Origin of the sequence: Pseudomonas sp. PGPPP1, assembly GCF_002255865.1 — a bacterium.
GTDB lineage: Bacteria > Pseudomonadota > Gammaproteobacteria > Pseudomonadales > Pseudomonadaceae > Aquipseudomonas > Aquipseudomonas cremoris.
Window position 1 is genome coordinate 112,653 of sequence record NZ_NKIG01000005.1, and the last position, 57,671, is coordinate 170,323.

46 protein-coding genes (2 of these 46 cut by a window edge) are annotated in these 57,671 nt (G+C 60.8%); 23 read left to right on the forward strand and 23 right to left on the reverse strand.

The genetic code is table 11. The features are described 5' to 3' along the window. Positions 1-184, reverse strand: partial view of a nucleoid-associated protein YejK gene (yejK, locus tag CFE47_RS09160; protein ID WP_003171997.1) — the 5' portion only. 821 nt of this gene lie to the left of the window's left edge; 184 of the gene's 1,005 nt are visible here — the first part of the coding sequence; its start codon is at positions 182-184; its stop codon lies beyond the left edge, outside the window. 396 nt (positions 185-580) lie between these two features. On the opposite strand from yejK, the gene CFE47_RS09165 reads away from it, so the two are divergent. Then, positions 581-862 carry an HU family DNA-binding protein gene (locus CFE47_RS09165; protein ID WP_003188840.1) on the forward strand — a complete coding sequence of 94 codons (282 nt, stop codon included), beginning with the start codon at positions 581-583 and terminating at the stop codon, positions 860-862. Between the two features lie 220 nt (positions 863-1,082). On the opposite strand, the gene rlmF is transcribed toward CFE47_RS09165, so the two are convergent. The 5 genes from rlmF to CFE47_RS09190 all read right to left on the reverse strand — a co-directional run bounded on the left by rlmF (position 1,083) and on the right by CFE47_RS09190 (position 7,737). Beyond that, the gene (rlmF, locus tag CFE47_RS09170; RefSeq protein WP_185707729.1) at positions 1,083-2,102 is read right to left on the reverse strand and encodes a 23S rRNA (adenine(1618)-N(6))-methyltransferase RlmF; all 1,020 of its coding nucleotides are present in this window, start codon (positions 2,100-2,102) and stop codon (positions 1,083-1,085) included. A gap of 216 nt (positions 2,103-2,318) precedes the next feature. Then, positions 2,319-5,165: a valine--tRNA ligase gene (locus CFE47_RS09175; RefSeq protein ID WP_286836370.1), complete on the reverse strand. Its 2,847-nt coding sequence runs from the start codon at positions 5,163-5,165 to the stop codon at positions 2,319-2,321. Positions 5,166-5,378: 213 nt separating this feature from the next. Next, positions 5,379-5,759 (reverse strand): DNA polymerase III subunit chi, encoded by a 381-nt coding sequence (locus CFE47_RS09180; protein ID WP_185707725.1) that lies wholly within the window; start codon positions 5,757-5,759, stop codon positions 5,379-5,381. A gap of 7 nt (positions 5,760-5,766) precedes the next feature. Further along, entirely contained in the window at positions 5,767-6,195 is a 429-nt protein-coding gene (locus CFE47_RS09185) for a DNA polymerase III subunit chi (protein ID WP_286836371.1), read from the reverse strand. Between the two features lie 51 nt (positions 6,196-6,246). Beyond that, positions 6,247-7,737: a leucyl aminopeptidase gene (locus CFE47_RS09190; protein ID WP_286836373.1), complete on the reverse strand. Its 1,491-nt coding sequence runs from the start codon at positions 7,735-7,737 to the stop codon at positions 6,247-6,249. Positions 7,738-8,021: 284 nt separating this feature from the next. Between CFE47_RS09190 and lptF the strand changes: the two genes are divergently transcribed. The 10 genes from lptF (at position 8,022) to tadA (ending at position 18,424) form a co-directional block, all read left to right on the forward strand. Then, a complete protein-coding gene (gene lptF, locus CFE47_RS09195; protein WP_286836375.1) occupies positions 8,022-9,140 on the forward strand; it encodes an LPS export ABC transporter permease LptF in 1,119 nt (372 codons plus the stop codon). Beyond that, entirely contained in the window at positions 9,133-10,212 is a 1,080-nt protein-coding gene (gene lptG, locus CFE47_RS09200) for an LPS export ABC transporter permease LptG (protein WP_185707717.1), read from the forward strand. Before lptF ends, lptG begins: the two co-directional genes overlap by 8 nt. 151 nt (positions 10,213-10,363) lie before the next feature. Further along, positions 10,364-12,163 (forward strand): translation elongation factor 4, encoded by a 1,800-nt coding sequence (lepA, locus tag CFE47_RS09205; protein ID WP_003210439.1) that lies wholly within the window; start codon positions 10,364-10,366, stop codon positions 12,161-12,163. A 5-nt stretch (positions 12,164-12,168) separates the two neighbouring features. Continuing rightward, entirely contained in the window at positions 12,169-13,023 is an 855-nt protein-coding gene (gene lepB / locus CFE47_RS09210) for a signal peptidase I (RefSeq protein ID WP_286836385.1), read from the forward strand. A 147-nt stretch (positions 13,024-13,170) separates the two neighbouring features. Further along, complete coding sequence (gene rnc, locus CFE47_RS09215) at positions 13,171-13,860, forward strand: ribonuclease III (RefSeq protein ID WP_012722401.1); 690 nt, start codon at positions 13,171-13,173, stop codon at positions 13,858-13,860. Further along, entirely contained in the window at positions 13,853-14,755 is a 903-nt protein-coding gene (gene era / locus CFE47_RS09220; RefSeq protein WP_016978271.1) for a GTPase Era, read from the forward strand. The genes rnc and era overlap by 8 nt, the downstream gene beginning before the upstream one ends. 159 nt (positions 14,756-14,914) lie before the next feature. Continuing rightward, complete coding sequence (recO, locus tag CFE47_RS09225) at positions 14,915-15,604, forward strand: DNA repair protein RecO (protein ID WP_286836388.1); 690 nt, start codon at positions 14,915-14,917, stop codon at positions 15,602-15,604. A gap of 51 nt (positions 15,605-15,655) precedes the next feature. Continuing rightward, the gene (gene pdxJ, locus CFE47_RS09230) at positions 15,656-16,399 is read left to right on the forward strand and encodes a pyridoxine 5'-phosphate synthase (RefSeq protein ID WP_105700151.1); all 744 of its coding nucleotides are present in this window, start codon (positions 15,656-15,658) and stop codon (positions 16,397-16,399) included. Between the two features lie 148 nt (positions 16,400-16,547). Further along, the gene (locus CFE47_RS09235; protein ID WP_185707709.1) at positions 16,548-17,924 is read left to right on the forward strand and encodes a multicopper oxidase family protein; all 1,377 of its coding nucleotides are present in this window, start codon (positions 16,548-16,550) and stop codon (positions 17,922-17,924) included. Beyond that, entirely contained in the window at positions 17,924-18,424 is a 501-nt protein-coding gene (tadA, locus tag CFE47_RS09240) for a tRNA adenosine(34) deaminase TadA (RefSeq protein ID WP_286836391.1), read from the forward strand. Before CFE47_RS09235 ends, tadA begins: the two co-directional genes overlap by 1 nt. Before the next feature lie 139 nt (positions 18,425-18,563). On the opposite strand, the gene cmoB is transcribed toward tadA, so the two are convergent. The 6 genes from cmoB to CFE47_RS09270 form a co-directional block, all read right to left on the reverse strand. Beyond that, on the reverse strand, positions 18,564-19,520 hold the full coding sequence (cmoB, locus tag CFE47_RS09245; protein WP_286836393.1) for a tRNA 5-methoxyuridine(34)/uridine 5-oxyacetic acid(34) synthase CmoB: 957 nt from the start codon (positions 19,518-19,520) through the stop codon (positions 18,564-18,566). Beyond that, positions 19,517-20,260, reverse strand: coding sequence for a carboxy-S-adenosyl-L-methionine synthase CmoA (cmoA, locus tag CFE47_RS09250; protein WP_286836395.1), 744 nt, complete (start codon positions 20,258-20,260; stop codon positions 19,517-19,519). Before cmoA ends, cmoB begins: the two co-directional genes overlap by 4 nt. Positions 20,261-20,296: 36 nt before the next feature. Next, a complete protein-coding gene (locus tag CFE47_RS09255; RefSeq protein WP_286836397.1) occupies positions 20,297-20,953 on the reverse strand; it encodes a lysoplasmalogenase in 657 nt (218 codons plus the stop codon). A gap of 1 nt (position 20,954) precedes the next feature. Then, positions 20,955-21,344, reverse strand: a complete 390-nt coding sequence (locus tag CFE47_RS09260; protein WP_185707699.1) for a protease inhibitor I42 family protein — start codon at positions 21,342-21,344, stop codon at positions 20,955-20,957. 202 nt (positions 21,345-21,546) lie between these two features. Further along, entirely contained in the window at positions 21,547-23,967 is a 2,421-nt protein-coding gene (gene lon, locus CFE47_RS09265) for an endopeptidase La (RefSeq protein ID WP_286836400.1), read from the reverse strand. Between the two features lie 92 nt (positions 23,968-24,059). Beyond that, entirely contained in the window at positions 24,060-25,049 is a 990-nt protein-coding gene (locus tag CFE47_RS09270) for a GntR family transcriptional regulator (RefSeq protein WP_286836402.1), read from the reverse strand. 336 nt (positions 25,050-25,385) lie between these two features. Between CFE47_RS09270 and CFE47_RS09275 the strand changes: the two genes are divergently transcribed. The 9 genes from CFE47_RS09275 to CFE47_RS09315 all read left to right on the forward strand — a co-directional run bounded on the left by CFE47_RS09275 (position 25,386) and on the right by CFE47_RS09315 (position 35,623). Then, positions 25,386-26,708 (forward strand): amidase, encoded by a 1,323-nt coding sequence (locus CFE47_RS09275; protein ID WP_286836404.1) that lies wholly within the window; start codon positions 25,386-25,388, stop codon positions 26,706-26,708. Positions 26,709-26,719: 11 nt separating this feature from the next. After that, complete coding sequence (locus CFE47_RS09280) at positions 26,720-27,598, forward strand: polysaccharide deacetylase family protein (RefSeq protein WP_003210406.1); 879 nt, start codon at positions 26,720-26,722, stop codon at positions 27,596-27,598. Between the two features lie 37 nt (positions 27,599-27,635). After that, positions 27,636-28,976: an MFS transporter gene (locus tag CFE47_RS09285; RefSeq protein ID WP_286836406.1), complete on the forward strand. Its 1,341-nt coding sequence runs from the start codon at positions 27,636-27,638 to the stop codon at positions 28,974-28,976. A gap of 10 nt (positions 28,977-28,986) precedes the next feature. Continuing rightward, positions 28,987-29,748 carry an SDR family NAD(P)-dependent oxidoreductase gene (locus tag CFE47_RS09290; RefSeq protein WP_286836408.1) on the forward strand — a complete coding sequence of 254 codons (762 nt, stop codon included), beginning with the start codon at positions 28,987-28,989 and terminating at the stop codon, positions 29,746-29,748. A gap of 138 nt (positions 29,749-29,886) precedes the next feature. Beyond that, complete coding sequence (locus tag CFE47_RS09295) at positions 29,887-30,636, forward strand: SDR family NAD(P)-dependent oxidoreductase (protein WP_286836410.1); 750 nt, start codon at positions 29,887-29,889, stop codon at positions 30,634-30,636. A 13-nt stretch (positions 30,637-30,649) separates the two neighbouring features. Then, entirely contained in the window at positions 30,650-30,949 is a 300-nt protein-coding gene (locus CFE47_RS09300; RefSeq protein ID WP_286836412.1) for a hypothetical protein, read from the forward strand. Continuing rightward, positions 30,946-31,920 (forward strand): CobW family GTP-binding protein, encoded by a 975-nt coding sequence (locus CFE47_RS09305; protein ID WP_286836414.1) that lies wholly within the window; start codon positions 30,946-30,948, stop codon positions 31,918-31,920. Before CFE47_RS09300 ends, CFE47_RS09305 begins: the two co-directional genes overlap by 4 nt. After that, the gene (locus CFE47_RS09310; protein WP_286836416.1) at positions 31,917-33,089 is read left to right on the forward strand and encodes an ABC transporter substrate-binding protein; all 1,173 of its coding nucleotides are present in this window, start codon (positions 31,917-31,919) and stop codon (positions 33,087-33,089) included. The genes CFE47_RS09305 and CFE47_RS09310 overlap by 4 nt, the downstream gene beginning before the upstream one ends. Positions 33,090-33,286: 197 nt before the next feature. Further along, on the forward strand, positions 33,287-35,623 hold the full coding sequence (locus tag CFE47_RS09315; protein ID WP_286836418.1) for a putative bifunctional diguanylate cyclase/phosphodiesterase: 2,337 nt from the start codon (positions 33,287-33,289) through the stop codon (positions 35,621-35,623). 141 nt (positions 35,624-35,764) lie between these two features. Here CFE47_RS09315 and CFE47_RS09320 read toward each other — a convergent pair whose 3' ends face one another. Both CFE47_RS09320 and CFE47_RS09325 read right to left on the reverse strand, forming a co-directional pair. Further along, positions 35,765-38,182, reverse strand: a complete 2,418-nt coding sequence (locus tag CFE47_RS09320; RefSeq protein ID WP_286836420.1) for a glucose/quinate/shikimate family membrane-bound PQQ-dependent dehydrogenase — start codon at positions 38,180-38,182, stop codon at positions 35,765-35,767. A gap of 467 nt (positions 38,183-38,649) precedes the next feature. Continuing rightward, positions 38,650-40,668, reverse strand: coding sequence for a TonB-dependent receptor (locus CFE47_RS09325; protein ID WP_286836422.1), 2,019 nt, complete (start codon positions 40,666-40,668; stop codon positions 38,650-38,652). A 223-nt stretch (positions 40,669-40,891) separates the two neighbouring features. Between CFE47_RS09325 and CFE47_RS09330 the strand changes: the two genes are divergently transcribed. Both CFE47_RS09330 and CFE47_RS09335 read left to right on the forward strand, forming a co-directional pair. After that, the gene (locus CFE47_RS09330) at positions 40,892-41,125 is read left to right on the forward strand and encodes a VF530 family protein (protein ID WP_286836424.1); all 234 of its coding nucleotides are present in this window, start codon (positions 40,892-40,894) and stop codon (positions 41,123-41,125) included. Between the two features lie 4 nt (positions 41,126-41,129). Continuing rightward, the gene (locus CFE47_RS09335; RefSeq protein ID WP_286836426.1) at positions 41,130-41,756 is read left to right on the forward strand and encodes a Pr6Pr family membrane protein; all 627 of its coding nucleotides are present in this window, start codon (positions 41,130-41,132) and stop codon (positions 41,754-41,756) included. 115 nt (positions 41,757-41,871) lie between these two features. On the opposite strand, the gene CFE47_RS09340 is transcribed toward CFE47_RS09335, so the two are convergent. The 5 genes from CFE47_RS09340 to CFE47_RS09360 all read right to left on the reverse strand — a co-directional run bounded on the left by CFE47_RS09340 (position 41,872) and on the right by CFE47_RS09360 (position 52,330). Continuing rightward, positions 41,872-42,639, reverse strand: a complete 768-nt coding sequence (locus CFE47_RS09340) for a siderophore-interacting protein (RefSeq protein WP_286836428.1) — start codon at positions 42,637-42,639, stop codon at positions 41,872-41,874. After that, positions 42,636-43,157: a PadR family transcriptional regulator gene (locus tag CFE47_RS09345; protein ID WP_185707668.1), complete on the reverse strand. Its 522-nt coding sequence runs from the start codon at positions 43,155-43,157 to the stop codon at positions 42,636-42,638. Before CFE47_RS09345 ends, CFE47_RS09340 begins: the two co-directional genes overlap by 4 nt. Positions 43,158-43,265: 108 nt before the next feature. Further along, positions 43,266-48,116 (reverse strand): NEL-type E3 ubiquitin ligase domain-containing protein, encoded by a 4,851-nt coding sequence (locus tag CFE47_RS09350; protein ID WP_286836431.1) that lies wholly within the window; start codon positions 48,114-48,116, stop codon positions 43,266-43,268. 63 nt (positions 48,117-48,179) lie between these two features. After that, a complete protein-coding gene (locus tag CFE47_RS09355; protein ID WP_286836432.1) occupies positions 48,180-49,139 on the reverse strand; it encodes a tyrosinase family protein in 960 nt (319 codons plus the stop codon). A gap of 83 nt (positions 49,140-49,222) precedes the next feature. Further along, positions 49,223-52,330, reverse strand: a complete 3,108-nt coding sequence (locus tag CFE47_RS09360; RefSeq protein WP_286836434.1) for a biosynthetic peptidoglycan transglycosylase — start codon at positions 52,328-52,330, stop codon at positions 49,223-49,225. 364 nt (positions 52,331-52,694) lie between these two features. On the opposite strand from CFE47_RS09360, the gene CFE47_RS09365 reads away from it, so the two are divergent. After that, a complete protein-coding gene (locus tag CFE47_RS09365; RefSeq protein ID WP_286836435.1) occupies positions 52,695-54,113 on the forward strand; it encodes an amino acid permease in 1,419 nt (472 codons plus the stop codon). A gap of 96 nt (positions 54,114-54,209) precedes the next feature. Here the strand turns inward: CFE47_RS09365 and CFE47_RS09370 are convergent, their stop codons facing one another. The 4 genes from CFE47_RS09370 to CFE47_RS09385 form a co-directional block, all read right to left on the reverse strand. Then, positions 54,210-55,325: an OpgC family protein gene (locus CFE47_RS09370; RefSeq protein ID WP_286836437.1), complete on the reverse strand. Its 1,116-nt coding sequence runs from the start codon at positions 55,323-55,325 to the stop codon at positions 54,210-54,212. A gap of 132 nt (positions 55,326-55,457) precedes the next feature. After that, complete coding sequence (locus CFE47_RS09375; RefSeq protein WP_286836439.1) at positions 55,458-55,754, reverse strand: cupin domain-containing protein; 297 nt, start codon at positions 55,752-55,754, stop codon at positions 55,458-55,460. 64 nt (positions 55,755-55,818) lie between these two features. Next, positions 55,819-57,438 (reverse strand): FMN-binding glutamate synthase family protein, encoded by a 1,620-nt coding sequence (locus CFE47_RS09380; RefSeq protein WP_286836441.1) that lies wholly within the window; start codon positions 57,436-57,438, stop codon positions 55,819-55,821. A gap of 29 nt (positions 57,439-57,467) precedes the next feature. Then, positions 57,468-57,671 carry the 3' portion of a helix-turn-helix transcriptional regulator gene (locus CFE47_RS09385; RefSeq protein ID WP_286836443.1) on the reverse strand. The gene runs 561 nt beyond the window's last position, so the window shows 204 of its 765 coding nt (coding positions 562-765); its start codon lies off the right edge, out of view — the gene reads right to left on this strand; the stop codon is at positions 57,468-57,470.

The following is a 57,671-nucleotide window of genomic DNA, read 5'->3' on the forward strand; positions in this document are numbered from 1 at the left end:
CGGACTCGGCATGGAAGAAACCCCAGGCCTTGCCTTGTTTGGCGTTATAGCTCTCGTTGAGGTCGGCAAGCATGTTCTCGATAGCGGCGGATTCGGACAGCTCTGAATCGCGAGCGTGAAGAACTGCAGGTGTGCCGTCGGGTTTTTTGTCGATCAGGTGGACGATGCAATGACGGATCGGCATGGGCTTCTCGGCTGGTTGATAGGGGAGCGGTTGCCTCCCCGAAAAGTCGACCAGTGTACCGCACCCGTTGGCCAAGGCACCCGTCGAAGGGCGTTTTGGACACTCTCCGACGGGGCATATGCCTTTTTTTCACGGTTTAGAGCGATAAAGCTGACCAAATGGCTAGGTAGAAGCGGATATTTCCCCGTCTCTGTGCTAGTTTTGCCCCGTCTTACGCCAAGTCTCGGCGTTAAGCGTGCATTCAGCATCTGTCAGGTCGAACCAATCCCCGTTTCAAGCATCTATAACCCCGATCTCCGTGGTTATAGCCGGGGGTGCCAGGCCATGACGGTCGGGCTCGACGGCTGACACTGCACTCTGCAATCCATATGAATTTGATAGGGAAGGAACACCACAATGGCTATTACTAAAGACCAACTGATCGCTGACCTGGCTGAAGCAGTAGACGCACCGAAAACTACCGTGCGCGCCCTGCTGGACCAACTGAGCCAAGTTGTTGCCGATCAGCTGGAAAACGGCGGCGAAATCACTCTGCCAGGCGTTGGCAAACTGAAAGTGACCGAGCGTCCTGCCCGTACTGGCCGTAACCCTTCGACTGGCGCTGCCATCGAAATCGCTGCCAAGAAAGTTATCAAGCTGGTTGTGGCCAAAGGCCTGACCGACGCTGTTAACAAGTAAGACGCAGCAAAAAAAACCGTGCTCCGGAGCGATCCGGGCACGGTTTTTTGTTGCCTGCGATTTGTAGGCGCAGGTTCACTGTAGTGAGCGGGCTTGCACCCGCGCTGGGTGGCGAAGCCGCCCCAAATCCAGACACCCTCGGTCTACCTGTAAGACTGCGGCGCCCTTATTGGGGCGGCTGCGCCACCCAGCGCGGGGCAAGCCCGCTCACTACAAGGGTTTAGTCGCGAACCCAGCGTTGGCGCCAGATCTGCTGCTCATTCTTGGTCTGGAAGGTCCAGGCGACGAAGCGGCTTTGCTTCTGGCCTTGGGACATTTCCACCACCTGGCTCTCCAGCACGCCAGCCTTTTTCAGGGCCGTCTCGATCGCGGGCAAATTTGACGCTTTCGACACCAGGGTGCTGAACCACAACACCTTGTGGGCAAAGTGCGCGCTCTCGGCGATCAATTGCGTCACGAAACGCGCTTCACCGCCTTCACACCACAACTCGGCCGATTGGCCACCGAAGTTCAGCACCGGCAATTTGCGCTTGGGATCAGCCTTGCCCAAGGCGCGCCACTTACGTTCGCTGCCCTTGGTGGCTTCGTCCATGGACGCATGGAACGGTGGGTTGCACATGGTCAGGTCAAAGCGCTCACCCGGCTCCAGCAAGCCCAGCAGGATCTGCTTGGGGTTGGTTTGCTGACGCAGTTGGATGACCTTGCTCAGGTCATTGGACTGCACGATGGCCTTGGCTGCGGCTACAGCGATTGGGTCGACTTCCGAACCCAGGAAGTTCCAGCGGTACTCCATATAGCCAATCAGCGGGTAGACGCAGTTGGCGCCCATACCGATGTCCAACACCTTGACGATGGAGCCACGCGGAACCTTGCCGTCGTTGTTGCTGGCCAACAGGTCGGCGAGGAAATGCACGTAGTCCGCACGCCCTGGCACCGGCGGGCACAGGTAGTCGGCCGGGATGTCCCAGTGCTGGATGCCATAGAAGGACTTGAGCAGCGCCCGGTTGAACACCCGCACCGCATCCGGGCTGGCGAAGTCGATGCTTTCTTTGCCATACGGGTTGATGATCACGAACTTCGCCAATTCTGGCGTGGTCTTGATCAGCGCCGGGAAGTCGTAACGGCCCGTGTGGCGGTTGCGCGGGTGCAGGGTGGCCTCTTTGCGCGGCACTACCGGTTTGGCTGTGGCGGCGGTTTTAGGCTTCTTGCGTGGAGGCTTGGGCGTGCTGGGGGCGGTCATGATGATTCTGGTGTTGGCTCAATGTGGCGAGCATTGTCACACATCCTGAGGCTGTCCCGGTCAAATGTGGGAGCTGGCTTGCCTGCGATAGCATCCACTCGGTCGGGCTGATGGACCAAGTCGCCTGCATCGCAGGCAAGCCAGCTCCCACATTGATCGGGTTTTCAAGGCATAAAAAAAGAGGCCCGAAGGCCTCTTTTTTACACAGGTTCCAGCTTACAGGCTGGAAATCCGCGCATGTTGCTCCGCCAGTTTGCCCAAGGCTTGTTCAGCCTCGGCCAGCTTGGCGCGTTCCTTGTCGATCACTTCGGCTGGCGCCTTGTCGACGAACGCCGCGTTGGACAGCTTGCCGCCCACTCGCTGCACTTCGCCTTGCAGGCGTGCAATTTCCTTGTCGAGTCGGGCCAGTTCGGCACCCTTGTCGATCAGGCCAGCCATTGGCACCAGCACTTCCATCTCGCCGACCAGAGCGGTAGCGGACAGTGGCGCTTCAGCATCAGCCGCCAATACGGTGATGGATTCCAGCTTCGCCAGCTTCTTGAGCAGCGCATCGTTCTCAGCAAGACGACGCTGGTCTTCGGCACTGGCGTTCTTCACGAACACGGCCAATGGCTTGCCCGGGCCGATGTTCATCTCGGCGCGGATGTTGCGCGTGCCGAGCATCAGGGTCTTGAGCCATTCGATATCGCTTTCGGCGGCCTCATCAATGCGCGCTTCGTTGGCCACTGGCCAAGGTTGCAGCATGATGGTCTTGCCTTCGATACCGGCCAGCGGCGCCAGGCGCTGCCAGATTTCTTCGGTGATGAACGGCATGAACGGATGCGCCAGGCGCAGGGCCACTTCCAGCACGCGTACCAGGGTGCGACGGGTACCGCGCTGGCGTTCGATCGGCGCATTTTCATCCCACAGCACGGGCTTGGACAGTTCCAGGTACCAGTCGCAATATTGGTTCCAGATGAACTCGTACAGGGCCTGTGCGGCCAGGTCGAAACGGAACTGGTCGAGCTGGCGGGTCACTTCGGCTTCGGTGCGCTGCAGCTGCGAGATGATCCAGCGATCGGCCAGGGACAGCTCGACCGCTTCGCCGTTCTGGCCGCAGTCTTCGCCTTTATCCAGCACGTAGCGTGCGGCGTTCCAGATCTTGTTGCAGAAGTTGCGATAGCCTTCGACGCGGCCCATGTCGAACTTGATGTCGCGACCGGTGGACGCCAGCGAGCAGAAGGTGAAGCGCAGGGCGTCGGTGCCGTAGCTGGCGATGCCGTCGGCGAACTCGTCGCGGGTCTGCTTCTCGATCTTCTTCGCCAGTTTTGGCTGCATCAGGCCCGAGGTGCGTTTTTGCACCAGGGTTTCCAGGTCGATGCCGTCGATGATGTCCAGCGGGTCCAGGACGTTGCCCTTGGACTTGGACATCTTCTGGCCCTGGCCATCGCGCACCAGGCCATGCACGTAAACAGTCTTGAACGGTACCTGCGGGGTGCCGTCCTCGTTCTTCACCAAGTGCATGGTCAGCATGATCATCCGGGCAACCCAGAAGAAAATGATGTCGAAGCCGGTAACCAGCACATCGGTGGAGTGGAATTTCTTGAGGAATTCTGTCTGCTGCGGCCAGCCCAGTGTGGAGAAGGTCCACAGGCCCGAGCTGAACCAAGTGTCCAGTACGTCGTTGTCCTGTTGCAGCGCAACGTCGTCACCGAGGTTGTGCTTGGCACGCACTTCGGCCTCGTCGCGGCCTACATAGACCTTGCCGGACTCGTCATACCAGGCAGGAATACGGTGGCCCCACCACAGCTGACGGCTGATGCACCAATCCTGGATGTCACGCATCCACGAGAAGTACATGTTCTCGTACTGTTTTGGCACGAACTGGATGCGGCCATCTTCCACGGCAGCGATGGCAGGTTCTGCCAGCGGTTTGGTGGAGACGTACCACTGGTCGGTCAGCCACGGCTCGATGATGGTGCCAGAGCGGTCGCCCTTCGGCACTTTCAGGCCGTGGTCGTCCACGCTCACCAGCAGGCCGGCGGCGTCGAAGGCGGCAACGATCTGCTTACGCGCTTCGAAACGGTCGAGGCCGGCGTATTCGGCCGGGATCTTGCCGTCGATGCTTTCGTTCAGCGTGCCGTCCAGGTTGAACACCTGGCAGGCGGGCAGCACGGCGGCGTTCTTGTCGAAGATGTTCAGCAGCGGCAGGTTGTGGCGCTTGCCGACTTCGTAGTCGTTGAAATCGTGGGCCGGGGTGATTTTCACGCAGCCGGTGCCGAATTCAGGGTCGCAGTAGTCGTCGGCGATGATCGGGATGCGACGGCCAACCAGTGGCAATTCGACGAATTTGCCGATCAGTGCCTGGTAGCGTTCGTCGTTCGGGTTAACGGCAACGGCGGCGTCGCCGAGCATGGTTTCCGGACGCGTGGTGGCGACGATCAGGTAGTCGTTGCCCTCGGCAGTCTTGGCGCCGTCAGCCAGCGGGTACTTGAGGTTCCACAGGAAACCTTTTTCGTCGTGGTTTTCCACTTCGAGGTCGGAAATCGCCGTGTGCAACTTGGTGTCCCAGTTGACCAGACGCTTGCCGCGGTAGATCAGGCCGTCTTCATGCAGGCGCACGAAGGCTTCTTTCACGGCTTCCGACAGGCCGTCGTCCATGGTGAAGCGCTCGCGGCTCCAGTCTACGGACGAGCCGAGGCGACGGATCTGACGGCTGATGTTGCCGCCGGACTGGTCTTTCCATTCCCAGATTTTTTCCAGGAATTTCTCACGGCCCAGGTCGTGACGGCTCTGGCCGGTGGCTTCAAGTTGGCGTTCCACCAGCATCTGGGTGGCGATACCGGCGTGGTCGGTGCCCGGTTGCCACAGGGTGTTGCGGCCCTGCATGCGGCGGAAACGGATCAACGCATCCATGATCGCATTGTTGAAGCCATGGCCCATGTGCAGGCTGCCAGTGACGTTCGGTGGCGGAATCATGATGGTGTAGGAATCGCCCGCGCCTTGCGGGGCGAAATAATTCTCGGATTCCCAGGTGTTGTACCAGGAAGTTTCGATGGCGTGCGGCTGGTAGGTCTTATCCATGCGCGGCGGGACCCTAGTTGGCATTTATTCAGGAAAGCCGGCAAGTATAACGGGGCAGGGCGTGGAGGGCGAGTTGAAGACGGTCTAAAGGTCGATGCCAAACCAATGTGGGAGCTGGCTTGCCTGCGATAGCGGTATGCCAGTCAATTAAGGTATTGACTGAGAAACCGTTATCGCAGGCAAGCCAGCTCCCACAGGGAATCTATGCAAGTCTCAGGATTGGTACTGGCTCAGCAACCGCTCCATTCGCGCATCCAGCCGACGCTTGATCTCGGTTTCGATATGCGGGGCAAAGTCATCGATCACGTCTTGCATGATCAACTGCGCGGCGGCGCGCAGTTCGTTGTCCAGGTGCAGCAGCAGGGCGTCAGGCGCCTTTTCAGCAGGGGCGGGTTCGACAGCGGGTGGGGGTGCAACGGGCTCCGGCGCAGCGGGCTTGGCATTGACCATGTCGAACAGCAGCGGAATCTGTACCTCGCCATCGACCGATTCGGTCAGCAGCGGCGGTTGCAAGTCATCATCACCCAGCAACTGGCGGATCGACTCAAGGTCATCCAGCAGGTGGTCGTCTTTTTTAAGGTTGGGAGTGTCCATCATTTACTCAAAGTCGTTGTAGCCGGTGATCCTGCAAAGGATAGCCCTGTTCGCGATAGAAACGGAAACTCTCCCGCGCCGCCTGACGAATAGCCGGGTCTTCCACCACCACCTCTGCCACGCGGGCAAACGCCTTGGCGAACGGCGGCACTTTCAGGTCCAGGTTCACCAGCAGGTCATGGTGATCGCCGCAACTTTCGCCCAAACCCAGGACGACAAGGCTTTCGGGTTCGGACTCGGCAGGGCCATGGGGCACGAAGCTTTCGCCCTTGAAGCGCCACAGGCGTGCGTCGAGTTCGTCGCGTTGGGCGGCATCGCTGCAATGCAGGTAGATACGGTGGCCCATGCGCCAGGCTTTTTCGGTGAGTTTGCAGGCAAAGTCCAGGCGCGCGAGCGGGTCGGCGCTGGGCAATATATAGAAGTCGACTTGGGTCATTGCGGTTCCTGAGACCGGAGCGGCGTAATGGCCGCTCCGGAATCTTCAGTTTCAGGCCTTGGCGCGGTCCAGCAGGTACTGGGTCAACAGGGGGACTGGGCGGCCAGTGGCGCCTTTGTCCTTGCCGCCGCTGGTCCAGGCGGTACCGGCGATGTCCAGGTGAGCCCAATTGAAGTTCTTGGCAAAACGCGACAGGAAGCAGGCCGCCGTGATGGTGCCGGCTTTCGGGCCGCCGATGTTGGCGATGTCAGCGAATGGGCTGTCCAGCTGTTCCTGGTACTCATCGAACAGCGGCAGTTGCCAGGCGCGGTCGTCGGCAGCCTTGCCGGCGCTGAGCAGTTGCTCGATCAGCTCGTCATTGTTGCCCAGCAGGCCCGAAGTGTGGGAGCCCAGCGCAACGATGCAGGCACCGGTCAGGGTGGCGATGTCGATCACCGCTTGCGGCTTGAAGCGCTCGGCGTAGGTCAGTGCATCGCACAGCACCAGGCGGCCTTCGGCGTCGGTGTTGAGGATCTCGACAGTCTGGCCGCTCAGGGTAGTAACGATGTCGCCCGGACGCGCCGCACCGCCACTTGGCATGTTCTCGGCGCAGGCCAGGATGCACACCAGGTTGATCGGCAGCTTGAGTTCCAGCACGGCGCGCAGGGTACCGAATACGCTGGCGGCGCCGCCCATGTCGTACTTCATCTCGTCCATGCCCAAGCCTGGCTTGAGGCTGATGCCGCCAGTGTCGAAGGTGATGCCTTTACCCACCAGGGCGTAGGGCTTCTCGGACTTCTTGCCGCCGTTGTATTGCATCACGATCAAGCGTGGCGGCTGGTCGCTGCCTTGGCCCACGGCGTAGAACGAGCCCATGCCCAGTTCCTTGATCTTCTTCTCGTCCAGGACTTCAACCTTGAGACCCTTGAACTCCTTGCCCAGCGCCTTGGCCTGTTCGCCCAGGAACGTGGGGTGGCAGATGTTCGGCGGCAGGTTGCCCAGGTCGCGGGTGAACGACATACCATTGGCGATGGCTGTCGCGTGTGTCACGGCGCGCTCGACTTCAGCCTGGGCGGCCTTGATGGTCAGCAAGGTGATTTTTTTCAGGGCGCGGGGTTCGGCCTTGGTGCTCTTGAACTGGTCGAAGAGATAGCCGCCGTCCACCAGGCTTTCTGCCAGCAGGCGGGTCTTGCCGTAGCTGTCGCGGCCTTTTACGACGACTTCATCCAGCGCCAGGGTCGCATCGCTGCCGCCCAGGCCCTTGAGGGTGTTGAGGATGCCACTGATGATCTTGCGGAACGGACGGTCGCCCAGTTCGGCGTCCTTGCCCACGCCCACCAGCAATACGCGGTCGGCCTTGAGGTTGGGCAGGCTTTGCAGCAGCAGGCTCTGGCCGACTTTGCCGGCCAGGTCGCCGCGCTTGAGGACTGCGCTGATCGCGCCGCCGCTCAGTTCGTCGAGTTGCTTGGCGGCAACGCCGAGCTTGCGGCCTTCGCCAATGGCGACCACGAGGGTGGCGGTTTTCAACGTTTCGGGGCTAACGCTTTTTACAACCAATTCCATTTTCGGGTCCCTTATAAAGGTCGGAGAGCCTTGCGTCTGTACGCAGGCTTTAATGCTTGGCAACTGTGTAAGTCGCCAGCGACAAAGGCCGCAGTTTGAACCTCGCCGACGGAGCCTGACAACCCTTGCCGGCAGCTTTGTGCATGTGCGCAGAGCTTGCTCCGTGACAGGCGCAGCCAATCACAGGATAATGCGCCATCTTTTTAGCCGGCCCCTTCAAAAGGGCTGACTCGGTATGCTTGCTTGTTTGGCCGCCTTAGCCTGACAACCCTGGAGTGTCTGGTTTGATCGTCTTCCGTTATCTGTCCCGCGAAGTCCTGTTGACCCTGAGTGCCGTGAGTGCGGTGCTGCTGGTCATCATCATGAGTGGTCGTTTCGTCAAATACCTGGCCCAGGCTGCCTCTGGCGCCCTGGACCCAGGCTCGCTGTTCCTGATCATGGGCTTTCGCCTGCCGGGCTTTTTGCAGCTGATCCTGCCATTGGGCCTGTTTCTCGGGATCCTGCTGGCATACGGACGCCTGTACCTCGAAAGCGAAATGACCGTGCTCTCGGCCACCGGCATGAGCCAGCAACGTCTGCTGGGCATGACCATGATCCCGGCCGCCGGCGTCGCGCTGATCGTGGCCTGGCTGAGCCTGAGCCTGGCCCCTCAGGGCGCCATGCAGTTCCAGCTGGTATTGAACAAGCAGGACGCGATGACCGAGTTCGACACCCTCGAACCCGGCCGTTTCCAGGCACTCAATGACGGCTCGCGTGTGACCTACACCGAGACCCTGACCGAAGACCGCGCCAACCTCGGCGGTGTGTTCATCTCCGAGAAACGCCTGGGGCAAGACAAGAAAGACCGTGGCATCTCCGTGCTGGTGGCCGATTCGGGGCGCCAGGAAGTGCGCCCGGACGGTAGTCGCTACCTGATCCTGGAAAACGGCTACCGCTATGACGGCAGCCCTGGCCAAGCGGATTACCGCGCCATCAAGTACGACACCTATGGCGTAATGCTGGCGCGCCCTGACGTGAGCGACGAGGTGACTGACCGCGACGCCATCCCTACCTCCGATCTGTTCGGCAGTAAGGAATTGCGCTCCATCGCCGAGTTGCAATGGCGTATTTCCCTGCCGCTGCTGGTCTTTATCGTAACGCTGATGGCAGTGCCGCTGTCCCGCGTGAATCCGCGTCAGGGCCGCTTCCTCAAGCTGCTGCCGGCGATTCTGCTGTACATGGCCTACCTCACCATCCTGATTTCCGCCCGCGGCTCCCTGGAGAAAGGCAAGCTCTCGCCGACCCTGGGCCTGTGGTGGGTACACGGGATCTTCCTGGTGATCGGCCTCGGGCTGCTCTACTGGGAACCTATCCGCCTGAAAATGTTGAGCCGTCGTGGCCAGAAGGAGTTGGCTCGTGGCTAAGCTCGATCGCTACATTGGTAGCAGCGTACTGATCGCCATCCTGGCGGTATTGGGCATCATCCTGGGGTTGGCATCGCTGTTTGCCTTCATCGATGAAGTGGGCAACGTCACCGACACCTATACCGTGTGGGACGTGCTCAGCTATGTAGCGCTGACCGCACCGCGTCGCCTGTACGACATGATGCCCATGGCAGCGCTGATCGGTTGCCTGATCGGCCTGGGCAGCCTGGCCAGCAACAGCGAACTAACCATCATGCGCGCTGCCGGTGTTTCCATCGGCCGGATCGTCTGGGCGGTGATGAAACCGATGTTGCTGCTGATGCTGTGCAGCGTGCTGATCGGCGAGTACGTGGCGCCGCCGGCCGAAACCACAGCCCAGGCCAATCGCGCCCTGGCCCAGGGTTCGGGCGATGCTCAAAGCTCCAAGCACGGCCTGTGGCACCGCCAAGGTGATGAGTTCATCCACATCAACGCCGTGCAACCGGGTGGCCTGTTGATTGGTGTGACCCGCTACACCTTCGACAAAGAGCGGCACATGTTGTCGTCCAGTTTCGCCAAACGTGCGCAGTACGGCAGCGATAAGTGGCAACTGACCGACGTCACCACCACTTATTTTCGCAATATCGGCCAAGGCACCAAGGCCAGCACTGAAGTGATCAACGTGCCAACCGAGCAATGGGATATCGCGCTGAAGCCTGAGTTGCTCAATACGGTGGTGATGATCCCGGAAAGCCTGCCGATCTCCGGGTTGTGGGGCTACATCCACTACCTGAAGGACCAGGGCTTGAACAATGGCCGCTACTGGCTGGCGTTTTGGGTCAAGGTGTTGCAGCCGGTGGTGACCGCCGCGCTGGTGTTGATGGCGATCTCGTTCATCTTCGGTCCGTTGCGTTCCGTGACCCTTGGCCAGCGCGTGTTTACTGGCGTGTTGGTAGGTTTTACCTTCCGTATCGCCCAAGACCTGCTCGGCCCGTCGAGCCTGGTGTTCGGGTTCTCGCCGCTGTTTGCGGTGCTGGTGCCGACGGCCATCTGCGCCCTGGCCGGCTTCTGGCTATTGCGCCGAGCCGGTTGATACCGCGCTTATGCTCAAAAAATGCCCCGGTCGAGAGACCGGGGCATTTTTGTTCTGGTCAGCAAAGATGACGTCTGGCCTGAGCATCAGGTACAATTCCCGGCTATTTTTCAGCGGGCAATCTGCCTGCAGCCTTTTTGAGTGTTGATCCGTGAGTGATTTGAGTCATATCCGCAATTTCTCCATCATCGCCCACATTGACCATGGCAAGTCGACGCTGGCCGATCGATTTATCCAGATGTGCGGTGGCCTTGCCGAGCGTGAAATGGAAGCCCAGGTACTGGATTCCATGGACCTCGAACGTGAGCGCGGCATCACCATCAAGGCCCATAGCGTTACCCTGTACTACACCGCAAAAGACGGTATCAAGTACCAGCTGAACTTCATTGACACCCCCGGCCACGTTGACTTCACCTACGAAGTCAGCCGCTCGCTGGCCGCCTGCGAAGGCGCCTTGCTGGTGGTTGACGCCGGCCAGGGCGTAGAAGCCCAGTCCGTTGCCAACTGCTACACCGCGATCGAGCAAGGCCTGGAAGTAATGCCAGTGCTGAACAAGATCGACCTGCCACAGGCCGATCCGGACCGCGTTAAAGAAGAAATCGAAAAAATCATCGGCATTGACGCCACTGACGCCGTCGAGTGCAGCGCCAAGACCGGCCTGGGCGTTGATGAAGTGCTTGAGCGCCTGGTCAAGACCATTCCTGCGCCAACCGGCAATTACGAAGATCCGCTGCAAGCGTTGATCATCGACTCCTGGTTCGACAACTACCTGGGCGTTGTCTCCTTGGTGCGCGTGCGCCACGGCCGCGTGAAGAAGGGCGACAAGATCCTGGTCAAGTCCACCGGCAAGATCCACCTGGTGGACAGCGTCGGTGTATTCAACCCGAAACATACCGCGACCACTGACCTCAAGGCCGGTGAAGTAGGCTTCATTATTGCTGGTATCAAGGACATTCACGGTGCACCGGTGGGTGACACCCTGACCTTGAGCTCCACGCCGGATGTCGACGTGTTGCCGGGCTTCAAACGTATCCAGCCTCAGGTTTACGCCGGCCTGTTCCCGGTCAGCTCCGACGACTTCGAAGACTTCCGCGAAGCCCTGCAAAAACTGACCCTCAACGACTCGTCGTTGCAGTACACCCCGGAAAGCTCCGACGCCCTGGGCTTCGGCTTCCGTTGCGGGTTCCTGGGCATGCTGCACATGGAGATCATCCAGGAGCGCCTCGAGCGCGAATACGACCTGGACCTGATCACCACTGCGCCAACGGTTATTTTTGAGCTGGCGCTGAAAACCGGTGAAACGATTTACGTCGACAACCCGTCAAAGCTTCCGGATCTGTCTTCCATCGAAGACATGCGCGAACCGATCGTGCGGGCCAATATTCTGGTGCCGCAAGAACACCTGGGCAACGTGATTACTCTGTGTATCGAAAAGCGTGGCGTGCAGCACGACATGTTGTTCCTCGGCACCCAGGTGCAAGTGACCTACGATTTGCCGATGAACGAAGTGGTCCTGGACTTCTTCGACCGTCTCAAATCCACCAGCCGCGGCTATGCTTCGCTGGATTACCATTTCGATCGTTATCAATCGGCTAATCTGGTGAAACTGGACGTGCTGATCAACGGCGACAAGGTAGATGCCCTGGCACTGATCGTGCACAAGGACAACGCGCACTACAAAGGTCGCCAGCTGACCGAGAAGATGAAAGAACTGATTCCGCGCCAGATGTTCGACGTCGCGATCCAGGCCGCCATTGGCGGGCAGATCATTGCGCGGACTTCCGTCAAGGCACTCAGAAAGAACGTACTGGCCAAATGCTACGGCGGTGACGTAAGCCGTAAGCGCAAGCTGCTTGAGAAGCAAAAGGCCGGTAAAAAACGCATGAAGCAAGTGGGCAACGTGGAAATTCCACAAGAAGCCTTCCTTGCGGTGCTCAGGTTGGATAGTTAGGTCCTATGTCGCTAAATTTCCCGCTGTTGCTGGTCATCGCCGTTGCCGTTTGCGGTCTCTTGGCGTTGCTCGATCTGGTGTTCTTCGCCCCGCGTCGTCGGGCGGCTATCGCGTCCTATCAGGGCAGCGTCAGCCAGCCCGATGCCGTGGTCGTCGAGAAGCTGAACAAAGAGCCTCTGCTGGTTGAATACGGCAAATCGTTCTTCCCGGTGTTGTTCATCGTGCTGGTGCTGCGTTCGTTCCTGGTGGAACCGTTTCAGATCCCTTCGGGGTCGATGAAACCTACCCTGGACGTGGGTGACTTCATCCTGGTGAACAAGTTTTCCTACGGGATCCGCCTGCCGGTGATCGACAAGAAGATCATCCAAGTCGGTGACCCGCAGCGCGGCGATGTCATGGTGTTCCGCTACCCAAGCGACCCGAACGTCAATTACATCAAGCGCGTGATCGGCCTGCCGGGTGACGTGATTCGCTACACCGGCGACAAGCGCCTGTTCATCAATGGCGAGTCGGTGGCCGAGACCTTGATCGGCTCCGAGCCGAATTCATTGGGCAGCGCCGAGCTGTACCAGGAAAAACTCGGTGCGGTAGAGCATGAAATCCGCAAGGAAATGACGCGCTACCGGGCACAGCCTGATGGTGAATGGAAGGTGCCTGCCGGGCACTACTTCATGATGGGCGACAACCGTGACAACTCCAATGACAGCCGCTACTGGAATGACCCCGCCATTCCCAAGGACCTGCTGGGCATGGTTCCCGACGAGAACATCGTCGGCAAGGCCTTCGCGGTCTGGATGAGTTGGCCAGAATCCAAACTCAGCCACCTGCCGAATTTCTCGCGGGTCGGGCTGATCAAGTAATACAGGCGGCGCTGTGAACACAGCGCCGAATGCTTTTCTGGGGCTTGGACATTTTTCGGCCTCATGCGGTACCAACCAGGATTTGAATTTGAACACTGCGTCAATCGTCGATGGCCGCCGGTGCCACCAACTAGATATGGATAAACCGTGACCGTTTCTCTAGCACGTCTCGAGCGTCAGCTCGGCTACACCTTCAAGGACCAGGAACTGATGGTCCTTGCCCTCACACACCGCAGCTTTGCAGGGCGCAATAACGAGCGCCTGGAATTCCTCGGTGATGCCATTCTCAATTTTGTCGCCGGTGAAGCGCTGTTCGAGCGTTTCCCCCAAGCCCGTGAAGGCCAGTTGTCGCGCTTGCGCGCGCGCCTGGTGAAGGGCGAGACCCTGGCGGTGCTGGCCCGTGGTTTTGGCCTGGGTGAATACCTGCGGTTGGGGTCCGGCGAGTTGAAGAGCGGTGGTTTTCGCCGTGAGTCGATCCTGGCCGACGCCCTCGAAGCGCTGATCGGTGCGATCTACCTCGACGCCGGCATGGAAGCGGCCAAGGAGCGGGTCACCGCCTGGCTGACCTCCGAAATCGAAAGCCTGACACTGGTCGACACCAACAAAGATCCAAAAACCCGCCTGCAAGAGTTCCTGCAGTCCCGTGGTTGCGAACTGCCACGCTACGAAGTGGTGGATATCCAGGGTGAGCCCCATTGCCGCGTGTTCTTCGTGGAATGTGAAATCACCTTACTGAACGAAAAAAGCCGAGGTCAGGGTGTGAGCCGTCGTATTGCCGAACAGGTAGCGGCCGCTGCAGCACTGATTGCCCTGGGCGTGGAGAATGGCCATGACTGATTCAACCGCAACACGCTGTGGCTATGTTGCCATCGTTGGCCGCCCGAACGTGGGCAAGTCGACGCTGCTGAACCACATCCTCGGCCAGAAGCTCGCGATCACCTCGCGCAAACCGCAGACTACCCGTCACAACATGCTGGGCATCAAGACCGAAGGCAACGTGCAAGCGGTCTACGTCGACACCCCCGGCATGCACAAAGGTGGCGAGAAAGCCCTCAACCGTTACATGAACAAGACCGCTTCGGCGGCGTTGAAAGACGTCGACGTGGTGATCTTCGTGGTTGACCGCACCAAGTGGACCGACGAAGACCAGATGGTCCTAGAGCGTGTGCAATACGTCACAGGCCCTTTGATCGTGGCGCTGAACAAGACCGACCGCATCGAAGACAAAGCCGAGCTGATGCCGCACCTGAGCTGGCTGCAGGAACAACTGCCGAACGCCCAGATCATCCCGATCTCGGCCCAGCACGGCCACAACCTCGATGCCCTGGAACGCGTGATCGCCGAGCACCTGCCGGAGAACGAGCACTTCTTCCCGGAAGACCAGATCACTGACCGCAGCAGCCGCTTCCTCGCCGCCGAACTGGTGCGCGAGAAAATCATGCGCCAGATGGGCGCCGAGCTGCCGTACCAGATCACCGTTGAAATCGAAGAGTTCAAGCAGCAGGGCAAGACCTTGCACATCCACGCGCTGATCCTCGTCGAACGTGACGGCCAGAAGAAAATCATCATTGGCGACAAGGGCGAGCGCATCAAGCGCATCGGCACCGAAGCGCGCAAGGACATGGAATTGCTGTTTGACTCCAAGATCATGCTCAACCTGTGGGTGAAGGTTAAGGGGGGTTGGTCCGATGATGAGCGTGCGTTGCGCTCCCTGGGCTACGGCGACCTGTAAGAACACCGCAGTAAGGCTGTGGGTGCAAGCTTGTGTGGGAGCTGGCTTGCCTGCGATAGCATCACCTCGGTGCAACTGAAAGACCGAGGTGCCTGCATCGCGGGCAAGCCCGCTCCCACATTGGTTTGTCGCTGTTCTTAAGTTTGCGAAGAGACTTCCATGTCCCAGTCCCAACCCCTCAGCCAACCCGCCTACGTCCTGCACAGCCGCGCTTACCGCGAGACCAGTGCGTTGGTGGACTTCCTCACGCCCCAAGGCCGCCTGCGTGCAGTTTTGCGCAGCGCTCGGGGCAAGGCAGGCACGCAGGCGCGGCCCTTCGTGGCGTTGGACGTGGAGTTCCGGGGCAAAGGCGAGCTGAAAAACGTCGGCCGCCTGGAAAGCGTCGGTGCCTCGGCCTGGCTCAATGGCGAAGCCCTGTTCAGCGGCCTCTACCTCAACGAACTGTTGATTCGCCTGTTGCCTGCCGAAGACCCGCACCCGGCGGTCTTCGATCACTACGCCGCGACCCTGCTCGCCTTGGCCGAAGGGCGTCCGCTGGAACCCTTGTTGCGCGCCTTCGAATGGCGTTTGCTCGACGACCTGGGCTACGGGTTTGAACTGGCCAACGACCTGCACGGCGACCCCATCGCCGCCGACGGCCTGTATCGCCTGCAAGTGGATGCCGGCCTTGAGCGCGTGTACCTGCTGCAACCTGGTCTGTTCCAAGGCACTGAGCTACTGGCTATGAGCGAAGCCGACTGGAGCGCCCCCGGCGCGTTGTCTGCCGCTAAGCGCCTGATGCGCCAGGCGCTTGCCGTGCACTTGGGCGGAAGGCCACTGGTCAGTCGCGAGTTGTTTCGAAAGCCCTGACAACCCCGTGTATGCTGTGCAGCGTTTCTTTCCCTTTTCAGGAGCGCTTCCGTGACCACCAGCAATCGCATTCTTCTTGGCGTCAACATCGACCACGTCGCTACCCTGCGCCAGGCTCGGGGCACCCGTTACCCTGACCCGGTCAAGGCCGCGCTGGACGCCGAAGAAGCGGGCGCCGACGGCATTACCGTGCACCTGCGCGAAGACCGCCGCCACATCCAGGAGCGCGATGTACTGGTGCTCAAGGACGTGCTGCAAACCCGCATGAACTTCGAGATGGGCGTCACCGAAGAAATGATGGCGTTCGCCGAGCGCATCCGCCCGGCGCACATCTGCCTGGTGCCGGAAACTCGCCAGGAACTCACCACCGAAGGTGGCCTCGACGTCGCCGGCCAGGAAGCGCGGATCAAGGCTGCGGTGGATCGCCTGTCGCAGATCGGCAGTGAAGTCTCTCTGTTCATCGACGCCGACGAGCGTCAGATCGAAGCTTCCCGCCGTGTCGGCGCGCCGGCGATCGAACTGCACACCGGCCGTTATGCCGACGCCACCACCCCCACCGAAGTGGCGGATGAACTGCAACGCATCATCGACGGTGTTGCCGTCGGCTTGCGTGAAGGCTTGATCGTCAACGCCGGCCATGGCCTGCACTACCACAACGTCGAAGCTGTGGCTGCGATCAAGGGCATCAACGAACTGAACATCGGCCACGCGCTGGTGGCTCATGCGCTGTTCGTCGGTTTCAAAGGCGCTGTGGCCGAGATGAAAGCCCTGATCCTGGCGGCCGCCAAGGCCTGACCTAACACCGTCAAAAAGCCACATTTGATCTTTGGTGTACCCAGAGTTCGGGCATGCGGCAATGCGAAGCCTTACTGTTTAGGCCATGCAGGTGTATCGTATCTGCCCTTTGCAGGCCTTGTGCCTGCGGCAGATACGCGAGGTTGTTGTGTCCCGATCCTTTTCCCGTCGACAAATCCTGGGTGGCCTTGCAGGCCTGGCCGTCGTAGGCGTCGGTGCCGGTGGCGCCTACCGCTACTGGCTGGGGAAAGTCGCCGAGGCCGAGGCAGGGCACGATTACGAGTTGATCGCTGCGCCGTTGGACGTGGAACTGGTGCCGGGGCACAAGACCCAGGCCTGGGCGTTTGGCCCTTCGGCGCCGGGTACCGAGTTGCGGGTGCGCCAGGGAGAATGGCTGCGGGTGCGTTTTATCAACCACCTGCCGGTCGCCACTACCATCCACTGGCATGGCATCCGCCTGCCACTTGAAATGGACGGCGTGCCTTACGTCTCTCAGTTGCCGGTATTGCCCGGCGAATACTTCGACTACAAATTCCGCGTGCCCGACGCCGGCAGCTACTGGTATCACCCCCATGTGAACAGCAGCGAAGAACTCGGCCGTGGCCTGGTTGGCCCGTTGATCATCGAAGAGCGCGAACCCACCGGCTTCAAGCACGAACGCACCTTGAGCCTGAAAAGCTGGCACGTGGACGAGGAGGGTGAGTTCGTTGCGTTCAGTGTGCCGCGTGAAGCGGCGCGTGGCGGTACGGCGGGGCGCTTGTCGACCATCAATGGCGTGTCCCAAGCGGTAGTCGATTTGCCGGCGGGGCAGATTACTCGCGTGCGCCTGCTCAACCTCGACAACACCTTGACCTATCGCCTCAACATTCCCGACGCTGAAGCACAGATCTATGCACTGGACGGTAACCCGGTCGAACCGCGCCCGTTGGGCAAGGAATACTGGCTGGGCCCGGGCATGCGCATCTGCCTGGCGATCAAGGCGCCGCCCGCGGGTGAAGAACTGTCGATTCGCAATGGACCGGTGCGCTTGGGTACGTTCCGCTCCGTGGCCAACACCGACGCGCCTACCGAGTGGCCACCTGCGTTGCCCGCCAATCCGATTGCCGAACCGGACCTGGCCAATGCCGAGAAACTCAACTTCAATTTCGAGTGGGTCGGCACGGTATCCGTGGATGACGGCAAGCCACCGAGCCTGTGGCAAATCAACGGCAAGGCCTGGGACATCACCGACAAGACCTGTGCCGACCGGCCGATTGCCAAGCTGGAAAAGGGCAAGAGCTACATTTTCGAATTAAAGAACATGACCCAGTACCAACACCCCATTCACCTGCACGGCATGAGCTTCAAGGTGATCGCCTCGAACCGCCACAAGGTGATTCCGTACTTCACCGACACCTACCTGTTGGGCAAGAACGAGCGCGCGCGCGTGGCGTTGGTGGCGGATAACCCAGGGGTGTGGATGTTCCATTGCCACGTGATCGACCACATGGAAACCGGCCTGATGGCCGCCATCGAGGTGGCGTGATGCGCCAGTTTCGGCCCACCGCGATCATCGACCGCAGCCGTGACCAGGACTTCATGCGCGAAGCCCTGGCCCTTGCCGCCCAAGGTGCTGCATTGGGTGAAGTGCCTGTAGGCGCGGTACTGGTGCAGGACGGTGAAATCATCGGCCGTGGCTTCAACTGCCCCATCAGCGGCAACGACCCCAGCGCCCATGCCGAGATGGTCGCCATTCGCGCCGCCGCACAGGCCGTCAGCAACTATCGGCTGGTGGGCAGCACGCTGTATGTGACGCTGGAGCCGTGCAGCATGTGCGCGGGCTTGATCGTACATTCGCGGGTTGCACGGGTGGTGTATGGGGCGCTGGAGCCAAAGGCGGGGATTGTGCAGAGCCAGGGGCAGTTTTTTACCCAGGGCTTTTTGAATCACAAGGTGCTGTTTGAAGGCGGTGTGCTGGCAGAAGAGTGCGGCACGGTGCTGAGCGAATTCTTCAAGGCTCGACGAGCAAAGCCACAACCCAATTAACACCAAGAAACCAATGTGGGAGCTGGCTTGCCTGCGATAGCTGTCTGTCAGTCAACTCATCAGTGACTGATACACAGCTATCGCAGGCAAGCCAGCTCCCACATTTTTTGATCTCTGTTTCTTCAGGGAGAGCTCAGCGTTACTTCTTGGCGATAATCACCGCCCGCATCGGCGCCGGTAGGCCTTCGATGGTTTTGCTGTGGTCCTCTGGATCGAGGAAGTCACTGAGGGACTGATACTTCATCCACTCCGTACCCCGTTGTTCTTCCACAGTCGTGACGCTCACGTCCACGCACCGCACATCACTGAACCCCGCACGGCGCAGCCACAGCATCAACGCCGGCACCGAGGGCAGGAACCACACATTACGCATCTGTGCGTAGCGGTCTTCCGGCACCAGTACTTGTTGTTGATCACCTTCGACCACCAGGGTTTCCAGCACCAGTTCTCCGCCCTTCACCAGGGTGTCCTTCAGCGCCAGCAAATGCTCGATGGGCGAGCGACGGTGGTAGAACACACCCATGGAAAACACGGTGTCGAAGCCTTCCAGATTCGCCGGCAAGTCTTCGAACGGGAATGGCAGATGCCAGGCTTTCGGTTCCGACAGGTAACGTTGCACGGCCTGGAACTGGCAGAAGAACAACCAGTTCGGGTCCACGCCAATCACGCTGTCGGCGCCGGCGCCGAGCATGCGCCACATGTAGTAGCCGTTGCCGCAACCGACGTCGAGGATGCGCTTGCCCTTCAGGTTCAGGTGCGGTGCTACCCGTGACCACTTCCAATCCGAACGCCATTCGGTATCGACATGCACGCCAAACAGATGGAACGGGCCTTTGCGCCACGGGCTCAGGCCCATCAACGCGCTGTGCATTTGTGCGCGGGTGCTGTCGTCGCAATCGGTGTCGAGTGTCAGGCCATTCAGCAGGTCGACTTCGCTGGGCTGGATCTTCGGCAGCGCATCCAGCGCACTCTGCCAGCGCTCCAGGTCGCCATGGCCTTTTTCCATCTTGCTATCGAGCTGCGCTTGCAGGCCCTGGGCCCACACGGCCAAGGGAGTGCCGACCAAATGGCGGGCGAGGGGGGACAGATCAATCATGGCAAGGCAATCAACGAGGCAAAGTTAAGACATTGGAACCACGGCACGACTTTCGAAAAACCCGCCGCCAACAGGCGTTCGCGGTGTTCTTCGAGGCTGTCGGGTTTCATCACGTTTTCGATGGCACTGCGTTTCTGGGCGATTTCCAGTTCGCTGTAGCCGTTGGCGCGTTTGAACGCGATATGTAAATCGGTGAGCAGCGCGTGCTCTTCGGCATCGTTGAAGCGCAGCTTTTCCGAGAGGATCAACGCACCGCCCGGCAACAACGATTGGCGGATGCGTGCGAGCAACGCCAGGCGCTCATCGGGTGCGATGAATTGCAGCGTGAAGTTCAGCGCCACCACCGAGGCCGGTTGGAATTGCAGCGCGAGGATATCGCCTTCGATCACGTCGACCGGCAGCAGCTCCTGGAACATCGAGTCCTGGCCATTGAGGTACTCACGGCAACGCTCGACCATCGCCGCCGAGTTATCCACCGCGATCACCCGGCAGCCATCGGTGCGCACGTGGCGACGCAAGGCCTGGGTCACGGCGCCAAGGGAGGAGCCCAGGTCGTAGAGCACACTGTTGGGCTGGGCAAACTGCGCCGCGAGTACGCCGAGGTTTTCGACAATCGTCGGGTAGCCCGGCACCGAGCGCTTGATCATGTCGGGGAACACCCGCACCACGTCCTCGTTAAAGGCGAAGTCCGGCACCTGGTTCAGGGGCTGGGCGAATAGGCGATCGGGTTCTTTGCTCACGGTTGTTCCGGCAGTGATGTGGGAAAGGCCGGCATTTTAGCCAAGTTGGCCCTCGTGTGCGCGGGTTGTCTGATGGAAAGCAGAGGCGGTGATGCCCCACTGGCCCAGCCAATAAGTGGTGATCAACAAATACGGCGCCGCGTCGAACGCCACCACAAACCGATTAATGCCGATCAGCGTGTCGGAAAACACAAACGACGCTGCGCCCGCCGCCGCCAACAACGCGGAGCGTTTTGGCACTTGGCTGCCCAACCGTGCCAACGCACGCCAGAGCATGGCGCTGATCACCAGCGCATAAACCACCACGGGGATCAGCAGATCGCCCAGGCCGTGGGAGATCAGGATGCTCAACAGAATCGCGCCCACGCCCAGCGCCAACAACAAAGGCAGGAGCGCCAAGCGACGACAGTCGCTGAGATAGGCCTTGAGATAGGCCAGGTGCGCAAACAAGAAGGCGCCGAGCCCAAAGATGAACAGGTCACCTGGCCAAGCAAGCAACACATCGCCGACCAGTGAAAAAATCAGTCCCAGGCTGATCCAGCGTCGATAGTCGGTGGGCGGCGCATCATGCAGCCAGCCCAACAACGCCAGCACCGGCAGCGGCTTGACCAGCAGGCACAGCAATGTGGCATGGGTGGTCAGGCCGTAGATAAATGTGCCGGCGCCCATCAACGCAAGAATCAGCCATGGCATATCAGTTCACCGTAATGGCGCAGTCGAAGGTTTCGGCAGGCTCGGCTTCTGGCTCCCAAGGTTGCTGGGAGGTGACCCGCAGACGGCCATTACCTGCCGCGAAGGCCTGAAAGCGCCAGGTGGACTGGCCGCCGCCACCGATCACGCCGGATTCCGAGCTGCTGTAGACCTCAGGGCTCAGCGCGCGCAGCACGCCGCCGGCAGAATCCTGGATGGCCCAACGGTAGCCGGTGGTGGGATTGCTGGGCAGGGTGAGGATCAGGTTTTGCCCGGTTTTAAGCACAAGCGGGCAGGCGCTCTGGTTTTCCACGGTGACGTTTTGCTTCGGCGCACTGGCGCACGCAGCCAGCAGGGCAAGGCTCAAGGGGAGAAGCAGGCGGGCAGCGGTCATGGGGGCTCCGTTCATTCACGACGAACGGCGAGCATAACCGAAGATGAGACAAGGTGTGACAGAGCTGGATTTTGTGTTGATTGGGCTGACCCCTTCGCGAGCAAGCCCGCTCCCACATTTGACCGCATTCCAAAGGATGTACTCGGTCAAATGTGGGAGCGGGCTTGCTCGCGAAAGGGCCAGCCCAGCCACTGCATGGCTATCAGAACAGCACTTTGGCCACATCCGCAAACCGCTTGGCAAAGTGCACCGTCATGCCTTCCTTGAGGTACTCCGGCAATTCCTCAAAGCTGCCACGGTTCGGCTCCGGCAGGATCAGCTCATGAATCTTCTGACGCCTTGCCGCGATCACCTTTTCACGCACCCCACCAATCGGCAGCACATGCCCGGTCAACGTCAGCTCCCCGGTCATGGCCACGCCCTTTTTCGGTGGCTGGTTACGCGCCAGCGACAACAGCGCACTGGCCATCGTCACACCTGCACTTGGGCCGTCTTTCGGCGTGGCCCCTTCCGGCACGTGCAAGTGTACGAAGGCTTCGTCGAAGAATTTCGGATCACCGCCGAACGACTTCAGGTTCGAGCTGATGTAGCTGTAGGCGATTTCGGCGGACTCCTTCATCACTTCACCCAACTGCCCGGTGAGCTTGAAGCCTCGGTTGAGCGTATGGATGCGCGTCGCCTCGATCGGCAACGTCGCGCCGCCCATGCTGGTCCAGGCCAGGCCGGTGATCACACCGGTGCCGGACAGCACTTGTTCATTGCGGAACACCGGCATCCCCAGGGAGCTTTCCAGGTCTTTGTTGCCGATCTTGATCACCGAGTCCGGCTCATCCAGCAACTTGACCACCGCCTTGCGCACCAGTTTGCCCAGTTGTTTCTCCAACTGGCGTACGCCGGCTTCGCGCGCATAACCGTCGATCAATGCACGCAACGCGCCGTCGCTGATGGTCAGGCTGGTTTTTGCCACACCGGCTTTTTCCAGCTGTTTTGGCCACAGGTGACGCTTGGCGATCGCGACTTTTTCTTCGGTGATATAGCCCGACAGGCGAATCACTTCCATACGGTCCAGCAATGGGCCGGGGATTGAATCCAGGGTGTTGGCGGTGCACACGAACAGGACTTTGGACAGGTCCAGGCGCAGGTCCAGGTAGTGATCGAGGAATTCGACGTTCTGTTCCGGGTCCAGGGTTTCCAGCAAGGCCGACGCTGGGTCGCCCTGGAAGCTTTGGCCCATCTTGTCGATCTCGTCGAGCATGATCACCGGGTTCATCACCTCCACATCCTTGAGCGCCTGCACCAGCTTGCCGGGCAGGGCGCCGATGTAGGTGCGGCGGTGGCCCTTGATCTCAGCCTCGTCACGCATGCCGCCGACGCTGAACCGATAGAACGGCCGTCCCAGGGATTCGGCAATGGATTTACCTACGCTGGTCTTGCCCACGCCCGGCGGGCCCACCAGCAATACGATGGAGCCGGCGACCTCGCCTTTATAGGCACCCACCGCCAGGAATTCGAGGATGCGGCTCTTGATGTCGTCCAGGCCCGCGTGGTGTTTATCCAGCACCTTGCGTGCGTGTTTCAGGTCGAGCTTGTCTTCGCCATACACGCCCCATGGCACCGAGGTGGCCCAGTCCAGGTAATTGCGCGTGACCGCGTATTCCGGCGAGCCGGTTTCCAGGATCGAGAGTTTGTTCAGTTCTTCATCGATGCGTTTTTGCGCCTGGGTGGGCAGCACTTTGCCTTGCAGGCGTTGCTCGAACTGTTCGACGTCGGCGCTGCGGTCGTCCTTGGTAAGCCCCAGTTCCTGCTGGATGACCTTGAGTTGTTCCTTGAGGAAGAACTCGCGCTGATGCTCGCCGATCTTGCGGTTCACTTCGGCGGATATTTCTTTTTGCAGGCGCGCGACTTCAACTTCCTTGCGCAGCATCGGCAGCACTTTTTCCATGCGCTTGAGCATGGGCACGCAGTCCAGCACTTCCTGCAACTCGTTGCCTGTCGCCGAAGTCAACGCGGCGGCGAAGTCGGTGAGTGGCGAAGGGTCATTGGGGCTGAAGCGGTTGAGGTAGTTTTTCAACTCTTCGCTGTACAGCGGGTTGAGCGGCAGCAGTTCCTTGATCGCATTGATCAGCGCCATGCCGTAGGCCTTGACCTCGTCGGTCGGCTCGGAAGGCTGGTGCGGGTATTCGACCTCCACCAGGTACGGTGGGCGGTGGTGCTTGAGCCAGGTCTTGATGCGTACGCGGGTCAGGCCCTGGGCCACAAATTGCAGCTTGCCGTTCTCGCGGCTGGCGTGGTGCACCTTCACCAGGGTGCCGTACAGCGGCAACGCGGAGGTGTCGAAGTGGCGCGGGTCTTCGGGCGGCGTCTCCATGAAAAACAGCGCGAGGGAGTGATGGTCGGACTTGCTCACCAGCTCAAGCGTCTCGGCCCACGGCTCTTCATTGACGATCACCGGCAGCACTTGCGCCGGGAAGAACGGCCGATTGTGGATCGGGATGATGTAGACCTTGTCCGGCAGGTTCTGCCCAGGTAACGCCAGGCCGGTATTCGAGGAAGTGGATTCGGCGTTTTCGGGGTCGGCGTAGTCGTTCAGGTCGTAATCAGGGAAGGCTTGCTGGTCGCTCATGGGGCACCTGCATAAGGAAGTATGCAGGTTAGATGGGGCGGGGCAGTGGTGGTTTCAATGGTCTGGGGTTGTTAGTAACAAATTGCATGAATTCAGCTGATTTTATGCAGATAGCTGGGAAGGGGTTGTTCTGGAAGCACCGACAACACCTTCAAACGCTGCAACATGCGCTGCCGGGCTCGTTGCAAATGCTCGCGCAAATTCAACGCCGCCGCGTCAAACGCGCCATGCAGCAACAGCTCCAGAATCAACCGATGTTCGGCCAACATCGCCGGATCAGCACCGATCCCCAGCAAACGATAGAAAATCCGGCTGATGATCATCGGGCTCTGGCCTTGGCGGATCAACGCGGCGATCTTGCGGTTCTGCAGGCCGGCCAGGCAGCGCTGGTGCAAGTCCTCCTCGATCTGCTCGATAGCCTCCAGGCTGCAGTGAGGGCTGTCCTGGGCGTCGAGCACCCGTTGCAACATGGCCTCGAGCAGTTCGCGGTCAAGGTTCGGTGCGCTCTGGCGCAGGGCTTCGGGTTCCAGGCAGGCGCGCAACTCGTAGTCTTCGGTCACTTCCCGCGCAGTCAAAGGCCCGGCCAGCCATTGGGAATAGGGCTCTTTTTCCACCAAGCCGCGGTCACGCAAACGCATCAGCGCTTCACGTACTACCGCACGGCTGACGCCATAGTGGTCGGCGGCAGCTTGTTCATCCAGGCGGTAATGGCCGAAGGCAATGCAGGTGGACAACGCTGCGCCGATCTCCTCGACGATGCGTTCGCCCAGTGGTCGCGTGTCCACCAACTCATCTTCACCATTCAAGCCCAGATGGGCGTGGCTCAAGGGCAGGCGCAACGGTTCCATCGCCAGGCCTTCAGGGTTGATCAAGTAACCCCGGCCATTGAAGCGGCAGATCAAGCCTTCGGCATGCAGCAGGTCCAGCGCCTTGCGCACCGGCACGCGGCTGGTGCCGAACAATTCGGCCAGGGGGGCTTCCAGCAACACCAGGCCACGGCGGGCGGTGCCGTTGACGATCGCGTCACGCAACACTTGGTGAATCATCGCGTAACGGGAGGCCGAGGCGGACACTGCTTTCATCACTTTCTCAGGGGCTTGTAGGACGGTGGCCGGGGATTCTCTCATAAGTTGCGCCTGTCACCCTGCGCCACATCGGTGGCACTTATTTGGAGCTCTGAATGTAGGAATGTTACTTTTCTGCACCAAAATGTACTTATTAATAAAAGATACATTATTTCATTGAAGGGCCTTGTCGGCTTCTGGGCAAGATATTTTCCCCTCGATCAAAACCATCTATCCCGTAGCTCTGGGTTAAAAACCCGTTGCACGCAGAAACGCCGCTATTGAGACTGGCACGAAACCTGCCTTTGTAAAATGTACATTTTATTAATATGTACGTTTTCGAGGTTCATTCCGATGTCAGACGCCACTTCCATGGCCGAGGATTTCGCCAGCGGTCGCAGTGACCCGGTGCAAGCACTCGAACAGGCGCTCGTCCACGCGAGCATGGCCCCCAGCGTGTTTATCTGCCTGACCGCCGAGCGCGCTCGCCGTGAGGCCGAGGCCGCTGCCGCCCGCTGGCGCGCCGGCCAACCCTTGAGCGTGTTCGATGGAGTGCCGCTGGCCTGGAAGGACCTGTTCGATGTGGCCGGCAGCACCACCACGGCTGGCGCGGCCTATCGCCGCAATACGCCCGCCGCGTTGCTGGATGCGCCCAGCGTAGGCCTGTTATGCCGTGCCGGAATGGTCAGCGTGGGCAAGACCAACCTCAGCGAACTGGCCTATTCCGGCCTGGGCCTGAACCCGCATTTCGGCACCCCGTTCAACCCTAGCAGCGGCGATGAGGCGCGTATTCCAGGCGGGTCATCATCGGGATCGGCGGTTGCCGTGGCCGCTGGCATCGTACCGATTGCCATGGGCACCGACACCGCCGGTTCAATCCGCATTCCTGCGGCGCTCAATGGTGTGGTGGGCTATCGCAGCAGCAGTCGACGCTACAGCCGCGACGGCGTATTTCCCTTGGCCCACACCCTCGACAGCCTCGGCCCGCTGACCCGCAGCGTGCGCGACGCCTTGGCCATCGACGACGTGCTCAATGGTCGTCGCCAAACCCACAGCGCCCGCAGCCTCAAGGGCCAGCGCTTCGTGCTGGCGCAACAAGAGGTCGAACCTGCCGTGCGCAATAACCTGCTGCGTGCAGTGGAGCAGCTAAAGGCCCAAGGCGCGCTGATCGAAGAGCGCGAGTGCCCGACCTTCGAAGCCACCCTGGCATTGATCAAGGACCACGGCTGGCTCGGCTCTTTCGAAGCCTTTGCCCTGCACGAAGCGCTGCTCGACAGCCCCGACGCTGAGCAACTCGACCCGCGTGTGCGGCGTCGCCTCGAAGCGGCGCGTGCGCTGCCAGCGAGCCAACTTCTGCACTTGGTCGATGCCCGCCGCCGCCTGCAACAGCAACTGGTCGATGACCTCGACGGTGCAATCCTGATCACCCCGACCGTCGCCCACGTTGCGCCCGCCTTGGCGCCGCTGGAAGCCGATGACGACCTCTTCGTAAAAACCAACCTCGCCACCCTGCGCCTGACTATGCCCGGCAGTTTGCTCGACATGCCCGGCGTGACCTTGCCCAGCGGCCGCGATGCCCAGGGCCTGCCCACCGGGCTGCTGCTCAGCGCCCCGACGGGGGAGGACGCTCGCCTGTTGCGCGCGGCGTTGTCCGTCGAATCCGTACTTAACGTTTAAGGAGACACATCATGGCTAAAGACATCCTTTGTGCATTTGGCGTCGACGTTGACGCCGTCGCCGGCTGGCTCGGTTCCTACGGCGGCGAAGACTCGCCGGACGACATCTCCCGTGGCTTGTTCGCCGGTGAGATTGGCGCACCGCGCCTGCTCAAATTGTTCGAGCGCTACGGCCTGCGGACCACCTGGTTTATCCCCGGGCATTCGATGGAAACCTTCCCCGAACAAATGAAGGCCGTGGCCGACGCCGGCCATGAAATCGGCGTGCACGGCTACAGCCATGAAAACCCGATTGCGATGACTGCCGAGCAGGAAGAGATCGTCCTCGATAAATCCATCGAACTGATCACCCAAGTCACCGGCAAACGACCGACCGGCTACGTTGCACCGTGGTGGGAATTCAGCAAGGTCACCAACGAACTGCTGCTGAAAAAAGGCATCAAGTACGACCACAGCCTGATGCACAACGACTTCCACCCCTACTACGTTCGCAAGGGCGACACCTGGACCAAGATCGACTACAGCCAGCACCCCGACACCTGGATGAAACCCCTGGTGCGCGGCGAAGAAACCGACCTGGTGGAGATCCCGGCCAACTGGTACCTGGACGACCTGCCGCCGATGATGTTCATCAAGAAAGCCCCCAACAGCCACGGTTTCGTCAACCCGCGTCACCTAGAAGAAATGTGGCGCGACCAGTTCGACTGGGTCTACCGCGAGCACGAACACGCGGTGTTCACCATGACCATCCACCCCGACGTTTCCGGCCGCCCGCAAGTGCTGTTGATGCTTGAGCGGTTGATTGAACACATCCAGAGCCATGCCGGTGTGCGCTTCGTCACCTTTGACGAAATCGCCGATGACTTCATCCGCCGGCAACCGCGTACCTGACCCCTGAAAACAGCCCCCCATCCCTGAGGCGCGACCCATGTCCATCTACAACAAGCTTGACCTGACTGGCTGGAAACCCCGGCAACTGACGTCCCAGGAGGTGCGCTTCGCCACCTGGATCGCGTTTTTCGCCTGGGTGTTTGCGGTGTATGACTTCATCCTGTTCGGCACGTTGTTGCCGGAGATCGGCCGGCACTTTGGCTGGGGTGAAGTGGAGCAAGCCGAGATCGCGACCTGGGTGGCGGTGGGCACCGCCGTGGTTGCCTTCGCCATTGGCCCTGTGGTCGATAAATTGGGTCGACGCAAAGGCATTATCTTCACCGTGGCCGGTTCCGCGCTGTGTTCGGCGCTGACGGCGATTGGCGGGGCGTGGGGCAAGTCGCCGCTGATTCTGATCCGTTCGTTGGGCGGCCTGGGGTATGCCGAGGAAACCGTCAACGCCACGTATTTGAGTGAGCTGTACGGTGCCTCGGAAGACCCGCGCCTGACCAAGCGCCGTGGCTTCATCTACAGCCTGGTACAGGGCGGCTGGCCGGTGGGCGCGTTGATCGCTGCGGGTTTGACCGCACTGTTGTTGCCGATCATCGGTTGGCAGGGCTGCTTCATTTTCGCCGCCATCCCGGCGATTGTGATCGCGATCATGGCGCGCAAGCTCAAGGAGAGCCCGCAGTTCCAGATCCACCAGCGCATCAGCGAGCTGCGTAAAAGCGGCGCGGTGAAAGAAGCGCAAAACGTCGCCGTCACCTACGGCGTGGACTACGACGAACACAGCAAGGCTGGCCTCAAGGCTGCGTTCCGTGGCCCGGCCCGTCGCGCCACCTTGGTGATCGGTGCTGCGTTGCTGCTCAACTGGGCAGCGATCCAGGTGTTCAGCGTGCTGGGCACATCAGTGATCGTCAGCGTGCACCACATCTCGTTCGAAAACTCGCTGATCATCCTCGTGCTGTCGAACTTGGTGGGTTACTGCGGTTACCTCAGCCACGGCTGGATGGGCGACAAGATCGGCCGTCGCAACGTGATTGGCCTGGGTTGGATGCTCGGCGGGTTGTCGTTCGCCGGCATGCTGTTTGGCCCGAGCAATATGGCGATGGTGGTCGGGTTGTACAGCCTGGGCCTGTTCTTCCTGATCGGCCCGTACTCGGCGGCGTTGTTCTTTATCAGTGAAAGTTTCCCCACCAGCATCCGCGCCACCGGCGGCGCAATCATCCACGCGATGGGCCCGATTGGCGCCGTGGTTGCAGGCTTCGGCGCGACCCAAGTGTTGTCGGCCGGCAGTGACTGGCAGACCGCCGCGCTGTGGTTCGGTGCGGTGCCGTGCTTCTTGTCCGGCATGTTGATGTTTGCCGCCCGCCATGTGCGTCCGGAAACCGTTCAGTAAGGAGTCTTTGATGAGCCGTAAAGTTGCCTTGATTACCGGTGCCGCCAGTGGCATCGGCCAAGCCCTCGCCGTGGCCTATGCCCGCAATGGTGTGGCGGTGGTCGGCGGGTATTACCCGGCCGATCCTCATGACCCGCACACCACCGTGGCCCTGGTGGAAGAAGCCGGCGGCGAGTGCCTGATGTTGCCGCTGGACGTGGGCAATACTGCTTCGGTAGACGCATTGGCCGAACAAGCCGTGCAGCACTTCGGCCGCCTGGATTACGCCGTGGCCAACGCCGGTTTACTGCGTCGTGCGCCGCTGCTGGAAATGACCGATGCGCTGTGGGACGAGATGCTCAATGTCGACCTGACGGGGGTGATGCGCACCTTCCGCGCGGCCACCCGGCATATGAGTGAAGGCGGCGCGCTGGTGGCGATCTCTTCGATTGCCGGCGGCGTGTATGGCTGGCAGGAGCACAGCCATTACGCGGCGGCCAAGGCCGGTGTGCCGGGGTTGTGCCGGTCGTTGGCGGTGGAACTGGCGCCGTTGGGCATTCGCTGCAATGCGGTGATCCCAGGGTTGATCGAGACGCCGCAGTCGCTGGATGCAAAGAATTCGCTGGGGCCGGAAGGCTTGGCCAAGGCCGCACGGGCGATCCCGCTGGGGCGGGTAGGGCGGGCGGATGAAGTAGCGTCGTTGGTGCAGTTTTTGACCAGTGAGGCGTCAAGTTACCTCACCGGACAAAGCATCGTCATCGACGGCGGCCTGACCGTGCGCTGGCCGGACTGAATGTACTCGGTCTGAAAATGTGGGAGCTGGCTTGCCTGCGATAGCGGTGGGTCCGCCCCAATCATGTTTACTGATACGCCGCTATCGCAGGCAAGCCAGCTCCCACAGTGGAATGATGTTTGTCTGAGGAGTTTTTATATGAACCAACTGTTTAACCGCCGCGCTGTGATCACCGGTGCCGGCAGCGGCATCGGTGCCGCCATCGCCCGCGCCTACGCCGCTGAGGGCGCACGCCTGGTGCTGGCCGACCGCAACGCCGCCAGCCTCGCCGAAACCGCGATCACCTGCCGCAACCTCGGCGCCGAAGTTCATGAGTGCCTGGGCGATGTGGGCACTGTCGAAGGCGCCCAGGCCAGTGTGGATAAATGCGTCGAACAGTTCGGCGGCATCGACATTTTGGTCAACAACGCCGGCATGCTGACCCAGGCGCACTGCATCGATCTCACCCTCGAGATGTGGAACGACATGCTGCGCGTCGACCTCACCAGCGTGTTCATCGCCAGCCAGCGCGCCTTGCCGCACATGCTCGCGCAGCGCTGGGGGCGGATCATTAACGTGGCCTCGCAACTTGGTATCAAGGGTGGCGCCGAACTCACCCACTACGCCGCCGCCAAGGCTGGGGTAATCGGCTTTACCAAATCCCTGGCCCTGGAAGTCGCCAAGGACAACGTACTGGTCAACGCCATTGCCCCAGGCCCGATTGAAACACCCTTGGTGGGCGGCATCAGCGATGACTGGAAACGCGCCAAGGCCAAGGAGTTGCCCTTGGGCCGCTTCGGCTTGGCCGATGAAGTGGCACCCACCGCCGTGCTGTTGGCAAGCGAGCCGGGTGGCAACCTGTTCGTTGGCCAGACCCTGGGCCCGAACTCCGGCGATGTCATGCCATGAGTGAGGTGTAGCCATGTGCGGACTCTGCGGGCTGCTCGGCGAAGACCTGCACTGGAGCGATCCCCTGGGTGATGAGTTGCCCCGGCGCCGCGAACGCTTGCGCCGGATCGCGGCGATCAACCAGGTTCTGGCGGTGTTCCGGCTCAAGGTCGAGGACTTCCAGGGCGCCTCTTACCTGCTATTGGGTGCCACCGGCAAACAGGCACTGGCCAGCGGCCTGGATCAACTCTGGCAGGCCGCCGAAACCATGCTCGGCCGCCCGTTGGACCCGCTCGATCTGCAGTTGCTGGAACACTTGGAGTCAACCCCATGAGCATCGCCCTCAACGTCATCACCGGGTTCCTCGGCAGCGGCAAGACCACCTTGTTCAAACGCCTGCTGCAAGGTGAAAGCCTGGGTGACACGGCGTTGCTGATCAATGAATTTGGCGATGTCGGCATCGATCATCTGCTGGTGGAAGAAGTCGCGCCGGACACCGTGCTGCTGCCCAGCGGCTGCGTATGTTGCTCGATCCGTGGCGAGCTCAAAGACGCGCTGCTCGGTCTGCTGCAACGCCGCGAACGTGGTGAGATTCCTGCGTTCAAGCGGGTGATCCTGGAGACCACCGGCCTGGCCGACCCGGCGCCGATTCTCGCGACCTTGAACAACGACGTGCAGCTGCGCGGGCGTTTTCATATCGGCCTGGTGATCACCCTGGTGGACGCCAGCCACGCGGCGCTGCAAGAACGCCTGCACCCGGAATGGCTGGCGCAGGTCGCGGCAGCAGACCGCCTGCTGCTGAGCAAGACCGACCTGGCAGGTGACTGCACGCCATTGCGCGCGCACTTGCAGGCCCTCAACGCCGGTACGCCGATCCTCGATACCCATGACATCCACAGCGGCGATCAACTGCTGCTCGGTGAGGGGCTGCGCAGTGCCGAGCCGGCGGTTGAAGTCAGCCGCTGGCAGCTGCATCAACCCACCGCGACCACCCATGGCGCCGCGCAAGTCTGCTGCCTGACCTTCGACCAGCCGCTGGACTGGGTGGGTTTCGGGGTGTGGTTGTCGATGCTGTTAAGATGCCATGGCGAACGAATCCTTCGTGTCAAAGGACTGCTCAACGTGAACGCCAGTAACGCTCCCATCGTCATTCATGGCGTGCAGCACTGCCTGCATGCCCCGGTCCACCTGCCTGCGTGGCCGGGCGGTGACCGCCAATCGCGCCTGGTGTTTATCCTGCGCGGGCTCGACCCGGCGCAATTGCGCCGCTCGTTCGAAGTGTTCTCGCGGCGGTTCGCCGCATGATCACCTTGCGTGTCCTTGGCACTTCCGTGACCTTGCTGGAATGCTTGCGTGTACGCGCCGAGCAGGAGTTGGGTATTCGCCTGGTGTACCAGGTGCATGACGTCGAACAGGCCCAGCGCATCGCGGTGATGCAACCTGACAGTTACGACCTGTACGACCAGTGGTTCCACAACGTCGACTTTGTGTGGCCGGCGCGGGCGATCCAGCCTATCGACACCCGGCGCATCGCGCTGTGGCACGAGATCAACGACCTGCCCAAGCGCGGGCGCCTGTCGCCCAACGACCGCCTCGGCAGCGGCAGCGTGCCCAGCGAACGCCTGTTCGTGCAGCACGATGGCAGCCTGGGCAGCACGGTTACCGACCGCATCAGCATGCTGCCCCTGACCCACAACGCCGACAGCTTCGCCTATCGCCCCGAGCGTTTGCCCGACGGTTTTTGCCACGGCAATGAAAGCTGGGGCTGGTTGCTGGACCCCGCCTGGAGTGCCCGCACCGCATTGCAGAGTGACGCCGCCATCGGTGCCCTGGACGCTGCGCTGGCCGTGCAGGGTGCGGGGCTGGCGCAGTTCGACGACATCGGCAACATGAGCATCGAAGAGATCGACGTGCTTGCCGACATCCTGGTGCGCAAACAGAAGGAAGGGCACTTCGCGGCGTTCTGGTCGGATGACGAAGAGGCCGCGCAGTTGATGCTCAGCCCCAGCGTCGATATCCAGAGCCTGTGGTCGCCAGCCCTGATGCGCCTGCACCGAGCCGGCGTGAAATACCGCCTGGCAGTACCGCGTGAAGGTTATCGCGCCTGGTTTGGTGGCTTGTCGCTGTCGCGCCATGCAAAGGGCCCGGTGCTTGATGCGGCGTATGCCTACCTCAACTGGTGGCTGTCCGGCTGGCCCGGCGCGGTGATGGCGCGCCAGGGCTACTACATCGGCAACCCGGCGCGCAGCCGCGATCACCTCAGCAGCGCCGAATGGGATTATTGGTACGCGGGCAAACCTGCGCGGGAAGAACTGCTGGGCAGCGATGGCTTGCCACTGATCGATATCGGCGAAGTGCGCGACGGTGGCTCCTACGAGCAGCGCATGGGCCATATCGCCGTGTGGAACTCGGTCATGGATGAGCACAACTATCTGGTGCGGCGGTGGGGGGACTTTATGCGCGCTCGCGGCTGATCCTTGTCGCCAATAAAGTGACAGTGAAATCCCTGGTTTTATTGGGTGCACTTCTGCTTTCTCCCAGCTAATCTGCTAAAACCAAATATTCCATAAAAATGGATATTTTTTTGACGCCAGGTCTGCAGTTGCCAGGGAAGCCAATGAAAAAGGAACGTAGTGGCAGGGAGAGGCGCACGCTGCCAGAGGGCACTGCAATGAGGTGGCGCCACACGTTCCAAACCCGTATTGCCGGGGTGCTGGCGCTGTTGTTGCTGGTGGTGGTGGCCGCCACTTACTTCGCGGTCAAGGCCGCTACTTCCCGCGCCGTGGAAAACCAGGCGCAAGTCCAATTGAAAACCGGTAGCCAGGTGTTCGAACGCCTGCTGGATTTACGTGGGCGGCGCCTGCAATACGGTCTCGACTGGCTGACCGTGGATATCCCTTTCAAACAAGCCGTGGCCGAAGGCAGCACGGTGCCGATCCTGGCGGCCTTGCGTCGCCACGGCACCGGCATTCGTTCCAGCGAAGTGTTCGTGCTGGACATGGACGGCAAGGTCATGGTCAGCACCTTGCCTGTGTTTACCCGTGGGCAGTCGTTCCCTTATGACGACGCCTTGCGCCGTGCGCGGCGCACGGGTTTGCAGATGCTGATCGTGGCCATGGACGGGCAACCGTACCTGCTGGTGCAGGATGAAGTGCTCGACCCGTTGCCCATCGCCCGCGTCGTCATGGGCTTCCCCATGGACACACTGTTCGCCAATGAGCTGCGCTCGATGAGCAACCTGGATGTGTCGTTCCTCAGCGTGCAGAACGGCAAGCCGGGGCCGTTGTTCAGCACACACCCTGATGCTTATCAGGCCGCCATCATCCACCAGATGCGCGATGCACAAGTTAACCCCGAGGCGCAGATAGGTCTGTTTTACGGCGAGCGAGTGCTCAGCCAAGTGCTGCCGTTGGACAACACCGGCGACGGCGATGACGTACGCGTGTTACTGCAGAGCCCGCTGGACCATGCGCTGGAGTCCTTTGCCCCGCTGGATCGGCAATTCCTCGGGATTGCCTTGGCGGTGCTGCTGGTGTCGTTGGCCGGTGCGTTGTTTTTGGCGCGGCGCGTGTCGCGTCCACTGACCGCGTTGGTGCAGGCGGCCGAGCGCATTGGTGCCGGTGACTACCGCACGCCGGTGCGAGTGCGCAGCCACGACGAGTTCGGCCTGCTGGCCCGGGCGTTCAATGCCATGCAAAGCGGCATCGCCGTGCGTGAGCGGCAGTTGGCGCACAACGCACTGCATGACCCGCTGACCGGCCTGCCGAACCGTGCGCTGGCCATGGAGCGGCTGGGCAGCGCGATCAGCGCGCGAAGACCGGTGGTGTTGCTGTACCTGGGCATCGAGAACTACCGGGTGATCAATGAAGGTTTTGGTCCTGAAGGCGTCGAGGAAATGCTGCGCGAGGCCAGCCGCTGTTTGTCCATGAGCCTGCTGGCCAGCGACACGGCGGCACGGATCGCCGGCAGTGAGTTCCTGTTGTTGCTGGAAAACACCGAGATCGACCGCGCCGTGGCACGCGCCGACCGCCTCTACGCGTTGCTCACCGAGCCGCAGCGCATCGGCAACGACGAGCTGCGCCATGAAGTGAGCATTGGCATCGCGGCCTACCCCGATGATGGCCAGCAGGTTGAAGAGCTGATCAGCCGCGCCGCTATCGCCCGCCACGATGCGGCGAGCCTGCCAGGGCATTTGCAGATTTATCAGCAGGACCGTGACCTGGCCCATCAGCGCCAGATCACCTTGATTCGTGACCTGCGTCGGGCCGCCGTCGAGGGGGAGTTGTTCCTGTGCTACCAACCTAAGCTGGACCTCAAGCACGGCCATGTGCGCCAAGCCGAAGCCCTGCTGCGCTGGCAGCATCCGACATTGGGCCAAGTGTCGCCCGCAGAATTCATCCCCCTGGCCGAGCGTACCGGCAGCATGGGCAGCCTGACTTTGTGGGTGATTGAAGAGGCGATCCGCCAGATCGGCGAGTGGTCGCTGCGCGGGTTGTTTATCCAGTTGTCGGTGAATATCTCGGTGGCTGACCTGGCCGATGATGACCTGGCGATTCGGGTCACGGCCTTGCTGATGCAATACAAAGTGGATGCCCAGCAATTGATTTTCGAGATCACCGAAAGCGCGATCATGCACAACCCCCAGCAGGCGCTCAGTGTGCTGGAGCAACTGCGTGGCTGCGGTATCAGCCTGTCGGTGGATGACTTCGGCACCGGTTATTCGTCGCTGGCGCAGTTGCAGCGTCTGCCGGTGCAGGAGCTGAAGATCGACCAGTCCTTTGTACGCAACCTCGACAGCACCAGCGGTGACGGGGTGATCGTGCGCTCCACCATCGAGATGAGCCACAACCTGGGGCTCAAAGTGGTCGCGGAGGGCGTGGAGTTTGCCCCCAGCCTGAAATTGCTCAAGCAATGGAACTGCGACACGGCCCAGGGTTACCTGATCAGCCGGCCCTTGAATGCCATGGCGTTCGAAATGTGGATGCGCCGCGAGCGCGTGCCGCTGTAACGCCATGCGCAATTCACTGTGGGAGTTCTGTCAGGCTTGGTTAAAGGGTACACCGGCGCTCCCACATTTTGATCTTTGTCACACATGAAAAAGGCGGCGACCCTCAACAGGTCGCCGCCTTTTTATTACTGCCAGTGGAGCTTAATCCGGCAGTTTGAACGCCATCACATAGTCACCCTGCTTGGTGCCCAGGGAACCGTGACCGCCGGCCATGACCAGCACGTACTGCTTGCCGTCTTTACCGGTGTAGGTCATCGGGGTGGTTTGCGCGCCTGCTGGCAGGCGGCCTTCCCACAGTTGCTTGCCGTTTTTCACGTCATAGGCACGCAGGTACTGGTCGAGGGTACCGCTGAGGAACGACACGCCACCGGCGGTGGTGAACGTACCGCCCAGGCTAGGCACGCCCATGGTCAGTGGGATTGGAACCGGCGAGCTGTCACGCACGGTGCCGTTCTTGTGCATCCAGATGGTTTTGTGGGTGGTCAGGTCGACCGCCGCTACATAACCCCAGGCCGGTGCCTGGCACGGCAGGCCCATTGGCGACAGCAGTGCTTCGAGGATCACTCCGTAGGGCGCGCCTTTGTTCGGCTGTACGCCTTCGGTTTCGCTGACACGTGGGCCTTGTTTGGCAATGTCGGCAGCCGGGATCAGCTTGGATTTGAACGCCATGTAGCTCGGGTTCACGAAGGCGATCTGGCGTACCGGGTCGACGGAAATACCGCCCCAGTCGAACACGCCGAAGTTACCTGGGTAAACGATCGAACCTTGCAGCGATGGCGGGGTGAACGGGCCGTCGTAGCGCATCGACTTGAAGTCGATCCGGCAGATCAGTTGGTCGAACGGCGTCACGCCCCACATGTCGCGCTCTTTGAGGGGCGGCGGCATGAAGTTCAGGTCGGACTTGGGCTGGGTAGGGGAGGTGTGATCGCCAGCCACTGCGCCTTGCGGTACTGGAATTTCATTGATCGGCACCACCGGCTGGCCGTTGGTACGGTCGAGCACGTAGATGCTGCCTTGCTTGGTCGACGCCATCACCGCTTGCTTCACGCCGTCAGCGGTCTTGATGTCGATCAGGGTTGGCTGGCCGCCTACGTCCATGTCCCACAGGTCGTGGTGAGTGAACTGGAAGGTCCATTTCACGTGGCCGCTGTCGATGTCCAGGGCAGTGAGGCCGGCGCTGTACTTCTCGGAGTCCGGGGTACGGTCGCCGCCGTACTGGTCGGGCATCTGGTTGCCCATTGGCAGGTACAGGGTGCCGAGTTTTTCATCCACGGCGAACATCGACCACATGTTTGGCGAGTTGCGGGTGTAGGTCTTGCCCTCGGCCAACGGAGTGGTGTCGTCTGGGTTGCCGCTGTCCCAGTTCCACACCAGCTTGCCGGTGTGCACGTCGAACGCACGGATCACGCCGCTAGGCTCGTCGGTGGAGACGTTGTCGGTCACGTGGCCGCCGATCACGACCAGGTTCTTGGTCACGGCCGGTGGCGAAGTGGAGTAGTAACCGCCTGGAGCAAAGCTGCCGATGTTGGCACGCAGGTCGACCTGGCCTTTGTCACCGAAGTCTTCGCACATCTTGCCGGTATCGGCGTTGAGGGCGATCAGACGGGTGTCGGCAGTTGGCACGAAGATGCGTTTCGGGCACACGGCGCTGACGGGGGCCGGGCTGGCGGAACCGGTCGGGCTCTGCTCGGAGGCGTACGCCGCATCATCGTGATACGACACGCCACGGCAGGTCATGTGCGCCCATCCCTTGAAGTTCGCAGCGCCTTGGCTGCTGATCTTCGGATCGAAACGCCAGATTTCCTTGCCGGTGTCCGGGTCCAAGGCAATGACCTGGCTGTGCGGGGTGCACACGTAGAGCATGCCGTTGACTTTCAGCGGGGTGTTTTCCGCGGTGGTCTCACCCGGATCGTTCGGGCCAGGGATGTCACCGGTGCGGTAGGTCCATGCTGGCACCAGTTTGTGCGCGTTTTCCGGGGTGATCTGCGCCAGCGGCGAGTAGCGATCACCGAAGGCCGAACGGCCATAGGAGTTCCAGTCGCCATCGGCCTGGGACGGCGCAGCACTGGCCATGCCCGGTACGGCGTCGCGGTCCAGTTGGCCGGTCTTGACCATTTCACCTGGGTTGGTGAATTGGCTGGCCAGCGCGGTGGCACCCGCCAAAACCACGGCAATGCTCAGCGCGCCGGTGCCCAGTGGGGCAGGTTGGGTGCGCAGCAACGGACGACGGAACCACGGCAGCAGCATGACGATGCCCAAGGCGAACAGCAGCGCCAGGCGCGGCACCAACTGCCACCAGTCCAGGCCGACTTCCCACAGAGCCCACACGGTGCTGGCGAACAGCACCAGTGCGTACAGGCCCAGCGCGGCGCGGTGGGTAGCCAACAGCAGCAGGCCGGTCAGGGCGATGCCAATACCGGCCAGCAGGTAGTACAACGACCCGCCGAGCATGCTCAGCTTGACGCCGCCGGCCAGCAAGGCCAGGCCCATGATCAGCAGCAAGACGCCTAGCAGCCTGGGCAGCAGGCGACTTGGGCTTGAGGCACCATCAGTGCTCATAGTGTGTTTCTCCGTTACGTTGGAATTATGTAACCCCATGCTTCACTGTAGATGACGATTCGGCACGGGCTTGGTTCAGCGTTATTTGGTTTTTCTGGGGATAAGTGTGGTTATCCACAGGCGGGCGATTTATTCCCAGGCGCAGGTCGGGGTGAGACAGCGCTGTCTTTGCGGGTAGGGAAATTCGGCAAGATGGGGTCGACCGGGGAAGTGAAACGTTTCAGTTTGTTGCCGGGAAGGATAAAGGGAGTGGGCGCGCAGAGAAAGGGTAAATCGCAAGATGCATCATTTCAGATTTGGTAACAGTGACGAATCGTCGCTGCAAAAAGCCGATGTGGGAGGGCTTTTGTGGGAGCTGGCTTGCCTGCGATGGCATCACCTCGGTATCACTGAAATACCGAGGTGATGCCATCGCAGGCAAGCCAGCTCCCACATAGGCCCTGTCCGCAGGGATATTGCGGTGTTGGTTAGAAGGTGGTGCGCACACCAAACTGCACACTGCGCCCCGGTGCCGGCGCAATATCGCGCAGGATCGAGCTGGCACAGCGCACGGTCTGGTTTGTCAGGTTTTCACCGTTCACAAACGCCAGCCATTGGCTGCCACCGACGTTGAAGTGATAACCCGCGCTGGCACCCAAGGTGGTGTAGCCGTCGGTGCCGCTTTCGTTATCCGGCACGCGGCCTTGTCCGGCGGCATGCTCCACATCGATCCGCGCCTGCCAGCGGTCCAGTTCCCACAGCAAGCCACTGTTCACGCGCAGCGGTGCGATGCGTGGCAAGGCTTCGCCCGTGTCGAGGTTGGTGGCGCGGGTGTAGTCGCCCGACAGTTCAAGGGCGAACTTGCCGTAGGCGCTTTCGCCGAGCTTCCAGTGATCCTGGGCTTCGAAGCCGGCGAACCGTGCACGCACACCGGAGTATTTGTACTCAGGGATGCCGCCGGCGTCTTCTTCACCCTCGTCGTTCAGCGTGCGACCGCTGCCTAGCAGGCCGATGTAGTTGGAGAAGTGGCTGTAGAACACGCCGAAGCTGCCCTTGTGAGTGCCGTTGTCAAAGCGCAGGGCGAGGTCGCTGGACACGGCTTTTTCTTTCTTCAGGTTGGCGTCGCCCAACTCGTAGGTGCCGGTGGCGACGTGGGCGCCGTTGGCGTACAGCTCGTAGAAGGTCGGCGCGCGCTCGGTGTAGCCCAGGGTCGCGGCCAGGGACCAGATGGGCGTGAGGGTGTACACCGCGCCGGACGACAGGCTACCGGCGGTGAAATCATTGCTCTTGTCGGCACCGGCAAAGCGCTCGTTGCCCTTGGCATTCGGGTCGACGCTGGTGTGTTCCAGGCGCCCGCCGAGGCTGAGTTTCAGGCGTTCGGTGGCCTGCATTTCTTCGAGGATAAACAGCGCGCCAGCGTTGGTGTCGGTCTGCGGCACGAAAGCTTCTTCGCCGAGGGCGGAGAATTCGTTGCGGGTAACTTGCGCGCCGACCACGCCATTGAACGGCCCGATAGGCTGGTGACGGGCTTCAACGCGAGCTTCATAGCCTTTGTTCTTGAAGATCGTGCCGGTCTCGCCGCCTTCGATTTCGCGGTGTTCGTAGTCGGTGTAGCCCGCATCGACTTTTACCGAGGTGAACGGACCCTGCAGGTTGCGCACTTCGGAGGCGAAGGCGTAGTGGTCCTGCTTCATGCGGATGCGCACGTCCTGCTCGGCGGGCGAGCCGTAGTTGGCGTCGTAGTTGCTGTAGGACAGGCCGGCATAACCGTCGTCCCAGGTGTAGGAACCGCCCACCGCGCCGCCGTCCTGGCGCCCGTCGCTGTTGCCCAGGCGACCATTTTTACCGGGCGCGTCGTCGCTCTCCGGCGCGTGGCGGCTGCGGGCCTGGCCGGGGATTTTCAGGTCGTTGAATTCCCGCGCATTGGCGTCCAGGTGCAAGGCAAACGTGCCGTTGCCGGCTTCCAGCTTGCCCGCACTGCTGCGGGTGGTGTCGGCGCCGCCGTAGCGCAATTCACCGGCACCGTGGATGCCTTCGATGGCTTCGGTCGGGATGCGGTTGTCGAAGGTGTTGACCACGCCACCGATGGCACTGCCGCCGTACAGCAACGCCGCCGGGCCGCGCACGATTTCAATGCGGTCAACGTTGACCGGATCCAGCGGTACGGCGTGGTCGTAGGACAGCGACGAGGCATCCAGCGCGCCGACGCCATTGCGCAGCAGGCGAATCCGGTCGCCGTCCTGGCCACGGATAATCGGCCGGCTGGCACCGGGGCCGAAGTACGAGGAGGATACGCCTGGCTGCTTGTTGAGGGTTTCACCCAGGCTGCCTTTTTGTTGCAGGGTCAGGTCGTCGCCTTCCAGCACCGTGGTGGGCGAGGCAAGTTGTTCGCTGCCCAGCGGGTTGCCGGTGATGACTTGAGGTTGCAGTTCCAGGGCGTGGGCTTCGGAGCAGATCAGCAGGGCGGCGGCAAGCGGGGTCAAGCGCCACAGAGAAGAAAGGGACATCGGACATTCCTTGGCAAAACGGCAAAAAAGAGCAGGCTTAAGACGGTATCGAGCACGTTACTTTTCATAACAATCTGATAAGTATCGTTACAATATAACATCTCTTTTTTCGCTGAAAAGGGGAACTTTTCCCAAGGGTCTATATTCAATGCGGTGCTTCCACCTGTACGCCCCGTCGGCTAAGGTGCGCGGCTGTGTTTCCTCTTTTTGCAAAAGGCCCGGCATGACCGCGACAAGCAACGACCCACTTCACGGCGTGACCCTGCAACACGTCCTCACCACGCTAGTGGAGCATTACGAATGGGACGGCCTGGCCGAACGCATTGATATCCGCTGCTTCAAGAGCGACCCGAGCATCAAGTCGAGCCTCACGTTCCTGCGCAAAACCCCCTGGGCGCGGGAAAAAGTCGAAGCGTTGTACGTCAAGCTGATGCGCACCAAACGTCCGCTGGATTGAGTCTGTGAAGCGCTTTGTCGCGGTGGCGGCGCTGGCCGGTTGGGTGGGGCTGGCAATTCAGCAATACCTGATTTTCTATTCGCGCTGGTCCACTGGCGCCAGCCTGCTGGGCGGCTTGATCAACTTCTTCAGCTTCTTCACCGTGCTGACCAACACCCTGGTCGTCGTGGTGTTGAGTTATGCCCTGGTCCAGCGTGATTCAGCCGCGAAGCGGTTTTTTCTGGCACCCGGAATCAGCAGCGGTATCGCTATCAGCATCGTGGTGGTGAGCCTGGCTTACAACCTGCTGCTGCGGCATTTGTGGCAGCCCGAAGGCTTCCAATTTGTCGCCGACGAACTGCTGCACGACGTGATGCCGACGCTGTTTTTTATCTACTGGTGGCGGTGTGTGCCCAAGGGCAGCCTGCGGTTCAAACACATCGGCGCCTGGGTGATCTACCCGTTGGTGTACTTCGCCTATGTGCTGCTGAGGGGGCATTTGCTCGGGCAGTATCAGTACCCGTTCATTGATGTGGATGCGCTCGGTTATCCACAGGTGTTTGTGAATGCCGGGGGGATATTGGCGGGGTTCATCGTGATTGCATTGACGGTGCTGGGGCTGGACAGGTTGTTGAAAACACCTTCGAGCTAATGTGGGAGCCGGGCTTGCCCGCGATGACGGTGTGTCAGCTAATGAATTGCCTGCTGATGCACTGCTATCGCAGGCAAGCCAGCTCCCACATTGGAGCTCTAGTGTGTTTGAGATATCACTCTTCTTCGCTGCCTTCGGCACGCCAGTAACCCACGGCCTTGAGGAACTCCTCATTGACCTTGTGCGTATCCAGCAGTACCCGGCGAACCTGGCGTGACAGCTTGGTCTCAGTGGCAACAAAGCTATACAGCGAGCCACTTGGCAGCGTCAGTTTCTGCACGGTCTCCAGCAGGTCGTCCTGGCCACGAATCACCCAGATCACGTCGACGTTCGCGGCACTGTTCAGCGCCTGCTTTTCTGCCGCGTTAGCGATTTCAATCACGGCCAGTACGGTGCGCCCGGCCGGCAACTCTTCCAGGCGCCGTGCGATGGCGGGCAGGGCGGTTTCATCGCCGATCAGCAGGTAGCTGTCGAAGATGTCCGGCACGATCATCGAGCCGCGTGGCCCGCCGATATACAGGTGCTGGCCGACCTGCACCTGATCGGCCCAGGTGGACGCAGGGCCATCGCCATGCAGGACAAAATCGATGTCCAACTCGCCGATGCTCAGGTCGAAACGGCGTGGCGTGTAGTCGCGCATCGCCGGTTGCGGGCCGTCACCCTTGATGTTGAAGGTGGGGCTTTCCAGCGCGGCCTGTTCGGCGGCGTTCTGCGGGAACAGCAGCTTGATGTGGTCGTCACTGCCCAGGCTGACAAACCCCGCCAGCTCAGGCCCACCCAGGGTGATGCGGCGCATGCGCGGGGTGATGTCGACCACTCGCAGTACTTCAAGACGGCGGCGTTTGATTTCGTGGCTTACGCGGTGGATCACTTGGCTATTCATTGGTCTTTCCCGTCGGCAATGGCTTGAGCGGTGCGATTGAGCAGCGCCGCGACACGAACGATTTCTTCCGGGCTCCAGCGCCCGTGGTGCGAGTGCAAGGCGTGGCGCAGGTTATGCACCGCCTCGTGGATTTCGGGCGGGCGGTCATGGCCGCGCAATGAGCGTTTGCTCACATCGATGCGCATGCGCACGCCGTCCAACGCCACCTGCTGCTCGCTTAAGAAGAGACGACCGGCGTCGGTAATTGTGTAGCGTTTTTTTCCGCCATCGGCGTCGCCCTGGATCAAATCGCTCTCTTCCAGAAAGGTCAGGGTGGGGTAGATCACGCCCGGGCTTGGGGTGTAGGCGCCGTCGAACAGGCTTTCGATCTGGCGGATCAGGTCATAGCCGTGGCATGGCTGCTCGGCGATCAGCGCCGGCAGCAGTAATTTCAGGTCGCCGGGTGCAAACACCCGGGGGCCGCGACCGCGGCCTGCGCGCGGGTCGAAGCCGTCGCGCTGGTGAGGATGGTCTCGCATAGGTGGGAGCCTCTGTGTGTGTCTAGATATAACTTAAGATATATCTTTAGCGTTACGCAACGCGCTCCGACAAACGGTCTGCTCCCACAACTATTTTGGATCACCCGTTCAGAGGGTGCCGGCCTCATGCGCATCCAGCCGCTGCAGCGCCTCGCGGGTCAAATGTCGAGCCAGGTTCGATTCGCTGGGGATGTCCTCGCTGAAACCGCTGGCAAGAATGCGTTCGTAGGCCTGCGTCGTCATCGGCTGGCCACTGAGCACTTCAGCGTGAGGCACGCCCAGGGCATCGGCCAGTGCCAGCAGGCCGGATCGTAGGGTGATGCGTTCCGCAGGCGTCGCACCGGCCCATTGGTTCTGGGCAAATAGCAGGTCATCGAGTGAATCGCTTAGCGCATGGGCGCGGTCGAGGCTGGCCTGGAAACGCGGCGCATGGGTTTCGCGCAGGTATTGCTCCCAAAACGGTTGTTCCAACAGGGCTATTACCAGCCCGTCGCCGGCTTCCTGCCCTGACACATGATCGAATGCATTTTCCAGCTGTGTCAGGCCGACCTCGGCCGTGGCCCGATAGCGCATGTGCGGCGACACCCAAGGCAGTTTCAGGCGGCCTTGCAAGGCGCTGTGATAGGCCATGTAAACCTCTACTTCATCCACCGTGCCTGGCACGCCGTCAACCAACTGCGTGCTGAAACGCAGGCCTTGTCCGCCGTCCGAGACCGGTGCGATGCGTTGGCGGATATCGGCCTGGGCGAATCGGTTGAGCCGGTCCAGGCGTGACTTGCCCCGGGCCAGCCCGACCAGTTCGCGCTCGCGCAGGGCGGCGGATGGTTCCCGTCTGATCTCTGCCAAGCGCACCTCGACCCCCATCGCATTAAAGATGTGTGCTCCGGCATCGGCGCAGGTGACTGGGTTGCCAGCCATCAAGAGCAGGCGCGAACGCAGTGCGTGGTCGCCGTGCATGGCCCGCAGCATGCGCCAGACTTTGTCGGTCAGTTGCGCGCGGCCGCGTGTGTAGCGTGCTTCGTCGCGCGCGTCTTCAAACACGTCCGAATGCTCCAGGCTTTTCAGGACCTCGAAAAAACCTTGGGCGCCGTGCTCCTGTTCAAGGTCCAGCCACTGTTGTTTCAATTTTTCTTGAAGCGCCAATGGTTGGTTGGCCAGCCAGAATTGGCTGTCGCCTTTGGGCGGATACGTACGGTAAGGGTCCAAACCGGCTGCCAGTCGGTAACTGATCAATTGCTGTTCGGCGCTCGCGCTCAATCGGTTGCGGTCAAGGCGGGCCCAGGCCACTACTTCGGCTTCGGGCGCCCACGGCAAGAATTGCGGCACGCTGTCGATGGCGGTGTTTTGCATGTCCAGGTAGAAGCCCCAAGGCCTGGACTGTTCAAACAAACCGTCGGGCCATTCGCTGATGCCGGTGTTGTTCAACGACAAGGCTTCTAGATGCGCCAGGCCTCTCAGGTCTGGTGCTCGGGTCAAGCCACGGTTATGGCTCAGGTTCAGTTGCCGCATTTGGGACATGTCGGCGAGTTGGCTCAAGCCGGCGGTGTCCCATGTGATGGGGTTGCTCTCCAGGCTCAAGTGCGTCAGCGACGTCATGCCCTGCAGGGGCGTTGGCAATCGCGTCAGTCTGTTGTTGCGCAGGCTAAGGCTGATCAGTCGCGGGAAGTTCGTGAGAAATGACGTATCGGTATCCAAGAGTTGGGCGTCGATCAAATCCAGGTGCAACACATGATCGAAGTTGGCGCTCAGCCGCAGGTTCGCCAGCAAACCGGGCAACCGTATGCTACGTACGCTCACGCGAATGCCGGTTTCGTCTGCGTCGATGTTTTCTTCCCAGGCCCGTAGCAACGATTTAGCCAGGTACAGGCGCTGTTCGCCGATGTCTGCCGGTTCATCGTCCGGCACGTGGGTGATCCACTGCGTGAGTTCGCGATGCAACTCGTCCTTCTCAAGCTCTCGTGCTTCGAAGCGCTGGCGTTGAAGCGGGTCGGCGAGGGTCTGCAGGTAGGTATCGATCCTGGTTTGTTCGGCATACGGATAAAGCGTCTTGACCCTTTGTTCCAACGGATCGGGGAACAGGTCGCACAGCCAGGCTGCCGCGCGGTGCATGGGTTTTTGCAGAAGTACCAGGGTGTCAGTGGACTGTGCTTCCCCGAGCGGCGAATCCGCCCACAGCTCGCGACGCTGTTGCGGTGTGCGCAATGTGTCGATTATCCAGCGTTTGAATGCCGCACCTTCACCCGGTGCGAAACCCAGGGCTTTGGTTTTGTGCGGGGGCAGTGCGTCAAGCACGGCATCGAACAAATCGCTGGCGGGTTTGCCTCGGGCCTGACCGTTGTCGTAAACCTCGTAGTGCCGGTCTTTTTTCAGCAGCAGCCGCTGAGAGCGAGCGTTTTGCGGGCCGGCACTGGCACGCACATTGGCGATGGGCGAGTGCTGGCGGATTTCGATGCGGCAATCTTCCAGGCTGTCGCTGTACACGCGCAACGTATCGAGGACCATTTGCTCGGTGACTGGGCCAAGCAGGTGAGGGTCATAAAAACCCTGGAACGCTTCGGCAGCCAGGGCTTGTCCGTGCAGCTCCCGGGCGAGGTTTTTCAGGCGCAAGGGCAGATGCCGTTCGGTGTCCAGGGTGGTCAGCTCATCCGGTCGTGCGTGGCTGAGTACGTTGTTTACCAGCGTTTTCGGCAGTCCGGGGCAGGCCTCCCGCACCCGTAGGCCACGCTCGGTGGTGAGGTCTTCGCTGTTGCGGTACAGGTAAGCGAACAATGAACCCTGGCGTTGGGCGAGTTGGTCGGCGAGGCGATTGCGCAGTGCATTGATTTGTGCCGAGCGGCCTTCTGGCAACTCACCCAGTAGACTTGTCAGCTGTGTGCTGTCCAGGGCGTCCACCAGGCGTTCGGGTAATTGGCCTTGGTTCAAGTCTTCACGGCTGATGGACACTGTGTGCGGCGCATCGTCTTCGCCAAAGCGCAGGTGGTCGCCGCTGAGATCCGCGTTTTCATACACAAGGATCGCCCGGTCCTGTGGCCAACCCGGCAGTTCGCGGGCGATGTAGGGGCTCCAATAAGTGTCGTGATCAACCGGTTCGCCGGCGCGCAGTCGTTCGGGCAGTTGCGCCGCCTTCTGGTTCAGTTGCATGCGCTTGAGTGTTTCATCCAATAGCGGCGCGGCTACCTGGTCGGCCTGTACAGCGCGCAGCGCGTCATGATCAAGGCCGCTGGTGGCAAGAATCTGCTGCTGTTGGGCGTCAGTGTATGGCCCCAATTCGAGCAGGCGCCGTCGGTCATTCCAGGCTTGCGGGCTGTCGTTGCGGCGGATCGTTGGCGCATAGGCGTCGGCGCGGGTGGCATGCAGGACGCGATGCTGGTTGCTGGCCGGGTCGAGCTTGAGGGCGTACTGTGCGCCGTCCATGGGCAAGATTTTTTGCCCTGCGTGCGTATGTACGCCCAACTCGTCCGGCAGGGAGTCAGCCGGTAATTGCACGGCCTGCTTATACGGCGTCGGATCAGGGTTCCATAGTCGCGTCTTGCCGTTGACCTCGACCGCCTTGAGTTGGTTGACGAACGCCGACTGGGCCAGTTTGCCGCCAACACCGAACGTCGCCAACTGCACCACATCACTCACCACGCCCACTAGATGCCCCACGGCGTCCAGCGCTTGGCCCTCGGCCAGGTCAACCACGCCTTCGACCACTTCGTCCAGCAGTTGGTAGGCGGTGTAGGCCAGCATCACCTCTCCCAGTAACGGCACGAACGGCGTGATGACCATCAGCGCCACGTTGAGTACACCCTCAAGGGTATGACTGAACGAGTCCCACCAGGCCCAGCGTGCATGACTGTCGGCATCTGCCGTAGACACTGCGAGTTCGCGGCCGTCGTTGAGCATTTTATTCAGCGCTGCCTGGTACATCTGCGGCCACAACTCGCCGTCGATGCGACTTGCGCTGTAGGGCGCGCGTTGTTGCAGTCCGTCGATAAAAACGCCCCGCTGCTGCTGGTCCACAAACTGACTGAAGAACTGCCGGTAGGCAGGGTCCTGCAGCTTCATTGTCAGCGCATCACGAAACGCCAGCGTGCTGGGGTAAGCCTGAATGGCACCGTGGGGATCATGGGGGATATACACCACCACCGGCATAATGTCCTTCGCCAGGTCAAGATCGGCGGCGATCAACAGGATGCCGGTCAGCAGCGTGTTCATGATACGCAATCGATAAAACTGCATTACCCCGCGCTCACCCTTCACGCAGCGTTGCAGCAGGTGGAAAGCCTGCGGCTCGATGTCGCCGCGTAGTTGGGCCAGGTGCGCAGCACTGTTCAGGGCTGCCTGCTGGCTGGCGATGACCTCGGCTTGCAGGCTATGCCGGTCGGCTTCCTGCGGTGGCAGCAGGTGTTGTGTCAGGTGACGTGCGTATTGCGCACCGAGGTCCAGTTCGCGGCATAGGGCGGTGAATTGCTCGATACTCATTCGGCTATGGTGCGCCTCGATCTCGAAGTGCCCAAGTGCGTCCGGTTGACTGATGTAGCGAGAGCTGTGGCTGAAATGTTCACTGCTGGAAAAATTTCGCAGGGCCGCATTAAGCAACGACACGGTGCGGCTGGTACTGCCCTTGAGAAACGGCCCCCTGACACTGACCAAAAACAGATGTGTGGCGCGTACATCCAGCGTCAACGCGTAGCGGTGCTGCAGGGCAGCGGTCAGCAAGGGCTCGGCAAATGCGTACACATCTTGCAGCGCCTTCAGGCGTTGATCGACGGTGTTTTGTGAGGCCCAGGCTCTGGCATTGGCGACCTTGGCCGGGCTGTGTAGCGCGGCGGGCGCGTGCAATAGTTCGGGCAGTAGCCCCAAGTGGGCATGGCTCAGCGCCTGTGCCCGTTGCCAGGCGGCGGTCGTTAACCAGTCGGGCAGGTTGTTTTGGATCAATGAATAGTGCGGACCTTTATCCGGTGTGGCAGGCATGGCGGATGACCTTGAGTCGTGGACAAGGCCATCAGCCTAGGGAGGCGGGGCGGGCACCTGTGGTTAATTAGTTACTTCGTGAGTGACAAAGTCCACCACAGGGCCCGGTGTGGGCGAGCAGGCCGGTGGTTGAGGCAGGCAGATCGGTGGCGGGCTGGTGAAAATCCCATAGGTGTAATCCAGGGCTTCGGTGGTGATCACGTCGCTCACGGTCCAGGTCTGCTCCCAGGGTGCCGTGTTGCCGGAGGCGTGAAACACCAGTGTTGCTTCCAGATCCATACCGGGGACGCTGGTTTGTGGCAGGTAGGGGGCACTGGTCGGGTGCTGGCGCTTCCAACGTTCCCACAATAGGTCGAGGTAGCAGTGATGCAGGAAGAACACCGGGTCATTCGGCGAGGTGGGAAACGACATATTGCCTCCCACCCATCGATGCACGGGGTCATGCAGCATGCCTTCGCAAAAATTCACCCAACTGTCTGGGCCGCCAGCGTAGGGCGTCCTCGACAAGGCGGCGCTCACCTGGTCGTTATCCGGCAGATGGGCACCGGCTTCATCGCCAAACTCACGGCGCAGGCCGGGGTCACCGATGTCCAGGTCCCAGATCTTTACGTCGAAGCGTCCGGCATGCTGGGCGAATGGGCCGGTGACCACTCGATTATTCTGGGCGCGGTCGCCATTGCCGCCAAGAAAGCTCGAGGTGAAGGGATCGTTGGGTCCGTTCAGTGTCCAGTCCCAGAACGGCAAAGTGATGCTGGTGTCATTCGCGGTGATTTGCAGTGCCCGTTCGAACTGGCGCAGGAACACCCGATGCCAAGGGAAAAACAGTGGGCTGCGGTGGGGCATGGGCGTGAACTGGCCGGGGCCGCCCATGGCGTCTTTATGCACCTGCACAAAATCGTCATAGCGGCTTTGATGGCCGGGACGCAGCACGCTGGGTGTGTCGTTTTTCAAGCGCAGCATGGCTTCGACCAAGGTGTTTTTCTGTTCGCGGGTCATGTTGCGGTGGTTGATTCGGATATCCATAACGGGTCTCTGATGCGGTTTGCGGAGAGACCAATTTAGAAGCCCGGGCAAACCACCACTATCATCCAAGGCGGCGCTTATTGTCAGAGGGTCGTAGCACCGTTGGTAAGCGGTACTGGCAGACACTGAGTGCGGTCACCCGGCTGCAAGTAGGGCATCAGGATCGGCGCCATACCCTTGAGCACCTGTACGGGCAACGCCGAGGTAAAAGTGAAGTGTTCGGCGGATTGACCGGGGACAAACGCGGTCAACGTACCGAAGTGATGCTCGCCCAGGTAAAACACAAAGGTCGCCGTACGGTTGATGGATTTTGAGCTGAGAATCCGGCCCCCTGCGCCAATCGCTTCGATACGGTTATCCCCGGTGCCGGTCTTGCCACCCATGGCCAGCGGGGTGCCGTCGGCCAGTTTGAAACTGCCAGCCACGCGTTTGGCGGTGCCGGCATCCACTACCTGGGACAGCGCGCCGCGCAAGGCCTGGGCAACCTCGATCGGCATCACTCGCTTGCCCGGTGCAGGGTCGTTGACCACTCGGGTTTCGTACGGCGTATCGGCAGCAAAATGCAGGGTGTCGATGCGCAATACGCGGGGTCGTACGCCGTCATTGAGGATGATGCCCATCAGTTCTGCCAGTGCCGCAGGGCGGTCACCGGAGCTGCCGATTGCGGTTGCCAGGGACGGCACCAGATGGTCGAACGGATACCCCACGGCCTGCCAGCGTTGATGAATATCGAGGAACGCTTCGATCTCCAGCATGGTGCGGATGCGGCTGTCGCGTGCGCTTTGATGGCGGCTCTTGAACAGCCAGCTGTAGACCTCCTGGCGTTCGAACTGGCTGGCCTTGACCACTTCAGTGAAGGTCGCCTCGGGATGGTTGAGCAAGTAGCCCAACAGCCACAAATCCAGCGGGTGCACCTTGGCGATATAGCCTTGGTCGGGCAGGTCGTAGGTGCCGGGGCCATAGTCCTTGTAGAGTTTTTGCAGGCGTTCGTCGGTGAGTTTTTCTGTGGTTTTGACACCGTTCAGGTGTGAACGCACAAACAAGTTGAAGCTCTCCTGACTGGCATTGGGCAGCAGATAGCGGTGCACCGCGGCCAGGCGAATCGGCGTGGGGCGCAGGCTGTCGAGGAAGGTTTCGAGGCGCGCCTGGGTGTCTTTCTTCTGGTACTTCTTCCAGAACTTGCGCAGGAAGGTCGTGCCTTCCCGGTCAGCGAAACCTGCGAGGTATTCCTGGCGGCGCGGGTCGTTGTCGTCCTTGAGCAACTCGGCGCTGTTGTTCTCGCCGGAGTAGGTGATGTAGCGCACCAGGTCGCGCATCAGGCGAATGAACGGCAGGTTGATCGACTCACGCAGCGCATCGCGCAGGCTGGGGCTGCGGCCGTTGTCCTGGCTGCGGAAGTTGTGGAAGTGGTGCAGGCCGCCACCGGTGAAAAAGCTCTCGGCGGGGCTGGCCGAATACGTGCGGTCGAGTGCGGCGTCGAGCATTTTGGTCAGAGACTTGTCCGGTGCCTGGATCAGGTAGTCGAGGGCCCAGCGGCTCAAGCGGTCCTGGTCATCTACCGCGATTTTTTTCAGCGCAGCCGGAGCTTGCGCGGCGTATTTGTCGTGCAGCTCGGTGATGATTTGCAGGTAGGTGGTGAGCACCCGCAACTTGGCGGTGGAGCCCAGTTCCAGCTTGCTGCCTTCGTTGATGTCGAAGGGCTGGTCGGTGTTGTCGGTTTGCACGCGCACCCGTGAGCCGTCCGCGGTCAGCTCGAACAGGGTGAAGCTGTAACGCACTTGTGCGGTGCTGGCCGGTGTAAGCAGGCGCTCACCGAGCAGGCCAAGTTGGCGGGCGTAGTCGGGGTCGGCGAGGTGCTTGAGGTAGTCGCTGACCTGCCCCTGCAATTGGGCTTGCAGGGTGGTCGTGGCGGAGAGGTCGAGGCGGTCAAGGTCGTACAGTGGTCGGTCGAGCAGGGCAGCCAGGCGGCTGCGTGCAACGCTGATGCCCTTGTTGGTCTCGATCGGCTGCACCGTGGGTTGTTGCACCCAGTCGCGGTAAGTGACCTTGCTTGCCAGTGCCACGTTCAACAGCGCAGGTGTGATCACCCCGTTCTGGGCCAGCAGGCGTAGGTGGCTGTCGGTGAGTTGCGCCAGCTCATCACGCCCTTTGGCCAGGTAATGCGACGGTCGGCGCTGGGCGATGATCAGCGACAGCACTTCCCTCAGGGCCAGGCCTTGCTCAGCGTTTACCGGGCCGCGCAACGCCTGGTTGACCGTGTTGAAATCGGCGCCGTACCACACCCGCAACCCCTCGGCCATGCCATGCACTTCGCCATGCCCCGGGACTGCCGACAGGGGCACGCTGTTGAGGTAATCGCGCAGGATATTTTTACGTGCGGGCAAGGTGTCGGGGCCATCGTGATAGGCGCGCACGGCAGCAGAAAACATCTGCCGCAGTTTTTCCCCGCCCGATACGGTCAGGCCATCCGGCGAGTGTCGGTATTTTTCCAGTTGAGTGGCCAAGGTACTCCCGCCGGCGCTCTGGCCGGGCAAGTGCAGCAATTTGGCGACTTGCGACCACGCGGCCTTGGCAAAACGCGGCCAGTCCACGGCCGGGTTGGCCTGGGGTTGGGTGGGGTCAAGCAGGTCGCGGTTTTCGATAAACAGCAGGCTGTTGATCACCAGCGGCGGGATCGACGCGAAGCTGTCGTACAGCTGTTGCGGGTAGTTGTATTGGTACAGCGGGACGGCGCGGCAATCGGTGATGGACAGCCCGGCCTGGATCTTTTCCGTGTAGGGCACGAACAGGCCTTTGGCGCTGTAGTCCATCAGTTGCGGTGAGAAGCGCGACTGGTCCTGGATCACGTAACCGCGCTTGAGCAGACGCGGTAGGAACGTGCCGAGGTCGCTGTAGCCCAGGCGCCGGTCGAAGGGGCCGGCACCGGGATAGACCATGGCATCACTGGCCCCAGGTTTTACCTGGTAGGTAAGGTCGCGGGCCAGGCGGCTGAGTTCCTGGGCCTGCAGGCGTGAGGTGCGCATCTCTTTGCTGGCGGCAAAACCCAGAGCAATCAATGCGATCAGTACGATCAGCCAGAACAACCGGAGCCAGTAGCGGGGCCGGGGTTTATTTTTGGGTAGAGGCGCTGGGTCCGAACTGCCTTGTACTTTCGCAGCCTTGCTCGATTCGGTTTGCCACAGTGCGCCCATAGTCGATTGATCCCTTCACGCAGATTGATCGGACTTGCTGGAAGCTTAGTCGTTGGGGGCTGCTTGTGAGGGAAATGTGTTTTGTTTGTCGGATGTTTCTTAGGGGGTGCTGCGACGTTTTGCCGCTCAGTGTAGGTTATATGCTCCTGTAAAATTGGATTATTGCGGGTTGTTTCACTAAATTGATCTGCTTTTATAGTGAAAGACCCTGAGCCGGGCTTTTTATACTGCACGCCCCGTTGATCTTGCCTGGCAAGAAGGGCCCGTCCATGAGGCGGCCCCGGTTTCGGCAAGGGCGCTGGCTTACCGGCCTGCCCCTGGAGACTCTGCGGATAATCCAATAACAAAATGAGGTTGTACCCCTATGCCAGTCGGCAACCCACTGCCCCATGGCGAGACCGCTCAAGGCGGCCCGCTCAAACGTGAACTCGGTGAACGGCACATTCGGCTGATGGCCCTCGGCGCCTGTATCGGTGTCGGCCTGTTCCTCGGCTCGGCCAAGGCCATCGAAATGGCCGGCCCGGCGATCATGCTGTCGTACATCATCGGCGGCCTGGCAATCCTGGTGATCATGCGCGCCCTCGGCGAGATGGCGGTGCACAACCCCGTCGCCGGCTCGTTCAGCCGTTACGCCCAAGACTATCTCGGCCCGTTGGCGGGCTTTCTGACTGGCTGGAACTACTGGTTCCTGTGGCTGGTGACCTGCGTTGCGGAGATCACCGCCGTGGCGGTATACATGGGCGTTTGGTTCCCCGACACACCACGCTGGATCTGGGCCCTGGCGGCGCTGATCAGCATGGGCACGATCAACCTGATCGCGGTAAAAGCCTTTGGTGAATTTGAATTCTGGTTCGCGCTGATCAAGATCGTCACGATCATTGCGATGGTGATCGGCGGCGTCGGCATCATCGCCTTTGGCTTTGGCAACGACGGCGTGGCGCTGGGTATTTCCAACCTGTGGGCCCACGGCGGCTTCATGCCCAATGGCGTGCAAGGTGTGCTGATGTCCCTGCAAATGGTGATGTTCGCCTACCTGGGCGTCGAGATGATCGGCCTCACCGCCGGTGAAGCACGCAACCCACAGAAGACCATTCCCAGTGCCATCGGCTCGGTGTTCTGGCGGATCCTGCTGTTTTACGTCGGCGCATTGTTCGTGATTTTGTCGATCTACCCGTGGAACGAAATCGGCACCCAGGGCAGCCCGTTCGTGATGACCTTCGAGCGCTTGGGCATCAAGACCGCCGCTGGCATCATCAACTTTGTAGTGATCACCGCTGCGCTGTCGTCGTGCAACGGTGGCATCTTCAGCACCGGACGCATGCTCTACAGCCTGGCGCAGAACGGCCAGGCACCGGCCACCTTCGGCACCACTTCAAGCAATGGTGTGCCGCGTAAGGCGCTGTTGTTGTCGATCTTTGCCTTGTTGTTGGGCGTGCTGCTCAACTACCTGGTGCCGGATCAGGTGTTCGTGTGGGTGACCTCCATCGCCACCTTCGGTGCGATCTGGACCTGGCTGATGATCCTGCTGGCCCAGCTCAAATTCCGCAAAGGCTTGAGCCCGGCCGAGCAGGCGGGGCTCAAGTACCGCATGTGGCTGTACCCGGTCAGTTCCTACTTGGCGTTGGCGTTCCTGGTGCTGGTGGTGGGACTGATGGCGTACTTCCCGGATACCCGTGTGGCGCTTTACGTAGGGCCTGCATTCCTGGTGCTGCTGACGGTGCTGTTCTACGTCTTCAAGCTGCAACCGACCAACGCCGGGCATGTTGCCTCGCCATCGGCGTGATCCTTGGTTGGCCCGTTGCGCCAAGCTTTGAGGCGCGCGGGTCAACAAATTGAACGCACGAATACGCACGCCCGCGCGATGCGGGCGTTACCTAAGTCAATTCGCGCGGCGCTGGCTCAGGCGCTTGTTCAACTCGAGCCAGGCGCCCAACGCGGCCATCAGCGCGACGCCCACCCCCGCGGTCAGCAGTTGCATTGCCAGTGAATCGCCGGCCATGGCATTGAGCATGTCGGCCAAGGGAGCAAGCAACACGCCCAGGCAGAACACTTCCAGAGAGAACCGGCCCATTCGGCACACCTGTGCGGCGAGTGGATTTTGCGTCCAGCCTGCACCCGGCAACAGCTTGGCAGTGACGTAGGCCAAGGCCAGGAAGTGCAGCAGGCGCACGGGTGAAAGGTCCGTTTTGCTGATGGGGTAGATCAGCTCGCTGATCACGGCTGGCATGACAGCGTCGTGGAGCTCAGGCCAACGCCACGACAGAGTCAGAATGCCGGTGATCAGCACATATACCGCCGCCGCGATAAACAACGGCTGGCGCGACAAGGGGCGAGGCTCGACGGGCTTTTTGCGCTGGCTGTGAATCGCCGCAGCGCCGCCCAGTACAAACAGCAACTGCCAGGTAATCGGATTGAAATACCATACGCCGTCCTCGATGGCCCGCAGGTTCCAACCCATCCAGGGTGCCAGCAGGTACACGGTCAGCGACACAGCCACGACCACAAGGGGGCTGCGCATCATCAGCGGTAGTACCAGCGCCAGGCTGGCCAGCAACACGATGTACAGCGGCAACGGGTCCATCAGGTTGGGTTTGAAGCGCAACAGCAGTTCATCCAGCAACGCCTGTTGCGGGTGGGTGATGAAGTGGGTCATGCCCATCTCTTGCACCAGGTCGCGGGTCTCGACATGGCTGTTGGCAAAGAACACGATGCCCATCAGCATCGCCAGCAAAAAGATGTGCACCACGTACAGCACCCAGGTGCGGCGCAGGATCTTCAGGCAGGCCATCCAGTAGCCTTCGCGTTGCAGGACTTTGCCGTAGGCCATCACCGAGGCGAAGCCGGCAAGGAACACAAAGATCTCCGCTGCGTCACTGAAACCGAAGTTACGCAGGGTGATCTGGCCGAGGGGATTGTGGGGGACGTGATCCCAGAAAATGAAGATCAACGCCAGGCCCCGAAAAAAATCGATGCGCGGGTCGCGTCCGTTCAGCATGGCAGCGGGCTCTTGTACGGATTGTTTATTAAAGACAGGCGGGCGTAGGCAATGATCCACGCCACGCGTCGGGGGCGCGAAGGTTGGCGGTATTTGTAAGCAATTGCAAAGGTTGGGTATTACTGGATGTCTCTAGACATCAATGATTACCAAAGTGCCATGGCTGCCCGCGAGTACGCTATGGGCCGTACCGGCTTGCACGAGGTACATCTGGCCGGCATTCACTCGGACTTCCTGGTTGTCGACGCTCAGTTGCAAATGACCACTGACCACAAACAGTCCTTCGTTGTAGTCGTGGGTTTCTTCCTCATACGCCTGCTCATCCATGCGCAACACCTTGATCCGCGCCGGGCCAACCTGGCCCAGGCGTGTGGATTTCCAGCTGTCAGGCAATTGTTTGGCGATAGCAGCAAAGTCCAGCAACGGCATGTGAATCTCCTTGTTTCAACGATGCCGTCGGTGGTCCGGTTCAGCGGTCAGTGATGATTAACGATTATGCAGCCACGACGTCATTGGGCTCGAAGCTATCGGCCCGCGCCATCTGCCACATGCGCGAATAGAACTCGCCATTTACCTCACCGGTCAGCAATTCACCCGGCTTGAGGAACACATGAAGCTGCGAAAACAGTTTGATCTCGGTCGCCGACATGCGCCGCACCAAGTGCTTGGCAGACAGTTGCGAAGGGTGATCGAGGCCAGCAGCGGCGAGCATTTCTGCCAGCGCCTTGAGCGTGCTGCGATGAAAGTTGAACACACGCTGGGCCTTGTCCGGCACCACCAGCGCGCGTTGGCGCAGCGGGTCTTGAGTCGCAACGCCGGTCGGGCATTTGTTGGTGTGACACGACTGGGACTGAATGCAGCCGATCGCAAACATGAAGCCCCGCGCCGAGTTGGCCCAGTCGGCACCGATGGCCAAAACGCTGGCGATATCGAACGCGCTGACGATCTTGCCGCTGGCGCCGAGCTTGATTTTGTCGCGCAGGTTCAGGCCCACCAGGGTGTTGTGCACGAACAACAGGCCTTCACGCAACGGCACACCGATGTGGTCGGTGAACTCCACGGGAGCTGCACCGGTGCCGCCTTCCTTGCCATCCACCACGATAAAGTCCGGGAGGATGCCGGTTTCCAGCATGGCCTTGGCGATGCCCATGAACTCCCACGGATGGCCCAGGCAAAACTTGAAGCCTACCGGTTTTCCACCGGACAACTCGCGCAGTTGTTGGATGAACTGCATCATTTCGATAGGCGTGGAAAACGCGCTGTGGCGCGACGGCGAGATGCAGTCTTCGCCCATCATGATGCCGCGTGTCTCGGCGATTTCCTGGGTGACCTTGTGCTTGGGCAAAATCCCGCCATGGCCGGGCTTGGCGCCCTGGCTCATCTTGATTTCGATCATGCGCACTTGCGGGTCCTGTGCCTGCACGGCGAAGCGTTCCGGGTCGAAACGGCCGTCGCTGGTTCGGCAACCGAAGTAGCCGCTGCCCAGTTCCCAGGTCAGGTCGCCGCCGTTTTCGCGGTGATAGGGGCTGATGCTGCCTTCGCCGGTGTCGTGGGCAAAGTTGCCGAGCTTGGCGCCTTGATTGAGCGCGCGGATTGCGTTGGCGCTCAGCGAGCCAAAACTCATTGCCGAGATATTGAACACCGATGCCGAATACGGTTGCTTGCACTGCGGCCCGCCGACCATCACGCGAAAGGCGCTTGGGTCGCTCAAGGGGGCTGGGCGCATGGAGTGGCCGATAAATTCGAAGCCCGACTGGTACACATCGATCAGGGTGCCGAAGGGTTTGTCGGCACTTTCATTCTTGGCGCGCGAATACACCAGCGAACGCTGGGCCCGGGAAAAGGGCAGGGCGTCGCTGTCGGATTCGAGCAGGTACTGGCGGATTTCCGGGCGGATGGCTTCCACCAGGTAACGGATATTGCCCAGGATCGGATAGTTGCGGCGCACGGCGTGGGGACTTTGCAGCAGGTCGAAAATGCCGATCAGGCTGAGGATGCCGGTGACCACGGTGATGGGCCACAGCCATTCATGTTCGATAAACGGGAGGCTGGCGAGGGTAAAAATGACGCACACGGCAAAGAAGGCGTAACGGCTTAATAACGACAGGCTCATACGGTTTTCCTTGGGTTCGGACTCATCGGCTAGGCGGTTTGCGCCTGAAGAAAGATCGAGAACAGCTCCGACTGGGATTTGATCCCTAGCTTGCTGTACATGTGTTTCTTATGGACTTTCACGGTTTCAACAGAGATTTCCAGCTTACGAGCGATTTCCTTGCTGGAGCAACCGCTGAGCATCAAACGGCCGACATCCAGTTCGCGGGCGGTAAGCTGCGCGCCCCATTCATC

Bases quoted from the DNA above. Each gene is read 5' to 3' on its own strand.
- CFE47_RS09325 (WP_286836422.1), bottom strand. From the start codon at position 40,668: ATGTCCCTTTCTTCTCTGTGGCGCTTGACCCCGCTTGCCGCCGCCCTG.
- CFE47_RS09305 (WP_286836414.1), top strand. From the start codon at position 30,946: ATGAGCATCGCCCTCAACGTCATCACCGGGTTCCTCGGCAGCGGCAAG.
- CFE47_RS09260 (WP_185707699.1), bottom strand. From the start codon at position 21,344: ATGACCGCTGCCCGCCTGCTTCTCCCCTTGAGCCTTGCCCTGCTGGCT.
- CFE47_RS09175 (WP_286836370.1), bottom strand. From the start codon at position 5,165: ATGGATAAGACCTACCAGCCGCACGCCATCGAAACTTCCTGGTACAAC.
- CFE47_RS09370 (WP_286836437.1), bottom strand. From the start codon at position 55,325: ATGCTGAACGGACGCGACCCGCGCATCGATTTTTTTCGGGGCCTGGCG.
- CFE47_RS09165 (WP_003188840.1), top strand. From the start codon at position 581: ATGGCTATTACTAAAGACCAACTGATCGCTGACCTGGCTGAAGCAGTA.
- CFE47_RS09255 (WP_286836397.1), bottom strand. From the start codon at position 20,953: ATGCCATGGCTGATTCTTGCGTTGATGGGCGCCGGCACATTTATCTAC.
- CFE47_RS09310 (WP_286836416.1), top strand. From the start codon at position 31,917: ATGATCACCTTGCGTGTCCTTGGCACTTCCGTGACCTTGCTGGAATGC.
- CFE47_RS09290 (WP_286836408.1), top strand. From the start codon at position 28,987: ATGAGCCGTAAAGTTGCCTTGATTACCGGTGCCGCCAGTGGCATCGGC.
- CFE47_RS09340 (WP_286836428.1), bottom strand. From the start codon at position 42,639: ATGAATAGCCAAGTGATCCACCGCGTAAGCCACGAAATCAAACGCCGC.
- CFE47_RS09275 (WP_286836404.1), top strand. From the start codon at position 25,386: ATGTCAGACGCCACTTCCATGGCCGAGGATTTCGCCAGCGGTCGCAGT.
- era (WP_016978271.1), top strand. From the start codon at position 13,853: ATGACTGATTCAACCGCAACACGCTGTGGCTATGTTGCCATCGTTGGC.
- recO (WP_286836388.1), top strand. From the start codon at position 14,915: ATGTCCCAGTCCCAACCCCTCAGCCAACCCGCCTACGTCCTGCACAGC.
- CFE47_RS09280 (WP_003210406.1), top strand. From the start codon at position 26,720: ATGGCTAAAGACATCCTTTGTGCATTTGGCGTCGACGTTGACGCCGTC.
- CFE47_RS09320 (WP_286836420.1), bottom strand. From the start codon at position 38,182: ATGAGCACTGATGGTGCCTCAAGCCCAAGTCGCCTGCTGCCCAGGCTG.
- CFE47_RS09180 (WP_185707725.1), bottom strand. From the start codon at position 5,759: ATGGACACTCCCAACCTTAAAAAAGACGACCACCTGCTGGATGACCTT.
- CFE47_RS09355 (WP_286836432.1), bottom strand. From the start codon at position 49,139: ATGGATATCCGAATCAACCACCGCAACATGACCCGCGAACAGAAAAAC.
- rlmF (WP_185707729.1), bottom strand. From the start codon at position 2,102: ATGACCGCCCCCAGCACGCCCAAGCCTCCACGCAAGAAGCCTAAAACC.
- CFE47_RS09185 (WP_286836371.1), bottom strand. From the start codon at position 6,195: ATGACCCAAGTCGACTTCTATATATTGCCCAGCGCCGACCCGCTCGCG.
- CFE47_RS09365 (WP_286836435.1), top strand. From the start codon at position 52,695: ATGCCAGTCGGCAACCCACTGCCCCATGGCGAGACCGCTCAAGGCGGC.
- CFE47_RS09360 (WP_286836434.1), bottom strand. From the start codon at position 52,330: ATGGGCGCACTGTGGCAAACCGAATCGAGCAAGGCTGCGAAAGTACAA.
- lon (WP_286836400.1), bottom strand. From the start codon at position 23,967: ATGAGCGACCAGCAAGCCTTCCCTGATTACGACCTGAACGACTACGCC.
- cmoB (WP_286836393.1), bottom strand. From the start codon at position 19,520: ATGATTGATCTGTCCCCCCTCGCCCGCCATTTGGTCGGCACTCCCTTG.
- CFE47_RS09350 (WP_286836431.1), bottom strand. From the start codon at position 48,116: ATGCCTGCCACACCGGATAAAGGTCCGCACTATTCATTGATCCAAAAC.
- lepB (WP_286836385.1), top strand. From the start codon at position 12,169: ATGTCGCTAAATTTCCCGCTGTTGCTGGTCATCGCCGTTGCCGTTTGC.
- CFE47_RS09330 (WP_286836424.1), top strand. From the start codon at position 40,892: ATGACCGCGACAAGCAACGACCCACTTCACGGCGTGACCCTGCAACAC.
- CFE47_RS09300 (WP_286836412.1), top strand. From the start codon at position 30,650: ATGTGCGGACTCTGCGGGCTGCTCGGCGAAGACCTGCACTGGAGCGAT.
- CFE47_RS09190 (WP_286836373.1), bottom strand. From the start codon at position 7,737: ATGGAATTGGTTGTAAAAAGCGTTAGCCCCGAAACGTTGAAAACCGCC.
- CFE47_RS09375 (WP_286836439.1), bottom strand. From the start codon at position 55,754: ATGCCGTTGCTGGACTTTGCTGCTATCGCCAAACAATTGCCTGACAGC.
- CFE47_RS09345 (WP_185707668.1), bottom strand. From the start codon at position 43,157: ATGCGAGACCATCCTCACCAGCGCGACGGCTTCGACCCGCGCGCAGGC.
- CFE47_RS09295 (WP_286836410.1), top strand. From the start codon at position 29,887: ATGAACCAACTGTTTAACCGCCGCGCTGTGATCACCGGTGCCGGCAGC.
- CFE47_RS09315 (WP_286836418.1), top strand. From the start codon at position 33,287: ATGAGGTGGCGCCACACGTTCCAAACCCGTATTGCCGGGGTGCTGGCG.
- CFE47_RS09270 (WP_286836402.1), bottom strand. From the start codon at position 25,049: ATGAAAGCAGTGTCCGCCTCGGCCTCCCGTTACGCGATGATTCACCAA.
- CFE47_RS09285 (WP_286836406.1), top strand. From the start codon at position 27,636: ATGTCCATCTACAACAAGCTTGACCTGACTGGCTGGAAACCCCGGCAA.
- CFE47_RS09380 (WP_286836441.1), bottom strand. From the start codon at position 57,438: ATGAGCCTGTCGTTATTAAGCCGTTACGCCTTCTTTGCCGTGTGCGTC.
- tadA (WP_286836391.1), top strand. From the start codon at position 17,924: ATGCGCCAGTTTCGGCCCACCGCGATCATCGACCGCAGCCGTGACCAG.